Source organism: Mesorhizobium sp. M0174 (genome assembly GCF_040322275.1).
Lineage (GTDB): Bacteria > Pseudomonadota > Alphaproteobacteria > Rhizobiales > Rhizobiaceae > Mesorhizobium.
In genome coordinates, this window is the sequence record NZ_JAMYTB010000003.1 from 1 (window position 1) to 56272 (window position 56272).

Sequence of the window (56272 nt, forward strand, 5' to 3'; positions counted from 1 at the left end):
CTCAATCCTGGCCTGATGGACTATATCGCCACCTGGACGGCCAAAAGATCCGGCGCGTTGCCGGCCTAGTAGCCGCTCGACCATCATCGATCGAGCCGGGCGAAGCCGCCCGGCTCTTTCACATTTGGAATCACGATGCCCGCACCTGCTATTCTCGTCGACGCCGACGCTTGCCCGGTGAAGGCCGAGGTCGAAAAAGTCGCCGAGCGGCACGGCATCGTCGTCACCTTCGTCTCCAATGGCGGCTTGCGTCCGTCGCGCGATCCGATGATCCGCAATGTCGTCGTCTCCAAGGGCGCGGACGCCGCCGACGACTGGATCGTCGAAAATGCCCGGTCCAACGACATTGTGGTGACCGCCGATATCCCGCTTGCCGCGCGCGCGGTGGCGCTTGGCGCCCACGTACTTGGTCCGACCGGACGCCCGTTTACGCCCGAAACGATCGGCATGGCGGTGGCAATGCGCGATCTCAAGCAGCACCTGCGCGAAACCGGCGAGAGCAAGGGCTACAATTCGAGCTTCGCGCCGCAGGATCGCTCGCGGTTCCTAGGCGAGCTTGACCGCATCCTACGGCGAGCGCTGAAATCCGCGCCAGCGGACTGAAAACCATGGCGACCGGTACCACGACCAAGATGCCCATGCGACGCCACACGCTGTTCGCGGTGTCGGCCTGCATCGGCGTGGCAGCCTTTGGCGCAGCGCTGATCTGGCGTGCGCCGCTTGCCTATTCGATCGGCGCCAATGTGTTCTTTGCCGCCTATCTGGTTCTTGTCATCGCCCACATGCCGCGGCTTACCGGCAGCTATCTGCGCAAGAATGCAGGCGACACTGACCTGCCGGTATTGGCGATCTTCGCGGTCACTCTGGTTGTGGTCGCCATTGCCATCATTTCGTTGTTTCAATTGATCAACAGGGAGAAGAGCGCGGACGCCGTCGAGCTTACGGTGGCGCTGCTGTCCATCCCGCTTGGCTGGTTGACCATCCATGCCATGGCGGCACTTCACTACGCGCATCTCTATTGGTTGGACGGCGATGCGATGGATGGCGACACCAAAAAGAGGATTCCAGTCGGCGGCCTCGACTTCCCGGGCGGCAAGCGGCCGGAGGGCTCGGATTTCCTCTATTTTTCGACAGTGATCGGCATGACGGCGCAAACCGCCGACACCAACGTCACGACCTCGCAAATGCGCCGTGTCGTGCTTGTGCATTCGATCCTGTCGTTCTTCTTCAACACTGTCATTGTGGCAGCCGCGGTCAACCTCGCCGTCAGCCTCGGCAGTCTGTAATAAATCCGTGATCGGGTGAAACATCGCTTAGGCTGGGGACGTATTTGGGAGAGAAGAGATCTGACGAGGCTGTGGCGAACGCGCGGCCGGAGGAAACAACAGATGGAATCGCTTGCCAGAAACCAAGCCGCCGGAGCAGATACCGCCGCGCCGAGCGATGTGACGCTGATCTATCGCCAGTCGCGCTGGACGCGGCTGACGCATTGGCTATGGGCGATCGCGCTGTTCTTCATGCTGCTTTCCGGCCTGCAGATCTTCAACGCCCGCCCGCAGCTCTACATCGGCAAGGAGTCGGGCTTTGGCTACAACAACACCATCTTCGCCATCGGCGCCGAGAATACCGCGGCTGGCCCGCGCGGCTACACCGAAATCTTCGGCAAGCGCTTCGATACCACTGGTGTGCTCGGCTGGTCGGGTCCGGCCGGCCAGGAGACTTCCCGGGCCTTCCCGTCCTGGGCTACGATTCCTTCCTACTACGATCTCGGCACCGCGCGCGTCGTTCATTTCTTCTTTGCCTGGGTGCTGACCACCACGCTGCTGGTCTGGCTGGTCGCCAGCCTCATCAACGGCCATTTGCGCCGCGATCTTGCCCCGCGCCTCGATGACATCAGGCGGCTGCCGCAAGACATTGTCGACCACGCCAGGTTCAGGTTTCACCACAGGCGCGAATACAACACCTTGCAGAAGATGGCTTATGGCGGCGTGCTGTTCGTGCTGCTGCCGCTGATGATCATCACCGGCCTTGCCATGTCGCCGAGCATGGATTCGGTCCTGCCGTTCCTGAACGATTTGCTCGGCGGCCGACAGACGGCGCGCACCATTCATTTCACGGTGATGCTGCTGCTCGTCGCCTTCTTCATTATCCACATCCTGATGATCCTGGCCGCCGGTCCGATCAACGAGCTGCGCTCAATCATCACCGGCTGGTATCGAACCGACCCGCCGGCGCATGCCGACAATGCGCCAGAGAGGAGTCCCTGACATGTCGAAATTCGAGATCAGCCCCAAGCTACAGATAAGCCGAAGAAAGTTCCTGACCTCGGCCAGCCTCGGCCTTTCCGGCATCATGCTGTCGGGCTGCGACGCCTTCGACAGCCAGCTTGGCGTCGGCGACAGCCTGCGCAGCTTCCTCGAAAGCGCCAATGGCCTGACCTGGCGGGCGCAGCGACTGCTTGCCGGCGCTGATGCGCTGGCGCGGGAATTCACCGAGGCCGACATTCGCCAGCCGCAGCGGCCGAACGGCGTCACCGCACCCGACGACGATTTCTACAAGGGCCTGCTCGCCAGCGATTTCGCCGACTGGCGGCTGGAGGTTTCCGGCCTTGTCGAAAAGCCGCTGTCGCTGACCCGCGAGCAGCTGATGAACATGCCGAGCCGCACCCAGATCACCCGCCACGACTGCGTCGAAGGCTGGAGTTGCATTGCCAAATGGACCGGCACGCCGCTGTCGCTGGTGCTCGACCAGGCCGTGGTCAAGCCGCAGGCGCGCTATGTCATGTTCCACTGCCTCGATACGATCGACCGCAGCCTTGCCGGCGATATCAAATATTACGGCTCGATTGACCTGATCGATGCCCGTCATCCGCAGACGATCCTTGCCTATGGCCTCAACGGCAAGCCGTTGCCGGTCGAGAACGGCGCGCCGCTGCGCGTCCGCGTCGAGCGCCAGCTCGGCTACAAGATGCCGAAATACCTCTACAAGATCGAGCTGGTCGACGGCTTCGCCAATATCGGCGGCGGCAGAGGCGGCTATTGGGAGGACAATGGCTACGACTGGTACGGCGGCATCTGACTGAAACCTGATCTCAGTTTCACCTAAAGCGCGCCGCGTTCGATCGGCCTCATGCGACGCGCTGTAGGCTCTTCTTTTCATGCATGTCGTTGTCGCAAAACCGCTGCGCACTTTTGCGCGACATGCATTAACTGTCGTCGTCGCCGTCGTCGCCGTCGCTCCGCAGGGCCGGATTCAGGTCGGGATTATCGTCCGGGGTGACGAGCTTCCCAAGCCCGTGCGGTCCTTGGTAGTTGCCGTGGGTATCGAAGTTGGGATTGCCCTGATTGTCGAATTGCGGCGTCGGATCGATCGATTGGTCGTAACGGCGCGGGCGCGGCTTCGGATAGTAATTATCGGAATGATGGCGATGCGAATTGCTGTTGTCGAGAATGGCGCCTACCACGCCGCCGACGATAATGGCTGCGGCGAGGTCGCCAGCAGAGGGGTTACGGTCGGGGCCGGCGACTGCGAATTCGGCCGAGCAACCATTGTCGACCCAGATGCCGCCGCCGTCATAGCCCCAGCTTCTACCGTATACGCAACGTGCCTTCGATAGACGGGAGGTCAACTGCACGCCACGTCGCGTATCGACCCCGCAATAGGAATAACGGTAATCGGCGCTGGAGCAGACCACGCGTTTTGCCCCCGCAGCCTGCGCTGCCGCCGGCAGCAACGAAAGCTTCGCCGGGTTGCCCAGGATGCAACCCAGGAACATCATCGAACCGGTAACCGCCATCCGTGCCGACATTGCAACTCTCCATCAGGGTCCGCTATCGACAGAATGGCACCTCTGTGTAAGTCTGACAACCGGACGGGCTCAGTGAGGTTATATTAATGCGCGCTAAGATTATCGCCACTATTATACTTGCCCTTTCTGCATGGTTGGCTTTGTCGCTGCTGCCAGCCCGGGCGGACGACAGCCTCAAGCGCATCATCGATCAGAAGACACTGACAGTCGGCGTCGCGCTCAACCCGCCATGGATCCTCAAGAAGGCCGACGGGAAGTTCGCCGGCTATGATGTCGACCTGACCAGTGCGCTGGCGTCCGATCTCGGCGTCGACCTGAAGCTGGTCGAGGTGCCATGGAACGACCTCAAGACGCGATTGCTCAAGGGTGATTTCGACATGATCGCGGCGGGCTACGCCAGCACGCCGGAACGCGCACGCGAGGTGGTGTTCTCCGACCAGACCGGTACCGCCGATATCCGAATGGTGGCGACGATCGCCAGTCTTGGGAAAAGGCCGGGCAAGGCACTGGCGGCGCCGGGCTACAAGATCGCCGTGCTCTCCAACTCGACGGACGAAGCCGCCGCGAGGGAAGCATTCCCGAAAGCGGCCATCGTGTCATTCGACAATGCGGCCGATGTTTTCGCCGCCGTCATCAGCGGGCAAGCACAGGCGATGGTGGCGACATCGCCGACGCCGCAAATGGCCGCCAGGCTTTATGACGCCAAGCTCAAGCTGGTGGGCGGCCCGCTGTTGCGGACGCCGGAAGCGTTTGCCATGCGGCCGGACGATGTCCGCCTCATCCAATACGTCAACAACTGGATCGGCGCGCGCACCGCCGACGGCACCATAGGCGGCGTTCGCCGCTACTGGTTCGGCAGCTTCAAATGGATGTCGCGCTTCGAGACAGCCAAGCCCGAGCCCGCAAAACAATAGGGTCGCGACCTGTTTGAACGAGGCAGCGAAGACTTGCCAGGAAAAATGTCGCTGGCAGGTGACAAGGTGTCGTCCACGGGCTATGGATGACGAGTCGAGGGCTCCTGACCGAGTCCTACCTGTTTGCGGGAGAGAGCAGCGAGAGCTGCCGCCGAAGGGGAAATCGCCCGAAATCTCTCAGGCAAAAGAACCGTAGACGGGAAAGACACTCTGGAAAGTCGGGGCTTGCCCCCGCGCCGAAGGTGTAAGCGCTGCCGACAGAGTTACGGGGCGCGAGTCTCTCAGGCTTCAGACAGAGGGGCACGGACTGGTCGCCATTCGCGGCCGCTTGCGTGCGACTCTGGAGATGACATGACGGGCGACGATACCAAACACCTTCCCCTCGAAGATCTGCACATGGCAGCTGGTGCGCGCTTTGGCGCCTTCGCCGGCTGGTCGATGCCGCTGACCCATCCGGCCGGCGTGATGAAGGAGCACCTGCACAGCCGTGAGCATGCCGGCCTGTTCGACATCTCGCACATGAAGCTGTTCGAAATCAGCGGTACGGGGGCAGCAGCGCTTCTGAACCGCGCCTGCCCGTTCGATGCCGGCGCACTTGAGGTTTCCCAGTCCAAATACACGTTCTTCCTCAATGAGGCGGCCGGCATTCTGGACGATCTGATCGTCACCAGGCTCGGCGCCGAGCGCTTCATGATGGTCGCCAATGCCGGCAACGCCGCCGCCGACGAAAAGCATCTGCGCGCACTGGCCAAAAATTTCGATGCAGAGGGCGATTTCGATGTAAAAGTGGATGCGCTCGACCGCGTCTTCCTGGCCATACAGGGCCCCGAGGCGTGGGCTGCCCTTTCCCGCGCCGGCATCGAGACCGGTTCGCTGGTGTTCATGCACGGCATCGAGCCGCGCGAAAAATGGTTCATGAGCCGGTCCGGCTATACCGGCGAAGACGGCTTCGAGATCGGCCTGCCGGAAGCGGATGCAAGAAACCTCGTCGCCAGGCTGCTCGAGGACGAGCGGGTGATGTGGGTCGGCCTTGCCGCCCGCGACAGCCTGCGGCTTGAAGCCGGACTGTGCCTGCACGGGCTGGACATCACGCCGGAGATCGATCCGGCCAGCGCCGGGCTGATGTGGGCCATCCCCAAGGAGGTTCGCGCCTCGGGCGCCTTCATCGGCGCCGATGCGCTGCGTGCCATCCTGGAGCGTGGTCCAGCGCAAAAACGCGTCGGCCTGAAGCCGGAAGGCCGCCAGCCGGTGCGCGCCGGTGCTGCCCTTTTCGATGCCGACGGCAACCCTGCCGGCCATGTCACCTCTGGCGGCTTCGGCCCCTCGGCCGGTCATCCGGTCGCCATGGGCTACGTCCAGACGCCGCTTGCCAAATCCGGCGCAAAACTGTTCGCCGATGTCCGCGGGACGAAAATCCCGGTCGACATCCACCCCTTGCCCTTCACGCCCCATCGCTACCGCAAAGGATGATTTCAATGGCAAAGACCTATTTCACCGAAGATCACGAATGGCTTCGCGTCGAGGGCGGCGTCGCCACGGTCGGCATCACCGACTACGCACAGCAGCAGCTCGGCGACCTCGTCTTTGTCGAGCTGCCGGAATTGGGCAGAAAGCTAGCCAAGGGCGACACCGCCGTGGTGGTCGAATCGGTCAAGGCCGCATCGGATGTCTACGCGCCGGTCGACGGCGAGATCACCGAGGCCAATACCGCGCTGTCGGCCGATCCTTCGCTCGTCAATTCGGCGGCAACCGGCGACGGCTGGCTGTGGAAGATGAAGCTGGCCAATGAGAGCCAGCTCGATGGGCTCCTCGATGAAGCCGCTTACAAAGCCCATATTGGTTGATAGCAGGACCAGGAAGATGACCGCAGCACCCTACCCCTTCTCGGCTCGCCATATCGGCCCGGGCCTCCATGACGTCAGAGCCATGCTGGCGACGATCGGCGTCCCTTCGGTCGAGACCCTGATCAGTCAGGCAGTGCCGAAGTCGATCCGGCTCGACCGGCCGCTGGCCCTGCCCGCCCCCGCAAGCGAAGCGGAAGCGCTGGCCGAGCTCGCGGCGACGATGGCAAAGAACACGGTGCTGAAGAGCTTTATCGGTGCCGGCTATCATGGCGTCCATGTGCCGCCGGTGATCCAGCGCAACCTGTTCGAGAACCCGGCCTGGTATACCGCCTACACGCCTTACCAGGCCGAGATCAGCCAGGGCCGGCTGGAAATGCTGTTCAACTTCCAGACGCTGGTGACAGAATTGACCGGCCTGCCGGTGGCATCGGCCTCGCTGCTCGACGAGGCGACGGCGGTGGCCGAAGCGGTCGGCATTGCGCTGCGCCATCATCGCGACAAGCGCACCAAGGTGGCACTGGCCGGCACGCCGCACCCGCAGACGCTGGACGTCGTGCGCACCCGCGCCGAGCCCCTCGGCATCGAGGTGGACGGCGAGGTGATCGACGACAACACCGCCGCCCTGCTGGTCTCCTGGCCCGATACATTCGGCGTCTACGGCAATCACAAGGCAGCGATCGACAAGGCCCGTGCCGCCGGCGCGCTGGTCGTCTTCATCGCCGACCCGCTTGGCTTGACGCTGACCGATGCGCCGGCCAGGCTTGGCGCCGACATCGCCGTCGGCCCGATGCAGCGTTTTGGCGTGCCGATGGGCTTTGGCGGGCCGCACGCCGCCTATTGCGCCGTCTCCGACAGGCTGACGCGGCTGATGCCCGGCCGGCTTGTTGGCCAGTCGACGGATAGCAAGGGCCGTCCCGGTTATCGCCTGGCTTTGCAGACACGCGAACAGCATATCCGCCGCGACAAGGCGACCTCCAACATCTGCACCGCACAGGCGTTGCTCGCCAATATGGCGACGGCCTACGCGATCTGGCATGGCCCTGCCGGGCTGCAGGCGATTGCCGGCCGCGTCCACACGCTGGCCAACTGCCTGGCCGTCGGCCTCAAGGCAGCGGGCGTTTCGGTGATCGGCGAAAGCCGCTTCGACACGGTGACTGCGGAAGTGAAGGGCAGAGCCGGCGCGATTGCCGCCGCCGCAGAAAAGACGGGCCGCCTGCTGCGCGTCATCGACGCCGACCATGTCGGCATCAGCTTCGACGAGACCTCCACCGAAGCCGATCTGGAGGCGATCGCAGCACTTTTCGGCGCTAAGGCCGGCGTTGCCGCCGGCAGTTCCACGCCCGGAAAACCGCGCGGCAAGGAGTTCCTCACCCAGCCCGTCTTCCGCGAAAACCACTCGGAAACCGACATGATGCGCTTCCTGCGCCGGCTGGCCGACAAGGACCTGGCGCTTGACCGCGCCATGATCCCGCTCGGCTCCTGCACCATGAAGCTCAACGCCGCCGCCGAAATGATGCCGGTGAGCTGGCCTGATGTCGCCAACCTGCATCCCTTCGCCCCGGCAAACCATTCGATAGGCTATCGCGCCATGATCGACGAGCTGGAAGGCTGGCTGGCGGAGATCACCGGCTTCGACGCGGTGACCCTGCAGCCCAATGCTGGCAGCCAGGGCGAATATGCCGGGCTGCTCGCCATTCGCCGCTATCATCTGTCACGCGGCGAAGGCCATCGCACCGTCTGCCTGATCCCCTCCTCGGCGCATGGCACCAATCCGGCAAGTGCGGCCATGGCCGGCATGAGCGTCGTCGTCGTGCGCTGCACCGAGGACGGCAATATCGACATGGACGACCTGCAGGCCAAGGCGGCCGAGCATGCGCATAATCTCGCGGCGCTGATGTTCACCTATCCTTCGACGCATGGCGTCTTCGAGGAAGGGGCGCGCGACCTCTGCGCCCTCGTCCACAGCCATGGCGGCCAGGTCTATTTCGACGGCGCCAACCTCAACGCACTGGTCGGCCTCGCCCGTCCCGGCGATATCGGCGCCGATGTCTGCCACATGAACCTGCACAAGACCTTCTGCATCCCGCATGGCGGCGGCGGCCCCGGCGTCGGCCCGATCGGCGTCAAAGCACATCTGAAGCCGCATCTGCCCGGCCACGTCACCGAAGGCTCGGTCCATGCCGTGGCGGCAGCACCGTTCGGCAACGCCTCGATCCTGCCGATCACCTGGATGTATATTCGCATGATGGGCGCTTCCGGCCTGAAGCAGGCAACCGAGACGGCGATCATCTCCGCCAACTATGTGGCGACGCGGCTTGGCGAGCATTTCCCCCTGCTTTACAAGGGGCGCAACGGACGCGTCGCGCATGAATGCATCCTCGACACCCGCGTGCTCAAGGACAGCGCCGGCATCAGCGTCGACGATATCGCCAAGCGGCTGATCGACTATGGCTTCCACGCGCCGACCATGTCGTTCCCGGTCGCTGGCACGCTGATGGTGGAGCCGACCGAATCCGAGCCCAAGCGCGAGTTGGATCGTTTCTGCGAGGCCATGATCGCCATAGCCGGCGAGGCAGCCAAGGTGGCGAAGGGCGAATGGCCGTTGGCCGACAATCCTCTGGTCAACGCTCCGCACACCGCCGCCGAGGCACTGGCCGGCCAATGGACCCATCCCTATTCGCGTCTGGAGGCGGCCTACCCCGCCGGCGATGCCGATACGGCAGCAAAGTACTGGCCGCCGGTGTCACGCATCGACAATGTCGCCGGCGACCGCAACCTGGTCTGCTCCTGCCCGCCGCTGTCGGAATATCTGGGTGCGGCGGAATAGATCATGATTCCGAAAAGTGGAATCCGGTTTTCCGACAAGATCATGGGTCTAACAAGAAGATAGAAACCCCAATCAGGCAGAACGCAAGGCCGGCCCGTCGGCCTTGCTCGCCCGGTCCCGAACGACGACGCGATTTCGCCCGGCGCGCTTGGCCGCATAGAGTGCTGCGTCGGCTTCGGCCAGCACATCGTCGAGACCGGTGCCGTTTGTTCCGCCAAAGCCGATGCCGCCGCTGACTGTGCTTCGCAACGGACCAAGTTGTGTGGCCACGACTTCCGTGCCGAAGGCGACGCTGATCTTGCTCGCAATGTCATAGGCCTTCTCTTCCGGCATCCGCGACATGACGAGCACGAACTCCTCGCCGCCCAACCGGAACGCGTCGACGCCGGTCCTGGCGTATTTCCTGATGACGGCGGCAAAGCGGCGCAGAACCTGGTCGCCGACCGGATGACCGAAAACGTCGTTCGTCCTCTTGAAATGGTCGAGGTCGAACATGGCGACGGACATGAACGGGCCGAAGACCCGTTCGCCGTAGAGTGCCGTCAACGCCCGCCGGTTCATCAGCCCGGTCAATGGATCGGTCATCGTCTCGGCCTTCAATTCGATCTGCGCCTGCAAATGGTGCAGGGAGAGCGTCAATGCGCCGAGCCCGGTCATGCAGGCGACGGCTACGACGGAATTCACCCGCTCGGCCCAATTGTCGGGCGCAACACCCAGCACCCATTGCCCCTTGACCAGCAGGACCGCGCCGCAAAGTCCAAACGACAGCGCACAGACGCCGCTCAGGAACGAGACGACCAGCAATATCCGGCGATCGTGACCACCCTCAATCCAGAACATCGCCCCGATGAGCGAGAGCAGCGCCGTTACCGTCGCGTAGGTGACAATAAAGCCGACACCATCAAACCCGAGATACGTCGCGCCCGCGCAAACAGCCATCGCAACCAAGGTCGGCAAGATGGCGCGCCTGTAATCGCCTACGCCGAGATATTGCATGGCCGACAGGCAGATAATCAGGAAACCGAGGCTGAGAGGCGCAAGCACGATCTGGCAAAGCCAGAGGCTTGGATCCCTGGTGTAATGCCAGAACAACACCACATGTGCGACGAGCACGAGAATGCCACACGCCACCGTCAGCACAAAGCGTGCCTGTGGCGCGCTGAACCAGATGGCGAACATGGTGATGCTGAGGCACGTGCCCGACAGCGCCGCCGCGAGCAGGAGCGAACTGTAATCCAACATGCTTAAGCGACAGCCTCTTGAGGGTTCCGCTGCATTCTAGGTCAGCGATAGTCCGCAAATACCGCTTTTTAGCCAATCTTCCGGCGTAACCTTCGGACAGGGTTTACAAAACGTCGATGCTCCAACTTCGACCCCATTTCCGCCGCTTGGCTGTCGAATGGTTTTGCAGTAAGAGGCTCTATCCTCGAACGTAACAGGAACCTCCGTCGCCTGCCCGCGAAAAGCGTGGCAGTATCGGGTGGTGATTCGCAGCATCGGAATCCAGGACCGGCATGGACGACAACAACGATCTTTTCGCCAAATTGGACAAGCAGCCGCAGCCGGCTCGCGCCGCCACGCGCCCGGCCGATCCGCTGGTGCAGGCGGCGAAGCGGCCGGCGCCCCGCGACGCCAGCGAGAGTTACAGTGCCGCCGACATCGAGGTGCTGGAGGGGCTGGAGCCGGTGCGCCGCCGCCCGGGCATGTACATTGGCGGCACCGACGACAAGGCGATGCACCATCTGTTCGCCGAGGTCATCGACAACTCGATGGACGAGGCGGTCGCCGGCCATGCGACCTTCATCGATGTCGAGCTTTCCGCCGACGGATACCTGTCAGTCACCGACAACGGCCGCGGCATTCCGGTCGATCCGCACCCGAAATTCAAGAAGCCGGCGCTCGAACTCATCATGACGACGCTGCATTCAGGCGGCAAGTTCGACAGTAAGGTTTACGAGACGTCCGGCGGCCTGCACGGTGTCGGCGTTTCCGTCGTCAACGCGCTGTCCGACCATCTCGAGGTCGAGGTCGCGATTGGGCGCAAGCTCTATCGCCAGCGCTTCTCACGAGGCGTTCCGGTGACCGGCCTTGAGCAGCTCGGCGACGTGCATAACCGGCGCGGCACGAAGATCCGCTTCCATCCAGACGAGCAGATTTTCGGCAAGGGTGCTGCTTTCGAGCCGGCGCGGCTCTACCGCATGGCGCGGTCAAAGGCCTATCTGTTCGGCGGCGTCGAAATCCGCTGGACCTGCGATCCCTCGCTGATCAAGGAAAAGGACACGACGCCGGCCAAGGCAGAATTCCATTTTCCGGGCGGCCTCAAGGACTATCTGAAAGCCTCGCTCGGCGACGAATTCCAGGTGACCCGTGAAATGTTCGCCGGCAAGAGCGAGAAGCAGGGCGGTCACGGCTCGCTCGAATGGGCCGTGACCTGGTTCGGCGGCGACGGTTTTATCAATTCCTATTGCAACACCATTCCGACCGCCGAAGGCGGCACGCATGAGGCCGGCTTCCGCAACGTGCTGACGCGCGGCTTGCGCGCCTACGCCGATCTGGTCGGCAACAAGCGCGCCTCGATCGTCACTTCCGAGGATGTGATGATCTCGGCGGCGGGCATGCTGTCGGTGTTCATCCGCGAACCGGAATTCGTCGGCCAGACCAAGGACAGGCTGGCGACGATCGAGGCGATCCGCATCGTCGAAACCGCCATCCGCGACCCGTTCGACCACTGGCTGGCGGACAATCCGCAGGAGGCCTCGAAACTGCTCGAATGGGTGATCGCGCGCGCCGACGAACGGGTGCGCCGCCGCCAGGAAAAGGAAGTGTCGCGCAAGAGTGCGGTGCGCAAGCTGCGCCTGCCCGGCAAGCTCGCCGACTGCACGCAGAATGCCGCCGCCGGCGCCGAGCTCTTTATCGTCGAGGGCGATTCGGCCGGCGGTTCGGCAAAGCAGGCGCGCGACCGCGCCAGCCAGGCGGTGCTGCCGCTGCGCGGCAAGATCCTCAACGTCGCCAGTGCCGGCAGCGACAAGCTTGCCGGCAACCAGCAGATATCCGACCTGATCCAGGCCTTGGGCTGCGGCACGCGCTCGAAATACCGCGACGAGGACCTGCGTTACGACCGGGTCATCATCATGACCGATGCCGATGTCGACGGCGCCCATATCGCCTCGCTGCTGATCACCTTTTTCTACCAGGAGATGCCAAACCTGGTCCGCGGCGGCCATCTCTACCTAGCGGTCCCGCCGCTTTATTCGATCCGCCAAGGCGGCAAGGTCGGCTATGCCCGCAACGACGCGCATAAGGACGAACTCCTGCGCACCGAATTCACCGGGCGCGGCAAGGTCGAGATCGGCCGCTTCAAGGGGCTGGGCGAAATGATGGCCGCCCAGCTCAAGGAAACCACCATGGACCCGAGAAAGCGCACGCTGCTCAGGGTCGATGTGATCGAGGCCGAGGCGGCCACCAAGGATGCTGTCGACGCACTGATGGGCACCAAGCCCGAGGCCCGTTTCCGCTTCATCCAGGAACGCGCGGAATTCGCCGAGACGGAAGTGCTGGATATCTGAGCGTCTTCTGCCAGGTGAGCCACAGACGGCGGTTGTTGCGATCCGGATATTTTCGCGAAGGACGAGGCCTGGAACGGTTCAGCGTTCACGGAAACGCCGAACCGCTCTTTCCTTTGTTTTAAAGCAATTCCGGACGGAAAACCGTTTCACAGTTTTCCTGGAATTGCTTTAGGCAGCCGCGATCGCCAGCGCGTGCTCGCGCGCGTTCTCGCGCAACGCGTCGAGATGGATCGACTTGACCAGCCCGGCAAGATCGCCCTCGGCGGACTGCCCGCCCAATTCCTTCAGCATCAGCCAGCTGACTTCCTGCACGCCGGCGAGGCGTTTGCCATTGGCGACCTCGCGCCAGACCTTCAGCGCGCGCAGGATGATTGCGTGGGTGGCGGCGGCAAGCCCGGCGCTGCGGAACAGTGCCTGCAGCGCCACGTCATGGCCGCCGGCCAGCAGTGCTCTCACCCGTTGTTCGGATTGCTGGCTGAGCGCGACCAGGGCCGAACCAAAGAAGTCGACCTTGCCGTGCGCGATGGTGCGGATGACGAAGCTTGCGGTCAGGTCACCGCGCAGACGCAGATGTTCGACAAGCGCTGTATGTTCCTCGGCACGCGTGCCTTCGATCAATGTCACGGAAGCTTTGACGCAGGCATCGCGAGTGACCCGCTCGGCTCTTGCGGCGCCCATCAGCGCCAGCACCAGCGGCGAGCCCTTGAGCGTCTCGCCCACTTTGACCAGCAGCAAATGCCGACAATCGGCGGGCAGGCGCGCATCGGCAATCAGCGCCTCGCGTACCAGAGGCAGATGGCCGTGCCGCTCGGCCATGCGCCGAAAGCTGATCGATGCGATGTCGGCGCCGCTGTTGGCGAGCAGCGTGGTGCAGGCCTCCGGCTCGCCGATCTCGGCGATCGCCGCCGCAACCGACATCGACACCCGCGGCCGGTCGGCGATCACCTTCTGCGTCGCTTTCTGGCCGCCGGCAACCCGATCAATCAGGTCGGCATCAGTAAGCAGTGGCGACCGCGCCAGCACCAGGGCTGCGACTTCCGGCTGGTCCGAGGCCAGCGCGCTGACGATCTGCGGCGGCGCATGATGGCTCATGGAAAGCGCGTCGGCGATCGCCAGTCGCACCTTCGACGATGCGTCATCGAGCAGCAATGTCAGTGCCGCCTCCGCAGCGCAGCGGTCCTCGAAAGGCAGGTCCGAATCGACATATGCGCGAGCAAGTGCGCTTGCCGCTGCAACGCGCTCCGACACCTTCGCCGTGTGGATCCATTTCAGGAAATGCGAAACGACCATGTCGCCTGCTTACGCCCTTTGCCAGAACGCTTCTGGCCCCTGTCGCGACCGTAGGCACAAATGGTTTACGAACGGTTCACCATGTTCGTTAACTGGCTTGCGAGCCCGGTATGCAACGCCTATCACCCCTTAAGCAGCAGAGGAGATCGACCATGGCCGGGCTTTATCTTGAGGAGTTCGCTGTCGGCCATGTGTTCAAGCACGCGCTGCGCAAGACCGTGACCGAAAGCGACAATATGCTGTTTTCGGTGATGACGCTGAACCCGCAGCCGCTGCACATCGATTTCGATTTCGCCGCCAAGAGCGAATGGGGCAAGCCGCTGGTCAATTCGCTGTTCACGCTGGGCCTGATGATCGGCATCTCGGTCAACGACATCACCGTCGGCACCACCATCGCCAATCTCGGCATGAAGGAGACGGTGTTTCCGCACCCCGTCTTCCACGGCGACACCATTCGCGTCGAGACCACGGTGGTTTCGGTGCGCGATTCCAGGTCCAAACCGGACCGCGGTATCGTCGAGTTCGAGCATCGCGCCTATAACCAGAACGACGTGCTGGTTGCCAAATGCACGAGGCAGGCGATGATGATGAAAAAGGCGGTGTGAAGATGCGTTCACTGCTCTTCGTTCCCGGCGATTCAGAAAAGAAGCTGGAGAAGGGCTTTGGCGTGGGCGCCGACGTGGTCATCGTCGACCTCGAGGATTCGATTGCCCCGCAGAACAAGGGGCTGGCTCGCGACACAGCGGCGCGTTTCATCGCCGGGCACAGGCACCAAACCAGCTCCGCGATCTATGTGCGCGTCAACGATCTTTCGACCGGACTGACCGACGACGATCTGGCAGCGCTCGTGCCGGCAAAACCAGACGGCATCATGCTGCCTAAGTCGAACAGCGGACTGGATGTCCAGCATCTCTCGGCCAAGCTCAGGGTGCACGAAGCTGAAAGCGGCCGGCCGGATGGAGCTATAAAGATCCTGCCGATCATCACAGAAACGGCCGCAGGCGTCTTGGCCGCAGCGACCTACGCCCGTGCAAGCGCGCGGCTTGTCGGCGTCACCTGGGGGGCCGAAGATTTGTCGGCGGCGATCGGCGCGCGCGCGACACGCGACGCGAATGGCCGCTACACGGATGTGTTCCGCCTCGCCCGCACCATGACCATGCTTGCCGCAAGTGCCGCGGAAGTCGCGGCAATCGACACCGTCTTTCCGGACTTTCGCGACATGGCGGGCTTCGAGGCCGAATGCGCCGAGGCCGAGCGCGACGGTTTCACCGGCAAGATGGCGATCCATCCGGCGCAGGTGCCGGTCATCAACGCCGCCTTCACGCCTTCGGCGCAAGCGGTGAAAAGCGCCCTGGCGATCGTCGAGGCATTTAAGGCGGCGGGAAACCCCGGCGTCGTCGGAATCGACGGCAAGATGTACGACCGGCCGCATCTAAAACTGGCCGAGCGGCTCCTGGCGCGGGCCAGGGTAGCTGGGCTTGGCGCTTAGGTCTGTTCCGCGCCGAAATTATCCCAGCCACGGCCCTGAATAATCGGCAGAGAGCTTTGCGGGATCGGGCCGTGGCCGCTCCGGTGCCGGCCCCTGGTAGGAGCCGATATGGACAAAACCGACGACCCGTTCATGCGGCGCCAGGCCAAGGATCGCCCTGCCCTCGGGCACGTCGGAATACCAGTTACTGATCATGTTGGTGCCGTAGCCCAGCGCATTGGCGGCAAGCATCAGGTTCATCGCCGCCATGCCGCCGGACAGGAACATCTCCCATTGCGGGATCTTTGGATTTTCCCTGGGGATCGAGATCACGCCGATAACCAGCGGCGCCCGCGAAAAGCGCGCCAATTCCTGGTTGCGGCGGCCTTCCGGCAGCGGTCCTTCACGCTGCTCGGCAAGTGCCGCCAGCTTCTTGCCGATCTCGATGCGAGACTCGCCGCGATAGAGGATGAAACGCCAGGGCTCCAGCCGGCCGTGGTCCGGCACCCGCGAGGCGGCGGCGATCATCGTCGCGATCTCCGTATCGCCCGGTGCCGGCTCTTTCAAATCTGGGATCGGCGCGGAATTTCGGGTCAGCAGAAAATCGATGATCGGCGACGCCATGGGCGCAAGTCTCCTGGAATTTGAGCTGAAGCGCACCATCGGGACATCGGGCGGCTTGGGCATTGGCGCAGCGCGCCGGACAAAGAGCCCTGTAGCAGAAGCCGACCGGACTCTTAAGCCTTGAAATTGCCACCGCCTTGGGCTTCAACGCAAGGCATGTTTGAGGGGACATTGCGTCTTTTCCTGATATGGCTCGCTGCCGCACTGTTGATGGTGCCGGTTTCGCTCGCCGTCGCCCAGGATGTGGACGGCCTCGGCGAACTGGAACTTCCCGGAATTTCGGGCTATGCGCCTCCGAAAAGCGAGACATCGCTGGTGTTGGGGAGCAGCGGGGCAATCACGCTGTCGGCGCAATTGACAGACAAGGGCGCCGACATCACGCGCGGCATCGTCTGGCGCGTCTTCAAGCCCGAATCGGCCAGCGACGGCAAGTTGCCGATGGTCGCCTCCGCTCATGGCGGTACCGCCGTATTCCAGCTCGAGCCGGGTTCCTATCTGGTCCACGCCTCCTACGGGCGGGCCGGCGCCACCAAGCGCATCACCGTCGGCAAGGAAGCCAAGCGCGAGAGCCTCGTGCTCGATGCCGGCGGCCTCAAGCTCGATGCCGTGCTGTCCGGTGGGGTGCGCATACCGCCGAAGAAGCTGCGCTTCTCGATCTATGAGAGCCACGCCGCGGCCGACGGCGATCGCGCCCTGATCATACCCGATGTCGAGCCGAACAGCGTCGTGCGGCTCAATGCCGGCACCTACCACGTTGTTTCGACCTATGGCGCTGTGAACGCGGTCATCCGCTCCGACATCCGCGTCGAGGCCGGCAAGCTGACTGAAGCGACCGTCGAGCACCGTGCGGCCGAGATGACCATGAAGCTGGTGCGCGAACCGGGCGGCGAGGCGATCGCCGACACCTCCTGGTCGCTGCTGAACGAATCCGGCGATCCGATCAAGGAAACCGTCGGTGCCTTTGCCTCGATGGTGCTGGCCGAGGGCGACTACACCATCATCGCCAAGAACCGCGACCGCATCTACCAGAAGGATTTTACGGTGGTGGCTGGGCACAACCAGGACATCGAGGTTCTGGCCACAGAGGCTTCGGCCATCGATTCCGAGGAAGGCGCCGACTAAGCCCTGCCTCTCTAAGCTGCCTTGCGCATGCGTCGCGCCAACCGGATAGCCGGATAGGCGCGCGGCGTGACAGGCATATGAAAATGGCGGTGGATCGCTCCACCGGCATTCATTGCAGGTCGGCTGGTTCAGGCCGCGCGGCGCTTGCGGTCGGGTGTCACCGCCTCGTCGGCAAGCAGCTTCACGGCAGCTGCGAGACCAAGCGATTCCTGGTCGCGCGAACCGAGACGGCGGATATTGACCGTTTCTTCCTCGGCCTCGCGCTTGCCACAGACGAGGATGACCGGGACCTTGGCCAGCGAATGCTCCCGGACCTTGTAGTTGATCTTCTCGTTGCGCAGGTCGGCTTCGGCAATCAGCCCGGCCGCCTTCAGCTGCGCAACGACCTTTTGGGCGTAATCGTCGGCATCGGAAGTGATCGTCGCCACCACCACCTGCAGCGGTGCGAACCAGAGCGGGAAATGGCCCGAATAATTCTCGATCAGGATGCCTAGAAACCGCTCCATGGAACCGCAGATGGCACGATGCACCATCACCGGCTGCTTCTTTTCCGAATCGGAGCCGATGTAGAAGGCGCCAAAACGCTCCGGCAGGTTGAAGTCGACCTGTGTGGTGCCGCACTGCCATTCGCGGCCGATGGCGTCCTTCAGCACATATTCGAACTTCGGCCCGTAGAACGTGCCCTCACCCGGATTGACGCCCGTCTTGATCCGGTTGCCCGACCGCGCCGCGATCTTGTCGAGCACGTCCTGCAGCACGCCCTCAGCATGATCCCACATCGCGTCGGTGCCGACCCGTTTTTCGGGGCGGGTCGCCAGCTTGACGGTGATTTCGTCGAAGCCGAAATCCGCATAGGTCGAGAGGATCAGATCGTTGATCTTGATGCACTCGTCGGCGAGCTGTTCCTCGGTGCAGAAGATGTGGGCATCGTCCTGGGTAAAGCCGCGCACGCGCATCAACCCGTGCAGCGCGCCGGACGGCTCATAGCGATGCACATTGCCGAATTCCGCAAGTTTTACCGGCAGATCGCGGTAGGACTTCAGCCCGTGCTTGAAGATTTGGACGTGGCCGGGGCAGTTCATCGGCTTCAGCGCAAACACCCGGTCGTCGTCGGTGTCGTCGCCAGCAACCGTCACCTTGAACATGTTGTCCCGGTACCAGCCCCAGTGCCCGGACGTCTCCCACAGGCTCTTGTCGAGCACCTGCGGCGCGTTGACTTCCTGATAGCCCTGCTCGTCGAGGCGGCGACGCATGTAATTGGCCAGGTTCTGGAACATCCTCCAGCCTTTGGCGTGCCAGAACACGACGCCCGGCCCCTCCTCCTGGAAATGGAACAGGTCCATCTCACGGCCGAGCTTCCTGTGGTCGCGCTTCTCGGCCTCCTCCAGCATCGTCTGGTAGGCTTCGAGCTGCGCCTGGTCGGCCCAGGCCGTGCCGTAGATGCGCGTCAGCATCGGGTTGTTCGAATCGCCGCGCCAATAGGCGCCGGCGACCTTCATCAGCTTGAAGGCGCTGCCGATCTGGCCGGTCGAGGCCATATGCGGGCCGCGGCAAAGGTCTAACCAGTCGCCCTGCGCATAGATCTTGAGATCCTGATCCTCGGGAATGGCGTCGATCAGCTCCAGTTTGTAGCGCTCGCCCTTGTCGGCAAAGATCCTTTTCGCCTTTTCACGCGACCATACCTCTTTGGTGAACGGCTTGTTGCGCGCAATGATCTCGCGCATTTTCTTCTCGATCACCGGGAAATCGTCGGGCGTGAACGGCTCGTTGCGAGCAAAATCGTAGTAGAATCCGTTTTCGATCACCGGCCCGATAGTCACCTGCGTACCCGGCCAAAGTTCCTGCACGGCCTCGGCCAGCACATGGGCTGCATCGTGACGGATGAGCTCCAGCGCGCGCGGGTCCTCGCGAGTGATGATCTCGACCTTGCCCGGCTTGCCGATCGGGTCGGAAAGATCGCGCAGCGTGCCGTCGATCGAATAGGCAACGGCCTTCTTGGCCAGCGACTTCGAGATCGATTCCGCCAGGTCGGCGCCGGTCATCGCCGCGTCGTAGTCGCGGACGGAGCCATCGGGAAATGTCAGGGAAACGGAATTCAGCATAAGATTCTCCTATCCAGTCCCGCAAACGAGCGCGGGTGGTGAAATGCATGTCGCCCAAAACTGCCTAGCGGTTTTGGGGCTACGACATGCATCAGTAAGAGCCGGATGCGTCCGGCGGCGAGCGGTCTTTTATGGACAGTTTTCGGCGCCGTAAAGCCGGATATAGGTCACCTGACGAGATTCGGCAGCTCGTTCAGGAACATCGCCCGCGTCTTGGGTCCCTTGGGCGTGTCGGAACGTTCCGTATCGATTACCAGGCGGGCAAAGACGATCTTGCGAGCATCGGTCTGCGCCCAGCCGACAAACCAGCCAAGCGAGCGCTTGTCGGCGCTGTCGCCGAGCCTGGTCGTTCCAGTCTTGCCCTGCACCGTCCAATCGCCCGCTCGAAACGTCGGTATGATCGCACCGGTCATGGCGTGGGCCTTGTTCGAAACCGGCAGTTTTCGCGCCAGCAGCCTGCGCAGGAAATCGACCTGCTCGACGGGCGATATCTCGAGCGAAGAATTCACCCAGGAATGGGTGAGTCCATCATTCTTGCCGGGAGTTCCGGAAACGTCCGTGTTGCCATACTCGAATTTCGACACATAGCCGGCAAATTGTTTGCTGCCGAGCCGGCGCGTAATCTCGCGTGAGAACCATATGACCGAATCCCTTTCCCAGATCGTCGGGTCGACGGTCTTGCGGTCCCGTTTCGGCGCATTGAACTCTGCCTTGTACTCCCAGCTTGGCGTGTGCTCGTCGCTCAGGATTCCAGCATCGTAGCCGATCAGCGCCAGCGGAACCTTGAACGTGGAGGCGGGGCTGACGCGCTGATCGCAGGTCCCTTCGCGATACAGCGTCTCGCCGCCTGCGGCGTCGACGATCAGCGTGCATTCGACGTCCCCGAGCGGCGCCGATTGCGCACGGATCGGAAAACCCAACAGCCACGCCAGGACATAGAGAACCACGGCGAAAACGAAGGGAAGACGATCTATCCGGCGCATTTGGCAATCTCTCCTGAAGGGTGTCAGGAGCGGCTTAGCCAGACGTCTTGTCTCGATTTTGTCTTAAATGCGCTATGTCCGCGCAAGCTGCGGTTAACCCTACCAGATCGTAAAAGCGGTCCGGTTGTGCACCGAACAGTTGCGGTCAACTGTCCAGGTCGCCACGTTTTTTCCCGATCCGCCAGTACCGCCATGGCGTGAACCAACGGTAACGATCAGCCAGGATCTCCGGTACGCGGTCGATGCCGTGCGTTCCGAACGGTCCGCAGCGCAGCACCCGGAAAAACCCCATCCAGCCACCGGCCCACAGCCCGTGGCGGGCGATCGCTTCGTGCGCGTATTCGGAACAGGTCGGCAAATGCCGGCAGGAATTGCCGACAAAGCCAGACAGCGTCAGCTGGTAGAGTCGGACAAGCGCGGTACCGAAGAGGCGGCCCGGCGTCTTGCGCCACGGGCCGGGCCAGTTGCGTCCTTGTCGAATCGGCCTGGCACCGCGCGCATGCCGATATTGGCCAACCACCGCAGTCTCCACATCACGTTTTTCAACACGATAGATGTGCGCATCGGGCCAGAAACGCAATGGCGTTTCGGCAATCCCGTCATGGCCTGGCACGGCGAGTCGGGTAGCGGTCGGGCGTCGGCTTCCGGCATACGGCGACGCTGGTCGGCGGCCTCTCCTCGCACCAATCCCTATGGGTTTCTCGTCATGCCATTGAAACGTCGCGATCCGTACGACATCGCCCAGAACGTTGAGAAACTGGATCATGGCAGCACTCCTTGAGCGCCGATTAGAGCGCCGCTGGCCTTGCCCTTCAAACGAGTATAACGTCCACGTCAGATAACTCTGAGTTATGCGAATGAAGCGCGGACACCTCCCCCTGACGGCTCTCAGAAGCTTCGAAGCAGCCGGTCGTCACCTGAGCTTCAGCCGTGCGGCCGCGGAGCTTTACGTCTCGCAGGCAGCGATCAGCCGCCAGATCCGCGAGCTCGAAGCCTTCCTGCGCCAACCTCTGTTCTTCCGCCATCATCGCCGCGTCGAGTTGACCGACACCGGCCGGCGGCTGCTCGACCAGTTGGTCAGAAGTTTCGAGGGCATCGACAGGCTGCTTTCGGAGTTGACGGCGGCCCAGACGCAGTCCGTGGTCCGTGTCAGCGTCGAGCCATCGCTTGCATCCGTATGGCTGGTCCCGCGGCTCAACCGCTTTCGCGAGTTGCGACCCGATATCGACGTTTCCCTTGAGGTCGACCCGAGGTTGATAGAGTTTCGCAGCGATCAGCCCGAACTTGCCCTGCGCTTCAGTGCGCACGCCACCTCATGGCCACGCAGCGAAGCCGAACAGCTTGCCGCGGTCGTCGATTCACCAGTCCTGTCGCCGGCGCTTCTTGCATCCGGGCCAGCTCTGGAAAAACCGATCGACCTTGGTCGCTACGCATTGCTGCACGAAGAAAACCGTCAGGCTTGGGCGCGCTGGTTCGAAGCGGCTGGCGTGACGGCTGAGGCCGTGCCTGCGCGCGGCCCGATGCTGGCGGATGCTTCGCTTTCGAAGCAGGCAGCTTTGCTTGGACATGGTGTCGCGCTGGGCGATCTTCTGCAGATCGGCGAAGAACTTGCGTCCGGCGCGCTGATCAAGCCTTTCGACATCGACGTCGCGTCCGGCGCCTATTGGCTGGTGGCCAGAAGGCTGAATGACCTTTCAGAGCCGGCCAGGGCTTTTGCCGACTGGGTCCGGGCGGAATTCGCCGAAAGCCGGCGTTTCCTTGCCGAGATCTAGGCCGCCTCCTCGGCCCGCTTCTTCTCAATCTGACCGATGGCGTCGACCACTGCGTCGAAGGTCAGCATGGTCGAGGCGTGGCGCGCCTTATAGTCGCGCACCGGTTCCAGATATTTCAGGTCGGCGAAGCGGCCTTCGGGCGGCGGACCATTTTCCTTCAGCATCTTCAGCATCGTCTCGCGCACGCTGCGCAATTCTTCGGCGCTGGCGCCGACGACATGCTGCGCCATGATCGAAGAGGACGCCTGGCCAAGCGCACAGGCCTTCACGTCATGCGCGAAATCGCTGACGACCCCATCATCCATCTTCAGATCGACGGTCACCGTCGAGCCGCACAGCTTGGAATGTGCTCGTGCGGTTGCGTCGGGCCGGTCGAGCCGGCCGATCCGTGCGATGTTTCCGGCAAAACCCAGAATTTTCGCATTGTAGACATCGTCGATCATATTTTTCCAATCCGTCGCCGCCCAGCGAACAGTCATTGCCGCTCTGGCGTCTTCCTTTCGCTCGGCACGAACATATATAATGGCGGTAGTCGGGTATCGACAAGGCGACCACAAACCTCGTCGTGCCCAATTCTGTTCACGCCACTTACGGGCTGGAAACCGGGCGAGTTTCTGACACCCGAAAGGTCGTGGTCCGTTCAACTCGTTCCTCCTGAGAGAGGAACTACGGGAGACGCCTTTATGGACGCCGTTATCAAGAAACTCATGCCGCGGTCCGCCTATATGGAAAAGCCGGTCACCGACCGGCCGAGCGAGGCCGAAGTCGAAGCCGCTGTGCGCATCTTGCTGCGCTGGACCGGCGACAACCCTGACCGCGAGGGCCTGATCGACACGCCGAAGCGCGTCACCAAGGCATTCCGCGAAATGTTCAACGGTTATGATATGTGCCCAGCCGAGGAACTTGGCCGCACCTTCGAGGAAGTCGCCGGCTATGACGACCTCGTCCTCGTCAAGGACATATCCTTCCACTCGCATTGCGAGCATCACATGGTGCCGATCATCGGCAAGGCGCATGTCGGCTATCTGCCTGACGGCAAGGTTGTCGGGCTGTCCAAGATCGCCCGCGTCGTCGACATCTTCGCCCATCGCCTGCAGACCCAGGAAGCGATGACGGCGCAGATTGCCGGCGTCATCCAGGACGTCCTCAATCCGCGCGGCGTCGCCGTCATGCTCGAGGCCGAGCATATGTGCATGGCCATGCGCGGTATCCGCAAACAGGGCTCCACCACGCTGACCTCGACCTTCACCGGCGCCTTCAAGGATACACCCGAAGAGCAGGTCCGCTTCGTCACCATGGTGCGCGGCGGCGGAACTGATCAGACCCGCCCCACCTTCGTTAAATAAGGACCGGCGAATGTCGGCATTGGAATTCCCGAAAGCTCCCTCAGACAAGAAGGCGCTTGAGGAAGGCACGGTCCTTTCGCCGCGCTTCGATGCCGGCGGCCTCGTCACCGCCGTCGTCACCGATGCCGAAGACGGCATGCTGCTGATGGTCGCGCATATGAATGCCGAGGCGCTGGCGCTAACGCTCGAGACCGGCATCGCGCACTACTGGTCGCGTTCGCGCAACGCGCTGTGGAAGAAGGGCGAAACCTCGGGCAATGTCCAGCAGGTCGTCGAGATGCTCACGGATTGTGACCAGGACGCGATATGGTTGCGCGTCAAAGTGCTGGGTCATGAAGCAACTTGTCACACCGGCCGACGTTCATGCTTTTATCGGACGGTGGGGCTGAGCGATGGCAAAGGGACGCTTGCCAGCGACGGCAGCAAGCCGCTGTTCGACGCGGAAAAAACCTATCGAAAGCCCAATACACCATCAATATGAACCATTCGCAGCACTTCAGCCACGTGTATTCATGATTTCGATACGGCCCGCCTGTAGGATGACCGTGGGACAAGGGAGATTGTGATGCTCGACTGGGCGTCATTGCGCAACAGACCTGACGTTCGGGAGGCGAATGGCCTCTCCTCGGCCGCGGGCGCATCCGAAACCATATCTCCGGGCAAAACAGGGATTTCGCTGGCATTGGGTGGCGGCTGTGCGCGCGGCTGGGCGCATATCGGCGTGCTGCGCGCGCTTGACGAAGCCGGCATCGAAGTGTCGATGATCGCCGGCACCTCGATCGGCGCGCTGGTCGGCGGCTGCTATGTTGCCGGCAAGCTCGACGAGCTGGAAGAATTCGCGCGCAGCCTGACCAGGCGGCGCATTTTTGGCCTTCTCGACCTCAATCTACGCGGCAGCGGCCTGTTCGGTGGCATGAAGCTCGATGCGCGGCTACGCGAGCACATAGCCGGCATCCGCTTCGAGGACCTGCCAAAACCATTCGTCTGCGTCGCTTCGGAAATCCGCACCGGCCATGAGATCTGGCTGTCGAGCGGCTCGTTGAGCACCGCAATGCGCGCCTCCTACGCGCTGCCCGGCGTGTTCGAGCCGGTCGCCTGCAATGGGCGTGTGCTGGTTGACGGCGCCCTGGTCAATCCGGTGCCGGTCTCGGTTTGCCGTGCCTACGAGCAGCCGCTCGTGGTCGCGGTGAACCTTCACTACGATCTGTTCGGCCGCGCCGCGGTGATCAAGCACAATGCCGGCGAGTTGGTCATCGAGAAAGACGCGCCGCGGGCCGGCCACGCCGATCCCGAACGCCAGTCGCGCGAGACGCGGCTCGGCATTACCGGCGTCATGGTCGAGGCCTTCAACATCATTCAGGATCGCATTTCGCGCGCCAGGCTGGCCGGCGACCCGCCGGACATATCGCTGCAGCCGAAGCTCAGCCATATCGGCCTGACCGAATTCCACCGCGCCGACGAAGCAATCCGTATCGGCTACCAGGCAACGATGGCGCAGATCGGCGACCTGACCCGGCTGCAGACCGTCCTCGCTTAGGCAGAGCGGACGGCGAGCTTCTCAGGCAAGCGCCGCGTCGACGATACGAAATTGCACCGTGCGGTTGCCGTTCCAGTGGTTGCCCGACAGCGAGCCGGCTACATGCACCGGCTTACCCCTGTTCTTGAACAGGAATTCGCCGAGCGCGGTATCGACGGCGCGAAAGGCGATCGCCTGGATGCGGCCGCCGCTTTCCGACTGCAGGTCGGCGCGGATGTGGTTGGTGCCGACCGCCCGCGCATCGACAAGCCGGTGGCGCGGCAGCGCGAACACCGGCGCGACATGCCCTGCGCCGAACGGCCCTGCCCTCTCAAGTGCATCGAGCAGCGCGAGCGTCGCGCCCTCGGCGGCAAGCGCACCGTCGATCGCCAGGCTCTCCTGCCCTTGCAGGCGGAACACGTCCACCGCCGCGCGCTCTTCGAAGAAAGCCCTGAGTTCGCCGAGCTTCGCCCGCTCGACAGTGATGCCGGCCGCCATTCCGTGGCCGCCGCCCTTGACGATAAGTCCGGCATCGGCAGCCTCGCGCACCAGCCGGCCGAGGTCGAAGCCAGACACTGAACGGCCTGAACCCGTACCGACACCGTTGGCGTTGAAGGCAATGGCAAATGCGGGCCGGCGCGCATGGTCCTTGAGCCGCGAGGCAAGCAGGCCGACAATGCCCGGGTGCCAGTTGCCGCTGGCTGTGACCACGATGGCCGGACCATTGCCGCCGGCAAGCTCGGCGTCGGCCTCTGAGCGCGCCGCGGCCAGCATCTCCTGCTCCATCGACTGCCGCTCCTGGTTGAGCCGATCCAGCGTCTCGGCGATGGTGCGGGCTTCGACCGGGTCGTCGGTTGCAAGCAGGCGGCTGCCAAGTGCTGCGTCGCCGATGCGCCCGCCGGCGTTGATGCGCGGACCGATCAGAAAGGCCAGATGGAACGTGCTGATCGGCTCGCCTATACGCGAGACCCGCGCCAACGCCGCCAGCCCTTCGTTTCTCTGCTGCCGCGCCACCTGCAGCCCCTTGATCACGAAGGCGCGGTTGACGCCGGTGAGCGGCACCACGTCGCAGACTGTGCCCAGCGCCACCAGGTCGAGCAGGGCAAGCAGGTCCGGCGGTGCGGCATCCGGCAAGCGGCCGCGCAGGATCTTCGCGGTCTGCACCAGGCAAAGGAAGACGACGCCGGCGGCACAAAGATGACCTTGGCCGGAAAGGTCGTCCTCGCGATTTGGGTTAACGACCGCAGCCGCCGCCGGCAACGGCCCGCCGACCTGATGGTGATCGAGCACCACGACGTCGGCGCCGGCGGCCTTCGCCGCATCGATGGAAGCAGCACTATTGGTGCCGCAATCGACGGTGACGATCAGCGTCGCGCCGCGCGAGACGAGTTCGCGCATCGCTTCCGGATTGGGGCCGTAACCCTCGAAGATGCGGTCCGGTATGTAGATCTCCGACGGCACCGAGAAATGCGCGAGAAAGCGCTTGAGCAGCGCCGACGAGGCGGCGCCGTCGACATCGTAATCGCCAAAGATCGCTACCTTTTCCCTGGCCGTCACCGCCTGGGCGATACGAGAGGCGGCCTTGTCCATGTCGGTCAGCGATGCCGGGTCGGGCAGCAGGTTGCGGATGGTCGGATCGAGAAACCGCTCGGTCTGCTCGGCGGTGACGCCGCGCCCGGCCAGCACGCGCGCCACGATGTCGGGCACGCCATAACCTTGCGCGATGGCGAGCGCGGCCATGTCCTGGCGCTCGGTCAGCCGGTGTTCCCAGGAAACGCCGGTGGCCGATTGCCTGACATCGAGGAAAAAGCGTCTTTCCCCCGTCACGTGATGCGCCGTCTGCAATTTGTCATTGCGCACAATATGCAACGGCTAACTGAGTCGAAATCAAAACTTTTCCAGATCCTGGTGCCTGGCCTTGATCTCGCGCACGGTCCGCGATGACGAGCGCAGCACGATCGTGTGCGTGGTGATGAAATTGTGGCCGAACTTGACGCCGGCCAGCATATTGCCGTCGGTGACGCCGGTCGCGGCAAACAGCACGTCGCCGCGTGCCATGTCTTGCGTGTGGTAGATCCGTTTGGGGTCGGAGATGCCCATCTTGGCGGCGCGCGCCAGCTTTTCCGGCGTATCGAGGATCAACCTGCCCTGCATCTGGCCACCGGTGCAGCGCAAGGCGGCAGCTGCAAGCACGCCTTCCGGCGCGCCTCCGGTGCCGAGATAAATGTCGATACCGGTCTCGTCCGGATCGGTGGTGTGGATGACCCCGGCGACATCACCGTCGCCGATCAGACGGATCGCGGCGCCGGTCGCCCGCACGGCTTCGATCAACGCGCCATGGCGTGGCCGGTCGAGAATACAGGCGGTGATCTCCGCCACCGGCACGCCCTTGGCCCTGGCGAGGCTGGCGATGTTTTCGGCCGGCGAGGCATCGATGTCGATGATGCCGTCGGCATAGCCCGGGCCGATCGCGATCTTGTCCATATAGACATCCGGCGCGAACAAAAGGCTGCCTTTTTCGGCAATGGCGATAACGGCCAATGCGTTGGGCAGGTTCTTGGCGCAGATCGTCGTGCCTTCGAGCGGATCGAGCGCGATGTCGACAGCCGGGCCTTTGCCGGTACCGACTTCCTCGCCGATATAAAGCATCGGCGCCTCGTCGCGCTCGCCCTCGCCGATCACTACCGTGCCGTTGATGGCAAGACGGTTGAGTTCCTGCCGCATGGCATCGACCGCAACCTGGTCGGCGGCTTTCTCGTCGCCGCGTCCGCGCAATCTGGCGGCCGCGACCGCGGCGCGTTCGGTGACGCGCACCAATTCCATGGTCAGTATCCGGTCGAGGCCGGCGACAATGTTCTGGGCCACATTCATCGATGGACAATCCTCGTTGGCACTTTGTTTTTATGCATGTCGTCGTCCCAAAAACCGCCGCACACGTTTGGGCGACATGCATTAGCCTCCCGCCAGAGACGCGCTCCTTGTGTCAAAGCCCCGTGACAACAGCAAGACCTGCGCTGGACCTTTTTGAAAGCGCAGCAATATCAATCGATTAAACGCAAAAAGTGAGACTGCTATCCGGCCCGCTCGATGCGGATGACTTGCGGCTTGTCGGTCAGAAGGCTGTCCCTGGTGATGCCGTCGACGGCCTTACGCACCGCCGCCTCGGTCGTCTCGTGGGTCACCAGGATGACGGTCTTCTGTGCCTCGGTTTCCGGACCGGCGGCATGCTGGACGATCGATTCCAGCGAAATGTCGTTGTCAGCCATGCGCTTGGCTATTGCCGCGAAGACGCCGAGGCGGTCGTGCACGGTCAGCCGGATGAAATAACCCCCGGCATGGCTGCGCATCTGCGCCTTCTTGTAGGGCTTGAGCTCCTTCGCCGGCCGGCCGAAGACCGGACCATGCTGGAACCCAGGCCGGCTCTTAGCGATGTCGGCAATGTCGCCGATCACCGCCGATGCGGTGGCGTTGCCGCCGGCACCGGGGCCGGAGAGCAGCAATTCGCCGAGGATGTCGGTCTCGATGGCCACCGCATTGGTGACGCCGTGCACCTGCGCGATGACCGAGGCCGTCGGCACCATGGTCGGATGCACGCGCTGCTCGATGCCGCTTTCGGTGCGTTGGGCGACGCCAAGCAGCTTGATCCGGTAGCCGAGATCGCCGGCCGCGCGGATGTCGGCCTGGCTGATGTTGGAGATGCCTTCCATGTAGATATCGTTGGCGGCGATCTTCGTGCCGAAGGCAAGGCTGGTCAGGATCGACAGCTTGTGTGCGGTGTCGTGGCCCTCGATGTCGAAGGTCGGGTCGGCTTCGGCATAGCCCAACCGTTGCGCATCCTTCAGGCAGGCATCAAAGGACAGGCCCTCGGCTTCCATGCGCGTCAAAATATAATTGCAGGTACCGTTGAGAATGCCGAAAACGCGGGTCACCGAATTGCCGGCCATCGCCTCGCGCATCGTCTTGATGACCGGAATGCCGCCTGCCACCGCCGCTTCGTAGTTGAGCAGCACACCCCTCTTTTCTGCGATCTCGGCCAGTGAGACGCCGTGCTTGGCAAGCAATGCCTTGTTTGCGGTAACGACATGTCGGCCGGCCTCGAGCGCCGCTTTGACGGACGAGCGCGACGGGCCTTCGTCGCCGCCGATCAACTCGACGAAGACATCTATCTCGGCGATCTGCGCCATCTTGACGGCATCGTCGAACCACTGTGCCGTACCAAGATCGACGCCGCGGTCGCGTTTGGGATCGCGGGCCGAAACCGCCGACACCACGATGTCGCGTCCGCACTGCCGCGTCAGTTCGGCCGCCTTGTCGCGCAGCACACGGGCCACAGACGCACCGACGGTGCCGAGGCCGGCAATTCCAACACGCAACGCTTCAGCCATGTCCGGCGACGCCCCTCAACAATTCGGTCGATGTGTATAAGATCAGCGATGCGCGGCGAGCGGTACGACATTATTCGGCTGCTTGGCGCTGGATGCGAGGAAGCGCTTAATGTTGCGCGCCGCTTGCCGGATCCGATGCTCGTTTTCGACCAGCGCGATGCGCACGTGATCGTCGCCATGCTCGCCGAAGCCGACGCCCGGCGCCACCGCGACGTCGGCGTGCTCGATCAGGAGCTTGGAGAACTCAAGCGAGCCAAGGTGCTTGAACGGCTCCGGGATCGGCGCCCAGGCGAACATCGATGCCGCCGGTGCGGGAATGGTCCAGCCGGCACGGCTGAACGAGTCGACCATGACATCGCGGCGTTTGCGGTAGACGTCGCGCACTTCGGCGATGTCGGCGCCGTCGCCGTTAAGTGCATGCGCCGCCGCCACCTGGATCGGCGTGAAGGCGCCGTAGTCGAGATAGGATTTCACCCGCGTCAGCGCCGAGATCAGCCGTTCATTGCCCACCGCAAAACCCATGCGCCAGCCCGGCATCGAAAAGGTCTTCGACATCGAGGTGAATTCGACCGCGATGTCTATGGCGCCCGGCACCTGCAGCACCGAAGGCGGCGGATTGCCGTCGAAATAAATCTCGGAATAGGCAAGGTCCGACAGGATGATGATGTCGTTCTTCCTGGCGAAGGCCACCACCTCCTTGTAGAAATCGAGCGAAGCGACCAGTGCCGTCGGGTTGGACGGATAATTGAGGATCAGAGCCAGCGGCTTCGGGATCGAATGGCGGATGCCGCGCTCCAGGGCCGGGATAAAGCCGTCGTCCGGCTCGACCTGCAGCGAGCGGATGACGCCGCCCGACATAATGAAGCCGAAGGCGTGGATCGGATAGGTCGGATTGGGGCACAGGATCACGTCGCCGGGGGCGGTGATCGCCTGCGCCATATTGGCGAAGCCCTCCTTCGAGCCGAGCGTCGCCACCACCTGGCTGTCCGGGTCGAGCTTCACGCCGAAGCGGCGGGCATAGTAGTTGGCCTGGGCACGGCGCAGACCCGGAATGCCGCGCGACGACGAATATCGGTGCGTGCGCGGATCGCGCACCACCTCGCATAATTTGTCCACGATGGCCTTGGGCGTCGGCAGGTCCGGATTGCCCATGCCAAGGTCGATGATGTCGGCGCCGCGCGAACGGGCGCTGGCCTTCAGCCGGTTGACCTGTTCGAAGACATAGGGCGGAAGCCGGCGGACCTTGTGAAATTCTTCCATGGCAGTTCCAGACAGTGAGGTTGCGGTCGCGCGTATAAGCTTATTTGCAACTAGGGTCGAGAGCGGGGTCGCATTTGCCTTCGATCTGCTTCAGCGCCTCGGCGCCGTGTTTTTTTGCCAGCTGGTCCAGCGCTGCCTGGTCCGCAACCTTTACGCCGCCGCCCTTGGCGGCCTGGCTCTGCTTCTCGGCCTTCAGTTGGGCGAGCTTGGCGTTCTTTTCCTCGTCGGTGAATTGCTCGGCCGCCACCTGCGGCCGGATGTTCAGGTTCGGATAGGAACCGGTGTCCTTCGCGCCGACAAGGCCGGTGGCGGGCACCGCACCTTCCATGTTGCTGCTCGTGCAACCGGCCATCGCCAACATGACGAGCGCCATGCGGCAAAAACGACCAGTGCCGGAAAAAACGTTCTTGCCAATATTAATCGTCATATTGTTTTCCTGGCGGCCGGGTTAGAGCACATTGGACCCTGTTCGATATCCCATGGTAATATGTCAACAAAACGCTTCGGGAGGAACCCCGCGAACCATGGCCAAAACACCCGATTCGGGCAAAGCGGAAGATGACCAACCTTCGACCGTCGAGCAATATCTGGTGAAGGACCCGGAACGCTTCGCTCTGAACATGGCCCGCATGATCGAGCAGGCCGGCAAAGCCGCCTCGGCATGGGCCGAGCCGCGGGAAAAGGGCGAGGTACGCGATCACGTCGCCGAACCGGTCGTCGACATGGTGAAGACGTTCTCCAAGCTCACCGAGTACTGGCTCTCCGACCCGCAGCGCGCGCTGGAGGCGCAAACGCGGCTGTTTTCCGGCTACATGACCGTCTGGGCCAATGCTGTCCAGCGCGTCGGCGCCGGCGCCGAGGACGCCGAGGATGCGGTCAAGCCCGAGCGCGGCGACAAGCGTTTCCAGGACCCGGAATGGGGCCGCAACGCCTTCTTCGATTTCCTCAAACAGGCGTATCTGGTCACCTCGCGCTGGGCGGCCGAACTGGTCGAGCACGCCGACGGCCTGGACGAGCATACCCGCCACAAGGCCGGCTTTTATGTCAAGCAGGTGTCCAATGCCATCTCGCCGTCGAATTTCATCCTGACCAATCCGGAATTGTTTCGCGAGACTGTCGCCTCAAACGGCGAAAACCTGGTGCGCGGCATGAAGATGCTCGCCGAGGACATCGCCGCGGGCAAGGGTGACCTGAAGCTGCGGCAGGCAGATTATTCGCCCTTCGAGATCGGCAAGAATCTCGCCGCCACGCCGGGTAAGGTGGTCGGCCGCAGCGACGTCGCCGAAATCCTGCAGTACGAGCCGACTACCGACGCCGTGCTCAAGCGGCCGCTGCTGATCTGCCCGCCATGGATCAACAAATACTACATCCTCGACCTCAACCCGCAAAAATCCTTCATTCGCTGGGCCGTCGAGCAAGGCCACACCGTATTCGTAATCTCCTGGATCAACCCGGACGAGCGGCACGGCGCCAAGAGTTGGGAGGCCTATATCAGGGAGGGCCTGCAATACGGCCTCGACACGATCGAGAAGGCGACCGGCGAAAGGCAAGTCAACGCCATCGGCTATTGCGTCGGCGGCACGCTTCTGGCGGCGGCCCTGGCGCTGATGGCGCAGGAAGGCGACCACCGCATCAAATCCGCCACCTTCTTCACCACCCAGGTCGATTTCACCCATGCCGGCGATCTAAAAGTGTTCGTCGACGAGGAGCAGGTCGCGGCCGTCGAAAAGGCGATGAACGAGAAAGGCTATCTCGACGGCACCAAGATGGCGACTGCCTTCAACATGCTGCGCTCGGGCGACCTGATCTGGCCCTATGTCGTCAACAACTACATGCGCGGCAAGGATCCCCTGCCCTTCGACCTGCTGTACTGGAATGCCGATTCGACCCGCATGGGCGCTGCCAACCATTCCTTCTATTTGCGCAATTGCTATCTCGAGAACAGGCTCTCGCAAGGCATGATGGAACTGGCGGGCCGCACGGTTTCGCTGAAGGACGTTACCATTCCGGTCTACAACCTCGCCTCTAAGGAGGACCACATCGCGCCGGCGCTATCGGTATTCCTCGGCTCGAAATATTTCGGCGGCGAGGTCGACTACGTCATGGCCGGCTCCGGCCACATCGCCGGGGTCGTCAATCCGCCGGCGGCGGAGAAATATCAATACTGGACCGGCGGCAAGCCGGCCGGCGACTTCGACCAATGGCTCGCCGGGGCCACAGCCCACCCCGGTTCCTGGTGGCCGCACTGGCAACGCTGGATCGAAGCCAAGGAGAATACCCGCGTACCGGCCCGCAAACCGGGCGAGCATATGCAAGTTCTAGGCGAAGCCCCCGGCACCTATGTCAAGGTGCGCGTGTAACCATCTGTAATGTGTGGTGAGTTGACGCGCGGCCAAAAGCGGGCGAAATGGTGCCGTCAACCCTGAGCAGCCTTGATTCATCCTCTAGCCGCCAAATTACTTTGAGGCTTGCAGATTTGACACAGGTCTCGTTTCCGGTTCGGGGAACAAGGGTCATTTCGACGAGACGTTTCGGCGCCGCGCCAATGACGAACCGGTCGGATATCGAGGGGGAATTTTGTTTTGAGATCAGCAGGATCGCGCCTCGCGAAGGGAGAAAGCCGCGCCATTGTGGCGGCGCTTTTCTCGGTGCTCCTGGCGTCCTGCACCTCGGCCGGCGACCCGACCATGTCGGTCGGCATGCCAGGCTACAATACCTCGGCTACCGAAATCAGCACGGCCGCCGGTGCGCCCCAGGCCAGCACGGCCGCATTATCGTCGCAGATGACAACCGCACAAATGACGATGAATGCCAACGGCGACGCCAACCTTCCCGAGCAGGTCGCCTATGTGCCAATAGCCAAGCCAGGGGCCAAGCCCGATGCCGGCTTCCCGATCGCCGTTCCAACGGCAGCCGAGACGATCGCGGGACACACGCCGCAGCCGCTGCAACCAAACGCCCAGACGGCCGAACAGGCCGTGGCACAAAACAGTGCTGATGCATCGAAGCCCGACGCCAAGGCCGCCGCGCCGGCGATGAACAACCCGGTCTATGTAACCGCCGGCGAGATGCCGCAGCCACAGGCCTACGCACCGAAGAAAAACTTCCTAGCCTCGCTGTTCAGCGCCACCCCCGCTTCGGCAGCATCGCCGGCCAACAGCAGATCGGGCGGGCAGCCAACGGCCGTGCAGGCCAAGGCGACGCCTGCGGCGAAACCCACCGTTACCTTGGCCTCGGCCAATCCGGCTGAAAAGCCGGTGCAGTTGGTGTCGACCGGCGATACCAGCCATTTCACGACCGATGCGCTGCCCGGAGTGCGCCAGACGGCGTTGTTCGAGATCAAGCGCAAATCCGGCCTCGACGATGAGAGCGACGTCGATCTCAACGAAGACGAAGGTTCGGGTGGTGCCTACCAGGTCGCCTCCGCCGCCGGCCTCGCCAGGCTCGCGCCCAACGGCCTCCTGAAACAGAACGAAAGCGTCGATGTCGCCTGCTTGAAGCCGTCGCTGGTTCGCGTGCTGAAGACGATCGAAGGCCATTACGGCCGCAAGATGACGGTCACCTCCGGCTATCGCGACCCGGCCCGCAACCGCCGCGCCAACGGCGCCAAGAATTCGCTGCACATGTACTGCGCCGCCGCCGACATCCAGGTCCCCGGCGTCTCGAAATGGGAACTGGCGAGCTATATCCGCACCATGCCGGGCCGCGGCGGCGTCGGCACCTACTGCCACACCGAATCCGTCCATGTCGATGTCGGCCCCGAGCGCGACTGGAACTGGCGTTGCCGCAGGCGCGGCTAGGGAGAGGTTCTTCGGCCACAGCGAAGTCCCCTCGGCGACGTTGCAGCATGCTGCAAAACCACCTTGGCTGTCGGAAAGACGCGGTTTGGAGCCAAAGGAAAAAAGTTGTCGCAGCCGGCGGCAGACGGGTTGCCGGTTTGCCGCGACGCAACTATAAGCGCTCACATCTGAGCGCGCCCATCGTCTAGCGGTCAGGACACCGCCCTTTCACGGCGGTAACAGGGGTTCGATTCCCCTTGGGCGTACCAGCAATTTCAACTCGGCATATGTCTATCGCCAGCGTGACGCTGGCAAACTTGGCCGGACCCCACCCACTCTGATGGGGGTGTCAGCAAAGGGCGAAGACAAACTGCGGATTGTGCCCAGGGCTCCCTACGCCCGCAGCCCCCTCGCCTCGCCGCCGCGCTTGCGCGGAGGAACCATCATGTCCCTGGCAAGCAGGCCGCTCACCCGGCAAAAGGCCATGAAGGCCCGCCATGCGTCTTCGGTCTCGACGATGTCCACCGTGGCGCCAAAACAGGCATTGAACGCAGCCTGGTAGGTTGGCCCCTTCCGGCGAACCGGCCACGTTTGCAGGAAATCGAGCGCCTGCTCGACACTGTAGATTTCCTCGACCGGCTGGCTGGGCACAGGCGCGATACGCACCGGCACCGCAAATTGCAGTCTGTCCATTCGACCTCTCCCGAACCGACACCCCCGCAGCAACATCGTTCGGCATAAAAAGTTGCCGTGGCGGCTTCATGCTTGGGCCGACTTCTCGCCTAGAAATGTGTCGTCACTGCGGTAGCCAAATGAACCGGTCGGGAGCATGGGCAGCTACAGGCAAGGAGAGTGCCCCAAAGACCTGAATATCGCCGGTCTTCGGTCGTCGCCGGCAGTTCGTCCTTGAACCTTGCGCCTTCCAGTGCCAAATCTGGGGAGATTTCTCTGGCGGGGGCTCATCCAGCCCTCGCATCCCTGCAAGACGGACAAAAATGGTCACCTATCTCGACGCCGCCACGGCACCGCTCAGAAACACCGGCCAGATCCGTCTTTACGACGAGGAAGGCTTTATCGGCATGCGCAAGGCTTGCGATCTCACCGCGCGCTGCCTCGACGAACTGGTATCGATGGTGGCGCCCGGCGTCACCACCGAAGCGATCGATCGCTTCGTCTTCGAGTTCGGCATGGACCATGGCGCGCTTCCGGCGACACTCAACTACCGCGGCTACACGAAATCATCCTGCACCTCGATCAACCACGTCGTCTGTCACGGCATACCCGACAGCAAGCCGTTGAAGGATGGCGATATCGTCAATATCGACGTCACCTATATACTCGACGGCTGGCATGGCGACTCCTCACGCATGTATCCGGTGGGCACGATCAAGCGTGCCGCGGAGCGGCTGCTCGAAGTCACGTATGAGTGCCTGATGCGCGGCATCGCGGCAATCAACCCGGGCGCCCGCACCGGCGCCATCGGCGCCGCCATCCAGACCTACGCCGAAGCCGAGCGTTGCTCGGTGGTGCGCGATTTCTGCGGCCACGGCGTCGGCCGGCTGTTTCACGACGCGCCGAACATCCTGCATTACGGCAGCGCCAGCGAAGGCGTCGAGATGCGGCCGGGCATGATCTTCACCGTCGAGCCGATGATCAATCTCGGCCGGCCGCATGTGAAAGTGCTGTCGGACGGCTGGACCGCGGTGACGCGTGACCGTTCGCTTTCGGCGCAGTACGAACACACGATCGGCGTCACCGAAACCGGCTGCGAGATCTTCACGCTGTCGCCAAAAAACCTCGACCGCCCCGGCCTGCGGGCCTAGTGTCTGGCAGATCGGGCGTTACCTTGCCCGGCAAATGCTGGGTGGGCAGCCATGAACGGTGACGACGACGAGCGGGCCTTCTTTCCCGAAAGGCCGGTGCGATCGCCTGCGAAGGCGGTGGCCGCCGACAAGCCGCATTATCTCGGCCATCGCGACCGCTTGCGCGAGCGCTTCGCCGCCAGTCCTAACACCCTCCCCGACTACGAACTGCTCGAGCTTCTATTGTTCCGGCTGATCCCGCGCGCCGACACCAAGCCGGTCGCCAAGGCCTTGCTGGCACGCTTCGGTACATTGGCCGAGGTCCTCGGCGCGCCCGTCGAGCGCCTGCAGGAAGTGAAGGGCATCGGCCCGATGGTGGCGCTCGACCTCAAGGTGGTTGCGGCAACGGCGCAACGCATGGCGCGCGGCGAGATCGCCGGCCGCGAGCTGTTGTCGACCTGGACGCAGGTTCTCGAATACTGTCGGTCGGTGATGGCCTTCGAGGAGCGCGAGCAGTTCCGCATCCTGTTCCTCGACAAGAAAAACGCGCTGATCGCCGACGAAGTGCAGCAGGTCGGCACCGTCGACCACACACCGGTCTATCCGCGCGAGGTGGTCAGGCGCGCCCTGGAGCTCTCTGCCACGGCGATCATTCTGGCGCATAATCATCCGTCGGGAGACCCGACGCCGTCGCGCGCCGACATCGAGATGACCAAGCTGATCATAGAGACGGCCAAACCGCTTGGCATTGCCGTTCACGACCACATCATCATCGGCAGGAAAGGCCACTCCAGCATGAAGGGCCTGCTGCTGATCTGAGGTTTGGCGTTGTTTTCAGCTTTGTCCGCTGTGCGCCTATGTACCGCAACCTCAAGGCGGTCGGCTCGATAAATTCTGGCGCCGAGGCTCAGCTGGCCGTGCGCAGGCGCCGCGATCGGACAAATGTCTTAAGTCCCTCGGAGTCTAACGGGTGGCCGAAGGCATAACCCTGCAATATGTCGCAGCCCAGGCCCTTGAGTAGCCGTGCGTGCTGCATCGTCTCGACGCCTTCCGCCACGACCTCGATACCCAGCGATTTGCCGATTTCGATGATCGACGAGACAACCTGCCTTCTCTGCGGCGATTTGACGATTGGGGTGACCAGCTGCCGATCTATCTTCAGCCGGCGCGGCTGCAACTTCAGCAAACTGACCATCGAAGCGTAGCCGGTACCAAAATCGTCTATTTCGATGTCAATCCCCAGTTCTTTTATTTGCTCGATGTTCCACGTGACAAGATCGTCGTTCTCGTCCAGGAAAATCGACTCAACAAGCTCGAACGAAACTGTTCCTCTCTTGATATCTTGTTCTCGCAGGCTCTTGATAAGCTCCTCGTCTTGAAGGCGCCTCGCCGAGACATTGACCGACACCCGTGGAATGTTAAGTTTTGCAGCGGACCACTCTTCGAAATCCGAAAGCGATTGCTTCAATATGGCTTGGTCGATGATCGAGACGACGTTCAGTTCTTCCGCAATCCTCAGGAAGATGTCGGGTGCCAAAATACCCTTTACTGGATGTTGCCACCTCGCCAGCGCCTCAACCCCAACGATTTCGAGCGTCTTTGCGTCAAATTGGGGCTGGTAGAACGGGATGAACTCGTTGCGCTCGAGGCCGCCGAGAATTTCGTCGGCAATCCGTTTTGTATCGACGATTTCGCTTTGCATCGCGTCAGTGAAGAATTCGTATCGATTGCGCCCTCGGCTCTTTGCTCGGTAAAGCGCGATATCTGCGTTCACCAGCAGGTGTTTGGCTTCGACATCTTTTCCGTTGTCGACAGCTATACCCACGCTGACGCCAAAACGGCACCGGTGGCCCTGATAATAGACGGGCTCGCGCATCTGGCTGATGACCCGATCGGCAAGCAGCGCCAGTTGCTTGGTATCGTCGCGTACCACGCACAGAACGATGAATTCGTCTCCTCCAATGCGGGCGACGAATCCTTCGTCGCCGACCTTCGATCTGAGGACTGTCGACGCGTGAACCAGCATCGCGTCACCGGCGGCGTGGCCCAGCGTATCGTTGATGTGCTTGAACCGATCCAGATCGATGTGAAGCAGTGCCGCACGCCCGCCTGAGCGCCTGGCGTTTGCCGCGTAGTCTTCCAGTACCTGGTCGAGGTAACGCCGGTTGGGCAAGCCGGTCAGCGAGTCATGAAGCGCAATGTGCTCTATGCGCGCCTTGGCCGACTCGAGTTCTGCATTTTTCGACTCCGACAGCTGTTTTGCGCGAACCAGATCCTTGTTCAGCAGGACGTCGGCAGTCACGTCCCATTCCGCGCCGATCATTTTTGGGGTGTCGTTTGTGGCCCGGTAAAGGATCGCCTTGGACCGGACATGACGGACCTCGCCATTCGGGCGCACAATCCGGTACTCCGACAAATATGGTCGTCCGCTGGTCACCGCCGTATCGAAATCTGCGTTGGCGCCAGCCAGATCATCTGGATGGATCGCTCCCGCCCAGTCTGTGTAGCCCCGGTGCTCCCCCGCTGGTTTGCCATATATTTCATTGACGCGTTCATCCCATGTAAGCTCGTTGGTCGCGAGATCGTGTTCCCAAACCCCGATAGCCGAAGCTTCCAGAGCGAGTTCAAGGCGTCGTGACAATCGGCGCAATTCCGCATAATTGCGCTGTCTTTCGCCTATCAGACGACCAGTGACCAGGAAAGGGAACACAACCAAGGCCCCGGCCGTCGCCATGATCGCGCGCAACAACCATGCGTTACTTGGCGTCGAAGGCCAGCCGTTCTTGGGAATGGCAGCGAGCTGCCACGAGCCGGAAGGAAGCAAAACGTCAGCCGTCACCGGATCGCTTTTGCTGATCTCCTCATTGCCGTAGAATTGACCACCTCGGTGACCGAGGGCGTCCCTGCCGATCAGCGCGATGTCGATCCCGAGATCGTCGTCAAGCATGCCGCTCGCTTTGTAAAGGCGCTGCACGTCGACAACGGCGGAAATAATGCCCCAGAACCTTTCCGTGTTGCCCGCGCTGGGCACGAAAACCGGAAAGCGGCCGATGAAGCCCTGTCCTCCCTGCTTCAGCTCGACGGGACCCGCAAGCACCAGCTTGCGTTCGTCTCGCGCCCTCAGCGCAGCCGCACGCTGCCGCTCGTTCTTGCGGTAGTCCAGGCCCATCGCCTGCTCGTTACCCTCCATCGGGTACATCAGGGAAACGACCAGATCGGGCGCGCCGGCAATATTGTTCAATTGCGAGTCGGCGCCAAACAGATTGCTCGCCAGCGAGGCGAAGCGTTGCTGTCCCATATAAGGCTCGGTCACGACCGCGGCGACCAATCCACGCACGAGTTGAAGGTTTCCGTTGATATTGCCTTCGAGCTTGGCGCGGATGAGATTGACCTTGGTCAGCACGTCCGCACGGACGGCCTGGTCCGAGACGACTTTGTTCTGGTGCTCCGCGAACGCTGCGCTGATAAGTATGACGACAAGCGCGATCGCCGCCGGAATATTTGCCGACGAAAAGACGACTTCCTTGATGCCGCCGAACTTAGCGCGGAAAAAAGCCAATAGGCGATTCCTCAAGTGCCATTTCAGGTTCCCGGGTCGACCCGATGAGGAACATTAGCTTTCAATGTTTAATGTCACCTTCACGCCCCTTAGAGCTTTTGCGCTTTCCGACCCGTTGCTGATGCTGCAGGCCCGAGCGGCTGGAGCCAGCTGCCGATTTCCACTGACATCGTCCCACTGATTGAGTTGAGATGCGCTGGCGCCGGCGATCCTTCGGAAGATCGAGGAGCGCGAGCGATTGCAAACTTCGACGCTCCGACCCGAGTACTCAGGAGCGTCGACCTGGACTAGTGCCCCTCGATCGCCTTGGGAGACACAAGGTATGGTATCTTGCCGATGCTGCGCTTCGTCGCGCCAATGGAATAGGCCATCGGTATCTTGGGAGAGTTCTCTGGCAGGCCGTACATATCCTTGCCGGCCCGCACGGCAAATGAAAAGTGCTGCCACGAAACAGTGTCATGCTCATTGAGAAAATCAAGCGTCAGACCAGCTGAAATCAACGCATTCACCACGTCACTGATCGGGTGGATCCATTCATAATAGCGAGGATGCTTCAGGATGCGGTCATCGCCGGTGTAGGTCAGCTCCTCGTTCCAGGCGAGCGGCCGAGCTATCGGCGTTCGCCAGTCGTGCTTCAATTCCAGGGCCGCGGCCTTTCGATCGCACTGAAACATCAATGGATGGCCCTCGGCCATGTAGAGACGGCCGCCGGGTCTCAGGAGGTCGGCAACCACCCGCGCCCAACGGAACACGTCGTCCAGCCAGTTTACCGAGCCCCATGTAACGTAAGCGATGTCAAAGGTCCGACCGAGCGCTTCCACCGCTTCGAACAGTGGCGCTTCCACGAAGCGCACGTCGGTGCCTGCCTTCGCAGCAAAATCCCGCGCCGCCGCGATCGCCGCCGGTGAAAAGTCGAGCCCCGTCACACTGCCTGCGCCGAGATTCTTCAGGCTGATTGTGTCGAGGCCGATGTGACACTGCAGGTGGACGATATCCTTGCCGGCAATATCGCCGACCTCGCGCGTTTCCAGCTCGTAGAGATTGGATCCGCCGGCCAGCACATTCTCGATGTGGTAGCTGCCCGTTGTGTCGGTCGAGTGCAGTTCGGCCCGATCATCCCAATTAAGGCGGTTCGCACCCAAAAACCGTTCCAAATTCCCCCCACCCCTGACTGACGCATGGTAAACAAGTCGTTAAACTACCTTTGCAGCGAAAGTATCGCGCGTCAATCCGGACCGGGCGGCAGTTTGCCACCGTTCGCGGACACCATAGCTTCTGGAACGCTTGCCGCAGATCAAAGGCTTCTGGCGCAGTCGCCGCGCTTGGCAATAAGACCCTGCAGGCGCACCTGACGCCATCCTCGTGGTCTGCCTGTGGATTAGTCGGTTCCTCGGCCCCCCACGGCCACCATCGCGATGTTTCTGGAGATCTCGTTTGTGGGGTCAACTGCGTCTGCCATGCCGCTCGTGAGTGCTCGGTAGAGTGCCACATAATCGCTGCACATGCGCTCGACCGTGAACCGCTTCTCGAACGTCTGCCGCACTCGTGCGCGATCGAGGCTGTCGATGCGCCGGAGCGCGCCCACAGCTTCCTCCACCGTATCCACGATCCATCCGGACACACCGTCATCGATGATCTCCGGGACGGCGCCACGCCGGAACGCAATCACCGGCGTACCGCAGGCCATTGCTTCGATCGTCACGAGCCCGAAGGGTTCCGGCCAGTCGATCGGGAACAAAAGCGCTTTCGCATTGCCCAGAAAATCCGCCTTTTGCCGCTCATCGATTTCGCCAATGAACTCCACGTTCGAATGCCGCAGCACTTGCGGCTCGACCCTTTCCTTCCAGAACGACTGGTCCACCTTGTCGATCTTGGCGGCGATCTTCAGGGGAAACCCCGCCCGCACTGCTATTTCTATGGCCGCTTCCGGCCCCTTTTCCGGCGAGATACGACCGAGAAACGCAAGATAGCCAGAGGTGTTCGGGTGGAATGGCAGAAGATCGCGGGGCAGGCCATGATGCACGCTTCCAACCCAATTGACGGGCGGCATGGGCCGGCGCTGGTCGAAGGAGATCGAGACCAGGGGAACGTCGTCGAACATCGCATAAAGCTGCGCCAGATCGGGCAGGTCGAGCCTGCCGTGAAGCGTGGTAACCGTTCGTCTGGCAAAATCCCGAATGATGGGGAAGTGCAGAACATCGACGTGGAAATGCAAAACGTCGAACTCATCGGCTCGCCGGCGCACCCGTTCAAGCATCATAACGTGGTGCGCACCACCGTCCTGGACCCTGGGGTTCAGGCGCAGCGCGACGTCGCAACACGGCACCAGCTTGGCTGAGGTACGAGAATCGGCGCTGGCGAACAGCGTCACCTCGTGGCCCTGTCGGACAAGTTCTTCGGTCAGATACGAAACAATTCGCTCTGTTCCACCGTAGGTTCGGGGCGGCACGGATTCGGTTAGCGGCGCGATCTGGGCTATTTTCATTTAGAAAATCTTTTCGGCGGCGACCGCCGTCTTTCAAACAAGCTTCGGCGGCAACCAAGACAAGCGAGAGCTTCTCGCTGCGAAGTATTCTATGCAGAGCATATTTATAGTTGTGCCGTCCGTGCTCCTCCCGTGCAATCAGGTTGCCCTTATTCAACTCCTCTGGATCCAAGAACTGCGATCCATGAGAAATGTTTCACCGGCTCGATAAAAAGACAGAATGAGCTACGCGCCGCCGCCCCGCCGCCCCCTGACAGGCAGCTGTGGATCGCTCGATCACCACCAAGTGATCCAGGCGTGCCGGTGCCGAATGGAACATAAAGCCCGGAATTCAGTTAGATAGCCGGATTTGGCTGGAGTACCGCCAGATGCGGAATTCCAGCTGGGCAGGGCACTACCGTGACACGGAGTGAGCGGCTTCGGGCGCATCTCGCCGAACTCAGGCACCACCTTGCCGAACTCGGGAGCCATAAACGCTCCCCATGGAGGATGCCATGAACCAGTGGACAAACGCCAGGCTCTGTGACGTAGCCAACCTGATCCTTGGGGCAATTCTGTTCTTCTCTCCCTGGATCTTCACGTTTGCGGCAGGCCCGCAGACGCAGAACGCCCTCGGCAGCGGAATCTTGATCGTCGTGCTGTCGGTTGCCGCCCTCGCAGCATTTGCCGTGTGGGAAGAGTGGGTGAACCTGGTCGTCGGACTGTGGGTTCTCGTATCGCCCTGGGTGCTTGGATTCCAAGCGACAACGGCGATGACCGTGCATGTCGTGATCGGCATTCTGGTCGCCGTGCTTGCGGCGATCGAGCTCTGGATGATGTATCAGAACCCGCCGACCCAGTCGGCCGCCTAGCACGCGCAGCCAGCCAGCGCCCTTTTTGGGCCTGACAGATCGATCGGTCGTCTGCCGGCCTCTCGGCAACAGCCGCCGGAGGCCGGGTAGGCGGTTGTCTGGACGAGAACCAAGAAGGATGGCGCATCATGGTCGGTGACAATCCGCGTTCGACGGCCAGGATTGCAGGACATCCTATTCATCCGATGCTGGTGCCGTTTCCGATCGCCTGCTTCGTCGGCACCCTGCTGACGGATCTGGCCTACTGGCGAACAGCGGAGATGATGTGGGCTGACTTCTCCGCTTGGCTGGTTACCGTCGGCGTGATCATGGGCTGCCTTGCAGCGATCGCGGGGCTGATCGATTTCCTGGCCAATCCGCTGGTAAGAGCACAGCCCCCCGCCTTGCCGCACGTGCTAGGCAATCTGCTGGCGCTGGCGTTGTCCATCATCAACATGCTCGTGCACACCCGCGATGCATGGACCTCCATCGTTCCTACCGGCTTGATCCTCTCGGCGGTTGTCGTGCTCATCCTCATCTTCACCGGTTGGCTGGGCTGGTCCATGGTTTACCGGCATCACGTCGGAGTGGCGGATTGATGCGCGTAGAAAGCTCCATCAGACAAGCCGGGCGCATCGCGGCGTCCATCTTTACTTGCACTGCGGCGATCGCTCTTGCAGCGTGCAGTGGCAACGACCCGGATCCCAGCAGTCAGATAGGGCCGAATCCAAACCTGCCCGAGCCGATCCAATATTTCTTCCCGCCCATGCATCTCGCTTCCGTGGTCGGGTGGAAGAACGACGAAAAGCCGACCGTCGCGCAGGGGCTCCAGATCCAGGCCTTTGCCAACGGCTTGCAGCATCCGCGGTCGCTTTATGTGCTGCCCAATGGCGATGTCCTGGTGGTCGAGTCCAAGGCGCCGGGCGGCGAACCGATCAAACGGCCCAAGGATTTGGTGATGGGCTGGATCGAGTCCTGGGTCACCTCGGGCGGCGACAGCGGCCCGAGCAACCGCGTTACGCTGCTGCGCGACGCCGACGGCGATGGCAAGCCGGAGCTGACCAGCGTCTTCCTCGACCACCTGAGCTCCCCCTTCGGCGTGGCGCTGGTGGGAAGCGATCTCTACGTCGCCAATACCGATTCCATCGTCCGCTATCCCTACAACACCGGTGAAACCAAGATCACCGCGCCCGGAACGCCGCTAACCGCCCTGCCCGGCGGCCCGATCGACCACCATTGGGCGAAGAGCCTGGTGGCAAGCCCCGACGGCTCGCTGCTCTATGTCGGCATCGGCTCGAACAGCAACGTCGCCGAAAACGGCATCGAGGCCGAGAAGAACCGCGCCGCCATCTGGCAGGTGGACAGGGCCACCGGCCAGTCGCGCATTTTCGCCAGCGGTTTGCGCAATCCAAACGGCCTGAGCTGGGAGCCGCAGACCGGGGCGCTCTGGGCCGTGATCAATGAGCGCGACGAGCTCGGCCCCAATCTCGTGCCGGATTATCTGACCTCGGTAAAGGATGGCGGCTTCTACGGATGGCCCTACAGCTATTATGGCCAGCATCTCGATCCCCGCGTCATGCCCCAGCGTCCGGACCTGGTCGCGAAAGCGATCGTTCCGGATTATGCGCTGAGTTCCCACGTCGCCCCTCTGGGACTGGCCTTCTATACGGCAAACAGCCTCCCCGAGGCATATCGCGGCGGCGCTTTCGTTGGCGAACACGGCAGCTGGGACCGCACGCGCTTCAATGGCTACAAGGTGGTGTTCGTACCATTCAGCGGCGGCCATCCTAGCGGCGTCGCTACCGACGTGGTGACCGACTTCCTGGACAAGGACAACAAGGCGCGCGGCCGGCCTGTCGGCCTGGCTGTCGACAAAACCGGGGCCCTGCTCATAGCCGACGATGTCGGCAACACAGTTTGGCGGATGACATCTGCCGGCCAATAAAGTGGCCCGCTCCCTTCGTCGAGCTGTCGGTCGAGCAGGTGGAAGGGATCCCCGACGATCGCCGTTCCGTGGTTCTGCCAGGCGCATTCGGTGTGCTCGCCATTGCCTGCCGCTGTCACCGCCGACCGAAGGACCGCCAGCGCCGCGAAATGGTATTTTTGCCCTTCCCACAGCCGGCTCTAGAATTTTCATCGCAAATCAAGTTATGATGCACTTGGTATTTCCCGGGACGGCTTGCGCCGCTTGGAATACCGGGAGGAACCGGGACATGGCCGTTGCGCTTGTACTCGTTCTGATAGTCGTGGGCTCGGTGTTGTTCCACTTCCTGAGCCCATGGTGGTGGACGCCGATTGCCTCGAACTGGGACTATATCGACAACACCATCATCATAACTTTCTGGATCACCGGCGTCGTCTTCGCCGCCGTGGTTCTTTTCATGGCCTATTGCGTCTTCCGCTTCCGTCATCGGGAAGGCAATCAGGCGGCATATGAACCTGAGAACAGGCGGCTCGAATCCTGGCTGACGGTCGTCACCGCGGTTGGCGTCACGGCATTGCTCGTTCCTGGCCTGTTCGTCTGGAGCCGGTTCGTTAACGTTCCAAGCGACGCAACAGAGGTCGAAGTCGTCGGCCAGCAGTGGCAATGGAGTTTCCGCCTGCCCGGCAAGGACGGCAAGCTCGGCACATCCGACACTCGCGACGTCAACGCTGAAAATCCACTCGGCGTCATCGCCACCGATGCCAACGGCCAGGACGATGTCGTAGTGGAAGCGGCCGACCTGCACCTCCCGGTTGGCAAACCGGTCAAGATGCTGCTCCGCTCGATCGATGTGCTGCACGATTTCTACGTGCCGGAATTCCGCGCCAAGATGGACATGATCCCGGGCTCGGTCACCTATTTCTGGTTCACTCCGACCAAGACCGGAACCTTCCAGGTCCTGTGTGCCGAACTCTGCGGCCAGGGACATCCGATGATGCATGGCGTGGTCATGGTCGATACGCAGGAAGACTATCTGGCGTGGCTTGGCCAGCAGCAGACTTTTGCGCAGCTGTCCGCGCCCCAACAGATGGGCTCGGCAGAGTAGGAAACCGAAACGACGGTGCGCCGTCGGGATTGAAAATAGTGCGGCAAGCCCGAACTGTCGGGCTGGCCGAAGAGGGCACGGAGGTGTTCCTATGGTCGATATCACACCTGCAGATGCGGTACCGCCGGCCGAAGTCGCAGAAATGGAACTCTACCATCCGCACAGCTGGTGGACGAAATACGTTTTCTCGCAGGACGCCAAGGTCATTGCCATCCAGTATTCGGCGACGGCGACAGCGATCGGCATGGTCGCGCTGGTGCTTTCCTGGCTGATGCGGCTGCAACTCGGCTTCCCCGGCACATTCGACTTCATCACCCCGGAAGCCTACTACCAGTTCATCACCGTGCACGGCATGATCATGGTGATCTACCTGCTCACCGCACTCTTCCTGGGCGGCTTCGGCAACTATCTGATCCCGCTGATGGTTGGCGCTCGCGACATGGTCTTTCCCTATGTCAACATGCTGAGCTACTGGATCTATCTGCTGGCCGTGCTGGTTCTGGTGTCGAGCTTTTTCGCGCCCGGCGGACCGACGGGTGCCGGCTGGACGCTCTATCCGCCGCAGGCGATCATGACCGGTACGCCCGGCGGCCAGGACTGGGGCATCATCCTGATGCTCGTCTCGCTGATCCTGTTCATCATCGGCTTTACCATGGGCGGCCTGAACTATGTCGTGACGGTGCTACAGGGCCGCACGCGCGGCATGACGCTGATGCGCCTTCCGCTCACTGTCTGGGGTATTTTCACCGCCACCGTCATGGCGCTGCTCGCCTTCCCGGCGCTGTTCGTCGCCTGCGTGATGATGCTTCTCGACCGGGCGCTCGGCACCAGCTTCTTCATGCCGGCGATCGTTGAGATGGGCGAACAGTTGCAGCACGGCGGCGGCAGCCCGATCCTGTTCCAGCATCTGTTCTGGTTCTTCGGCCACCCGGAGGTCTACATCGTTGCGCTTCCGGCCTTCGGCATCGTGTCCGACCTGATCAGCACCCATGCGCGCAAGAACATATTCGGCTACCGCATGATGGTCTGGGCCATCGTCGGCATCGGCGCGTTGAGCTTCGTAGTCTGGGCGCACCATATGTATGTCAGCGGCATGCATCCCTATTTCGGCTTCTTCTTCGCCACCACGACACTGATCATCGCCGTTCCGACCGCCATCAAGGTCTACAATTGGGTGCTGACGCTGTGGCGCGGCGATATCCACCTCACCATTCCAATGCTTTTCGCCCTCGCCTTCATCGTCACCTTCGTCAATGGCGGGTTGACCGGCTTGTTTCTCGGCAATGTCGTTGTCGACGTTCCGCTGTCGGACACCATGTTCGTCGTTGCCCATTTCCATATGGTCATGGGGGTCGCGCCGATCCTCGTGATTTTCGGGGCGATCTACCACTGGTACCCAAAGGTCACCGGCCGGATGCTGAACGAGACACTGGGCCGGTTCCACTTCTGGATCACCTTCCTCGGCGCCTATCTGATTTTCTTTCCCATGCACTATCTCGGCTTGATGGGCGTGCCGCGGCGCTACAACGAATTGACCGACATGACGATCATGACGGAATCGGCCCACCACCTGAACTCGTTTATCAGCATCATGGCTTTTATGGTCGGTTTTGCCCAGATTGTGTTTCTGTTCAATCTCATCTGGAGCATCCGCCATGGCCGTGAGGCTGGCGGCAATCCGTGGCGGGCAACGACGCTCGAGTGGCAGACGCCGCAAACACCGCCCGCCCACGGCAATTTCGGCAAGGATCTGCCGATCGTCTATCGCTGGGCCTATGACTACAGCGTACCGGGAGCCAAGGAGGACTTCATACCACAAAACGTTCCGGGCTCCTTCGCGCCCTCCAGGGAGCCGGCATGAGCGTAATCCTGGTCTTCCTGCTCGTGATCGCCGGTATTGCTGGGTGGTGGCTTTCCCATCAGCGGCTAATGACGAAGCCGTGGCTCGAGCAAAGCATGGCCGGGGATTTTGTCGCTCTGGACCGATCGGCGCTGCCGACCGCAAAGATCGGTCTCGGCGTCTTCCTTGCCGTCGTCGGCTGCCTGTTCGCGCTGTTCACCAGTGCTTACTTCATGCGCATGGCGCTGTCGGATTGGCGGCCTCTGCCCATCCCGCCCCTGCTCTGGCTTAACACCGGCGTACTGGTCTTGAGCAGCATTGCGATACAGTGCGCTTCGCTCGCGGCGCGCAAGGGTCAAGTGGACATGGTCAGGCTCGGCCTCGCCACAGCTGGACTCACGGCGCTCGTCTTCCTGATTGGACAGCTTGTGGCATGGCGGGAACTGAGTGCGGACGGCTATTTTCTGGCATCCAATCCGGCCAACAGCTTCTTCTACCTGCTAACGGGAATGCACGGCCTGCATATACTGGGAGGACTGGTCGGGCTGGGCAGAACGAGCGTCGGCGCCTGGAACGGAGCGCAGCCGCAGCGGCTTCGCCTCAGTGTCGAGCTGTGCGCGATGTACTGGCATTTCCTGCTTTTCGTCTGGCTCGCCATCTTTGCGCTTCTGGCCGGCTGGGCTTCGACTTTAATCGACATTTGCCGAGGGTTGCTGACCTAGGAGGAACGGGCGGATGGCAGAGACGACACTGGCCCACATCGGCCGAACAGAGCCGCGACCCGCAGGCTGGCAAGGCATCGCCGCCGACTGGTCCTCGGATCAGCGGGCGTTCAAAAACGTGTCCTGGGGCAAGGCCATGATGTGGATCTTCCTGCTCAGCGACACGTTCATCTTCGGCTGCTTCCTGCTCTCCTACATGACCGCGCGTATCTCAACACGCGTGCCGTGGCCCAATCCGAGCGAGGTTTTCGCCCTGCGCATCGGCGGCTCCGACATTCCACTGATCCTTATCGCCATCATGACCTTCGTGCTGATCTCTAGCAGCGGAACGATGGCCATGGCGGTCAATTTCGGCTACCGCCGCGACCGCCGCAAGACGGCAGTCCTGATGCTCTTGACCGCAGCACTCGGCGCGACCTTCGTCGGCATGCAGGCCTTCGAATGGACCAAGCTGATCACCGAGGGCGTGCGGCCTTGGGGCAATCCCTGGGGCGCTGCACAGTTCGGCGCATCCTTTTTTATGATTACCGGCTTTCACGGCACGCATGTGACGATCGGGGTGATCTTCCTGATCATCGTGGCGCGAAAGGTCTGGCGCGGGGATTTCGATGTCGGACGGCCCGGCTTCTTCACCAGCCGGAGGGGGCGCTACGAGAACGTCGAAATTATGGGGCTCTACTGGCATTTCGTCGACCTGGTCTGGGTGTTCATTTTCGCATTTTTCTATCTTTGGTGAGAGGCAGGACATGGCTGAAGCAACCGCAAACGGCCTGGGACAACACGCACTGGACAGCGCCCATAGGCATGATGCGACGACGACCGGCGTTACCCCGGCGGAGGTTCATCAGGAGCACCCGATCAAGCTCTATCTGGTGGTGTGGGCGTGGCTGTTCATCCTCAGCACCTGCTCCTATCTGGTCGACTATTTCGGTCTCCATGGCTATCCCAGATGGTCGCTGATCCTGATCTTCATGATGCTCAAGGCCGGACTGATCGTCGCCATCTTCATGCACATGGCCTGGGAACGGCTGGCGCTGACATATGCGATCATCCTGCCGCCGGTGCTGGTGCTGGTGTTCGTGACGATGATGGTCTTCGAAGCGGACTACACGCTTCTCACCCGAATGGCGTTTTTCGGGGCCGGGCCCTGACATGCAATCCGGATCCACGCGGTCCGGTCCTGGAGCCTTGAAACAATCCACGGCTGGTCCATTTCTGTTGGTACTGGAGACGACAGGCGATGCCGGCGTTTCCACATGCGTCGCGAACACCAGCAAGGGGCGCCCAAGATGACCATCGCAAACAGATTGAAGGACTTCATCGATAGGAAAGGAATTTCCTACGACACCGTCGAGCATCACCGCACCGCGACAAGCAGACAATCCGCCATTGCGGCACATGTGCCCGGCAGCATAATGGCCAAATCGGTGGTCGTTCACCACGACCGTGGCTACGCGCTCGCCGTGGTTCCAAGCACGCACAGGATAGAACTCGCGACATTGCAGGATGTCATGGAGAAGCCTCTTGGGCTGGCGTCCGAAGACGAGGTGGTCTCGTTATTCGGCGATTGCGACGTCGGCGCTGTGCCGCCGATCGGCGCTGCCTATGATGTGCCGGTGGTTCTCGATGAAAGCCTCGGCGACGCTCCCGAAATCTATTTCGAGGGCGGCGACCACAAGACGCTTGTGCATGTGAGCGGCAAAGATTTCCGCGACCTGACAAAGGACGCGCGCCAGGCCCGTTTCAGCCACCCCGCCTATTGAAAGCTCTGCCTCACCCTGCCCGCACCGGCACTTTCGCCGGTGCGGGCAGAGTGCATTTTTTCAGCTCACGGTCTGGTCGCCGGCGGCGATTCCACAACTTTCCGGTAAACATGCCAGGTGGCATGGCCAAGGATCGGCAGCACGACTGCCAACCCGGCGAACACTGGCAGCGATCCGATGATCAGGGCGACGGCGACAATAAGGCCCCACACCGCCATCACGATCGGGTTGGCCAGGACAACGCGCACCGAGGTGTGGATGGCTTCGTAGGCGCCGACATCGCGGTCGAGCAACAACGGGAATGCGACGACCGTGGTGCACAACACAACCGCGGCGAACACGAAGCCGATGGCGTGACCCAGGATGATGAGCGTCCAGCCGCGTCCCGTGGCGAATATTTCACTGATGAAGCTGGACAGCGATTGCGGCGGCGCCGGGCCGAACAGGGTCTGGTAAAATATCTGGGCCGTCAAAAGCCAGGCGATGAAGATGGCAAGCAGCATGACGCCGACCGCTGCAATAGCCGGCAGCGCTGGAGAACTCCTGACCTCAAAGGCGTGTCTCCATGAGGCGTCGAGCCCGGCTTCCCGCCGCCGGCTGATCTCATAAAGGCCGATCGCCGCGAACGGACCAATCAGCGCAAAGCCGGACACAAGCGGAAACAGCAACGGCAGCGTGTTGTTGCCTGATGTCCAGACAGCAAGCACGACTCCGGCAATCGGATAGATCAGGCAGAGAAATACGATGTGCGACGGCTTGACCATGAAATCATCGACGCCACGCCTGAGCGCATCAAAAAGATCGGAGACGCCGATTTTTCGAATTCTCGTATGTTCCAGCGTCTCGCTGGCGCCTGCTATCACGTGAAAGCTTGCCATGACCATTCCTCCAGACCAGGTCCGGTAAGGTCGCGTTTTACGGTGCTGCCGTTCTGCATGATTGGCCCACGCAAACCGCGACCTGCACCATGATCAATATACTCTCATGCGGGGGACTTGTCGCGCTTTGTAGGAAGGCCCGGGAGTAGGAGGTCCCGGGTAGCCCGACTAGCTACGGACGTGGTTCTTCGATATGCTCTTCTAGTCGAAGGTGAAGGTCATGGACGGAAGGACAGTTCTCATACTCGGCCTTGGCGTCGTTATTCTGCTGTTGCTGGGATTTTGTGCTCCGCCAACGTGATTTTTTGAGCCGGGGTTAATAGCCGGCTGAAGCGATCACTCGCATTACAATGGTGTCGGCAAGCAACGCCGCAAATATTGCGAAAAGATAGACAATCGAATACGCAAACAGCGCCTTTGCCGGCTTCATCTCCTTGTCGGCGACGAGAACCTTCCAGGCCTGCCAAATGAAACCTGCACCCAACGCGGCTGAAGCAGTGCCGTAGTATCCGCTCGCGAAGCCGAAGCCCCAAGGCAGCACGCCGATTGGCGCCAAGAGCAACGAATAGGCGAAGATTTGTTTTCTGGTCGAGTGCTGGCCGGCCACATTCGGCATCATCGGGATGCCAGCCGCGGCATAGTCGCCGACCTTGAAAAGGGCCAGCGCCCAGAAATGAGGCGGCGTCCAGAGGAAAATAACCAGAAACAGAATGAGACTTTCAATGCCGATTGCGCCTGTTGCGGCCGCCCACCCGATCACCGGAGGAAGGGCGCCTGCCGCGCCGCCTATGACGATATTCTGTGGCGTCGAGCGCTTCAGCCACATTGTGTAGATAACGACATAGAAAAAGATGGTGAACGCCAACAACGATGCGGCAAACCACCCCACCAGCACGCCGAGCGTCATGACCGACAGTGCGGAAAGCACCAGACCGAAGCCGAGAGCTTCGCCAGGCGTGACGCGACCGGACGGAATTGGTCGCTTGGACGTGCGAGACATCAAGGCGTCTATGTCTGCGTCGTACCACATATTGAGCGCGCCGGCGGCTCCCGCTCCAACCGCGATTGCGCCGATGGCGATTACGGCGATAACTGGATTCATCACGCCGGGCGCCACCATCAGGCCGACGAAGGCAGTAAACACGGCAAGCGCCATGACCCGAGGTTTCAAAAGCGCAATGAAATCACCCGCCGTCGCCTCCGAGAGGCGGATGCCGGTATCCTTGAGACGGCTTTCTTCAGTCGACATTCAGACGACCACCGATGGGAACGGCAGCCTAGCCGGCCAATGTCTTTTTTGCAACGAGCCGCCCTCCCCACCGACACTGCCGGCAGATTGCGGCCGAGGCTATGCCTCGAACTGTTTGCGATACCAAGATCCGGCGGAAGAGCCGCGCTATTTGGAGAATTGCTTCAGGTAGGCAATGACATTGGCGATATCCTCGTCTTTCTTGAGGCCGGGAAACGCCATCTTCGTGCCTTTGACCATCGCCTTGGGATCGCGAAGGTAGGTCGTCAGCGTGGCTTCGTCCCATTTGACGCCCGACTTGCCGGCCTCGGTCATGGCCTTGGAATAGCTGAACCCCGGATGCGTGCCGGCCGTTCGGCCGATGACGCCGTTCAACGACGGACCGACCTTGTTCTGGTCCTTGTCTGCGATGTGGCAGACCTTGCATTTGGCGAAGACCTTCTCACCCGCCGCGGCATCCTGTGCCCGCGAGGGGCCGGCAACGACGGTCGCGACGGACATGACGATAAAAAACACAATGGCACGCATGGCATTTCCTCCCTGATCGCCAATTTGCCCTGGCTGACCTGCGCAGGCCGACATTTAGTCCGCTGGCATGCGCTCTTGAATGGCAGAACGGATATCCACTGCTTGGAGTTGCGGCACCTACATACCACGGAACCCGGCCGGCAGGTAGAGTTCGATCATGCAATGGATTAATGCGGACAATCCGCTCAAGGCAATTTGGTGTTGCAGGTGGTGGCGATCCGGCCGACCGCCTCTTCAACTCCGGCGAGGTCAAACTCGGCTTTGCCGCGCCCCGACAGCAGCCCGAACCGCCAGGACAGCAGCAACCGGTCCGCGGAAATCAGTCGCCTGATGCCATCGGCACCGTCGCGGACCAGCATCCTGCTGTGCGGCCCGACCGACCAGCTTTCGTTGAGCTTGGCGGATTGGTCGACAGTCACCGACATGGCGATGGTTCGGCTGGCGGAAACGGTGTCGCTCAGCTGCAGCCATTCGCTCCAACGCGGTTCGCCGGCGGTCCGGCAGGCGATCGTCAACACCGGGCTGTAGCTCAACGCGCCGCCGCCGGTGATGAGCTTGTTGGTCGCGTAAAGCGAAGCGGTGACAAGGCCATCGCTGCTCTTGTCGAACCGCCAGTTGTCGAGAACCGTATCAGCCTGGGCAATGCCGAAGACCGACGCAAGCAGGAACGCCGCCGCCGCCACGCTTCCGATACCGAAGAACTGTCTCAACGATGCCTCCAACAACCGCTGCGATTTCGCAACCCAGCGCAGATAATCATCAAAGCTTCGTATCGCTACCTCGACCGCCAGATACGTGAAATCCGTTGCGTCTGCGCCACAACGAAAAAGGCCGCCTCGAGAAGGCGGCCTTTCGGAATTCAGCAGGAACGTTATTCAGCGTCCTTGGCGGCCTTCTTCTTCGGCGCGGCCTTTTTCTTCGGTTCTTCGGCGTCGTCGTCGGCCTTCTTTGCGTCCGCTTTTTTCGCAGCCGCCTTCTTCGCCGGCTTGGCCTTGGTTGTCTCCGTATCCTCGTCGTCGGCCAGCAGCTCTTCCTTGCTGACCTTGACATCGGTGACCGAAATCTGGCCGAGCAGATGGTCGACCACCTTCTCTTCGAACATCGGCGCGCGCAACGTGTTCAGCGCTTCGGGATTGTTGCGATAGAATTCGAAGGCTTCCTGCTGCTGGTTGGCCGGATAGCGGCGTACCTGCTCGAACAGGCCGCGCTGCAGTTCCTCGTCCGTCACGGTGACGCCGGCCTTCTCGCCGATTTCGGCGAGAACCAGGCCGAGACGCACGCGGCGCTCGGCAAGCCGCATATATTCGGCACGCGCTTCTTCTTCCGTCGTCTCTTCGTCGGCAAAGGTGCGCCCGGCAGCTTCGAGATCGCGATTGACCTGGTTCCAGATGTTGTTGAACTCGGCCTCGACGAGCTTGGACGGCGCCTCGAACGAGTAGGCAGCGTCGAGCTGGTCGAGCAACTGCCGCTTGACTTTCTGGCGCGTTATCGAGCCGAACTGGTTCTCGATCTGACCGCGCACCACCTCGCGGAGGCGCTCCAGAGATTCCAGGCCAAGGTTTTTGGCCATCTCGTCGTTGATCTCAAGTTCGCCGGGCTTCGACACTTCCTTGACGGTCACGTCGAAAGTGGCTTCCTTGCCGGCCAGATGCGTCGCCTGGTAGTTTTCCGGGAAGGTAACCGTGACCTGCTTCTCGTCGCCGGCCTTGCTGCCGACCAGCTGGTCCTCGAAGCCGGGGATGAATTCCTTCGAGCCGAGCACCAGCGGCTGATCGGTGCCGGCGCCGCCGTTGAAGGCTTCGCCGTCGATCTTGCCGACGTAATCGATGGTCACGCGGTCGCCCTCGGCGGCCTTGCCGGTCTTCGGCTCGTAAGTGCGGGCGGATTCAGCGACACGCTTGACCTGCTCGTCGATCTCTTCATCCGGCACGTCGAACACCTGGCGCGTCACCTTGATGTCGGAGAAATCCTTGATCTCGATCGGCGGAATGACCTCATAGTTCAGGCGGAACTCGAAGTCGGCACCGCCTGCCAGGATCTTCTCGGCTTCCTTCTCGTCCTCGGTCATGATCACTTCGGGCTGCATGGCAGCCTTTTCGCCGCGCCCGGTGATGATCGAACGGGTCGAGTCATTGAGGATCTCGTTGACCACTTCGGCCATGAACGATTTGCCGTAGACCTTGCGCAGATGCTGCACCGGCACCTTGCCGGGGCGGAAGCCGTTGATGCGGACCTTGTTCCTGGCATCGGAGAGCCGCGCCATCAGCTTGGCTTCCATGTCACCAGCCGGCACGGTGATCTTGATCTCGCGCTTGAGACCGGAGTTGAGCGTTTCGGTGACCTGCATCATAAAACCTTTGTTCCACCAATGAGGCCGTCAAACGGCCCCTGCCGTTTACAGCCTGCCGGTATGATCTTGCCGGGAATGGCTTTTGGTGCGGGACTTGGCGATCTGTCCGCTCAGCGCGGCACAAATCCTCCAGAAATACGCTCCAAAATGTGAATAAGTCTTTGTTTTTCCTACTTCTTATCACATTCTGCAGAAGCGGATCGTCGCGTCCCGTCACATTCGACACGCCTTTTGTCACAGGCGCGGCCGATTTTCAACCATCTTTGCATTCCGGCCAATGATGCCGATGTGGGCTCTGACATTGACAGAATGATGGCTACATGGGATTGGCCGGGCAATGCGGATGTGGCGGAATTGGTAGACGCCCTGGATTTAGGTTCCAGTGCCGAAAGGCGTGGGGGTTCGAGTCCCTTCATCCGCACCACCCTTCGCTCTTCGAGCTTCGGGTGGCAGGCCACTCGAAGCTCCTCCGAAGCCCTGGCGAAGGAGGGTCATTGGCAAGGCAGTAGCGATCTAATAAAGCGGCTCCTCGAACAGTGTCTTGTCGCCGTCCACCAGCGCCTTGATCTGCGCCGTGCCGTTGGCCGCGATCGCCACGCGGATGCCGAACGGCCGCACCCGCATGTCGTTC

At 61.9% G+C, this 56272-nt stretch carries 52 protein-coding genes, 2 tRNA genes, 1 pseudogene and 1 riboswitch (1 of these 56 cut by a window edge); of the genes and pseudogenes, 32 read left to right on the forward strand and 23 right to left on the reverse strand.

The features are described from left to right. The 5 genes and pseudogenes from NKJ13_RS06395 to NKJ13_RS06415 all read left to right on the forward strand — a co-directional run. Positions 1 to 69 (forward strand): annotated as a pseudogene (locus tag NKJ13_RS06395) (S-(hydroxymethyl)glutathione synthase); the annotation flags it as partial. A gap of 66 nt (positions 70 to 135) precedes the next feature. After that, entirely contained in the window at positions 136 to 603 is a 468-nt protein-coding gene (locus tag NKJ13_RS06400; RefSeq protein WP_254818384.1) for a YaiI/YqxD family protein, read from the forward strand. Between the two features lie 5 nt (positions 604 to 608). Then, on the forward strand, positions 609 to 1286 hold the full coding sequence (locus NKJ13_RS06405) for a DUF1345 domain-containing protein (RefSeq protein WP_352737115.1): 678 nt from the start codon (positions 609 to 611) through the stop codon (positions 1284 to 1286). 102 nt (positions 1287 to 1388) lie between these two features. After that, entirely contained in the window at positions 1389 to 2267 is an 879-nt protein-coding gene (locus NKJ13_RS06410; protein ID WP_352737116.1) for a cytochrome b/b6 domain-containing protein, read from the forward strand. A 1-nt stretch (position 2268) separates the two neighbouring features. Continuing rightward, positions 2269 to 3078 (forward strand): molybdopterin-binding protein, encoded by an 810-nt coding sequence (locus NKJ13_RS06415; protein WP_352737117.1) that lies wholly within the window; start codon positions 2269 to 2271, stop codon positions 3076 to 3078. 127 nt (positions 3079 to 3205) lie between these two features. Here the strand turns inward: NKJ13_RS06415 and NKJ13_RS06420 are convergent, their stop codons facing one another. Further along, a complete protein-coding gene (locus tag NKJ13_RS06420; RefSeq protein WP_352689969.1) occupies positions 3206 to 3808 on the reverse strand; it encodes a DUF3011 domain-containing protein in 603 nt (200 codons plus the stop codon). Positions 3809 to 3894: 86 nt separating this feature from the next. On the opposite strand from NKJ13_RS06420, the gene NKJ13_RS06425 reads away from it, so the two are divergent. The 4 genes from NKJ13_RS06425 to gcvP all read left to right on the forward strand — a co-directional run bounded on the left by NKJ13_RS06425 (position 3895) and on the right by gcvP (position 9393). Then, positions 3895 to 4722, forward strand: coding sequence for a transporter substrate-binding domain-containing protein (locus NKJ13_RS06425; protein ID WP_352737118.1), 828 nt, complete (start codon positions 3895 to 3897; stop codon positions 4720 to 4722). A 116-nt stretch (positions 4723 to 4838) separates the two neighbouring features. Beyond that, a riboswitch (glycine riboswitch) is annotated at positions 4839 to 4925 on the forward strand. A gap of 148 nt (positions 4926 to 5073) precedes the next feature. Further along, a complete protein-coding gene (gcvT, locus tag NKJ13_RS06430; protein ID WP_352737119.1) occupies positions 5074 to 6192 on the forward strand; it encodes a glycine cleavage system aminomethyltransferase GcvT in 1119 nt (372 codons plus the stop codon). Positions 6193 to 6197: 5 nt separating this feature from the next. Then, on the forward strand, positions 6198 to 6566 hold the full coding sequence (gene gcvH, locus NKJ13_RS06435; protein WP_352508741.1) for a glycine cleavage system protein GcvH: 369 nt from the start codon (positions 6198 to 6200) through the stop codon (positions 6564 to 6566). A gap of 16 nt (positions 6567 to 6582) precedes the next feature. Continuing rightward, a complete protein-coding gene (gene gcvP, locus NKJ13_RS06440) occupies positions 6583 to 9393 on the forward strand; it encodes an aminomethyl-transferring glycine dehydrogenase (protein WP_352777446.1) in 2811 nt (936 codons plus the stop codon). Between the two features lie 72 nt (positions 9394 to 9465). On the opposite strand, the gene NKJ13_RS06445 is transcribed toward gcvP, so the two are convergent. Continuing rightward, a complete protein-coding gene (locus NKJ13_RS06445) occupies positions 9466 to 10635 on the reverse strand; it encodes a GGDEF domain-containing protein (protein WP_352704451.1) in 1170 nt (389 codons plus the stop codon). Between the two features lie 272 nt (positions 10636 to 10907). Between NKJ13_RS06445 and parE the strand changes: the two genes are divergently transcribed. Next, a complete protein-coding gene (gene parE / locus NKJ13_RS06450; protein WP_352704452.1) occupies positions 10908 to 12959 on the forward strand; it encodes a DNA topoisomerase IV subunit B in 2052 nt (683 codons plus the stop codon). 168 nt (positions 12960 to 13127) lie between these two features. Here parE and NKJ13_RS06455 read toward each other — a convergent pair whose 3' ends face one another. Beyond that, a complete protein-coding gene (locus NKJ13_RS06455) occupies positions 13128 to 14249 on the reverse strand; it encodes a DUF2336 domain-containing protein (RefSeq protein WP_352704454.1) in 1122 nt (373 codons plus the stop codon). A gap of 152 nt (positions 14250 to 14401) precedes the next feature. On the opposite strand from NKJ13_RS06455, the gene NKJ13_RS06460 reads away from it, so the two are divergent. After that, on the forward strand, positions 14402 to 14854 hold the full coding sequence (locus NKJ13_RS06460; protein ID WP_352737123.1) for a MaoC family dehydratase: 453 nt from the start codon (positions 14402 to 14404) through the stop codon (positions 14852 to 14854). A 2-nt stretch (positions 14855 to 14856) separates the two neighbouring features. Next, positions 14857 to 15738, forward strand: coding sequence for an HpcH/HpaI aldolase/citrate lyase family protein (locus NKJ13_RS06465; protein WP_352777448.1), 882 nt, complete (start codon positions 14857 to 14859; stop codon positions 15736 to 15738). Between the two features lie 18 nt (positions 15739 to 15756). Here NKJ13_RS06465 and NKJ13_RS06470 read toward each other — a convergent pair whose 3' ends face one another. Further along, entirely contained in the window at positions 15757 to 16341 is a 585-nt protein-coding gene (locus NKJ13_RS06470; protein ID WP_352508748.1) for a nitroreductase family protein, read from the reverse strand. 156 nt (positions 16342 to 16497) lie between these two features. Here NKJ13_RS06470 and NKJ13_RS06475 point away from each other — a divergent pair, with 156 nt between their 5' ends. Further along, positions 16498 to 17463, forward strand: coding sequence for an RgsD C-terminal domain-containing protein (locus NKJ13_RS06475; protein WP_352508766.1), 966 nt, complete (start codon positions 16498 to 16500; stop codon positions 17461 to 17463). A gap of 128 nt (positions 17464 to 17591) precedes the next feature. Here NKJ13_RS06475 and thrS read toward each other — a convergent pair whose 3' ends face one another. From thrS to yidD, 3 genes are all read right to left on the reverse strand, one after another. Continuing rightward, a complete protein-coding gene (gene thrS, locus NKJ13_RS06480; protein ID WP_352689965.1) occupies positions 17592 to 19565 on the reverse strand; it encodes a threonine--tRNA ligase in 1974 nt (657 codons plus the stop codon). A 167-nt stretch (positions 19566 to 19732) separates the two neighbouring features. Continuing rightward, a complete protein-coding gene (gene blaOXA / locus NKJ13_RS06485; RefSeq protein WP_352689964.1) occupies positions 19733 to 20548 on the reverse strand; it encodes a class D beta-lactamase in 816 nt (271 codons plus the stop codon). 145 nt (positions 20549 to 20693) lie between these two features. Continuing rightward, the gene (gene yidD / locus NKJ13_RS06490) at positions 20694 to 21068 is read right to left on the reverse strand and encodes a membrane protein insertion efficiency factor YidD (RefSeq protein WP_352689975.1); all 375 of its coding nucleotides are present in this window, start codon (positions 21066 to 21068) and stop codon (positions 20694 to 20696) included. A gap of 337 nt (positions 21069 to 21405) precedes the next feature. Between yidD and NKJ13_RS06495 the strand changes: the two genes are divergently transcribed. Then, positions 21406 to 22320: a LysR substrate-binding domain-containing protein gene (locus NKJ13_RS06495; protein ID WP_352689963.1), complete on the forward strand. Its 915-nt coding sequence runs from the start codon at positions 21406 to 21408 to the stop codon at positions 22318 to 22320. Here NKJ13_RS06495 and NKJ13_RS06500 read toward each other — a convergent pair. Further along, positions 22317 to 22763, reverse strand: coding sequence for an iron-sulfur cluster assembly scaffold protein (locus NKJ13_RS06500; protein ID WP_023678879.1), 447 nt, complete (start codon positions 22761 to 22763; stop codon positions 22317 to 22319). The genes NKJ13_RS06495 and NKJ13_RS06500 overlap by 4 nt on opposite strands. Before the next feature lie 240 nt (positions 22764 to 23003). On the opposite strand from NKJ13_RS06500, the gene folE reads away from it, so the two are divergent. From folE to NKJ13_RS06515, 3 genes are all read left to right on the forward strand, one after another. Beyond that, positions 23004 to 23666, forward strand: coding sequence for a GTP cyclohydrolase I FolE (gene folE / locus NKJ13_RS06505; RefSeq protein WP_254818364.1), 663 nt, complete (start codon positions 23004 to 23006; stop codon positions 23664 to 23666). Positions 23667 to 23676: 10 nt separating this feature from the next. Next, positions 23677 to 24147 (forward strand): phosphoribosyl-AMP cyclohydrolase, encoded by a 471-nt coding sequence (gene hisI, locus NKJ13_RS06510; protein WP_352479758.1) that lies wholly within the window; start codon positions 23677 to 23679, stop codon positions 24145 to 24147. A gap of 84 nt (positions 24148 to 24231) precedes the next feature. After that, the gene (locus tag NKJ13_RS06515) at positions 24232 to 25203 is read left to right on the forward strand and encodes a patatin family protein (RefSeq protein WP_352689962.1); all 972 of its coding nucleotides are present in this window, start codon (positions 24232 to 24234) and stop codon (positions 25201 to 25203) included. Between the two features lie 21 nt (positions 25204 to 25224). Here the strand turns inward: NKJ13_RS06515 and recJ are convergent, their stop codons facing one another. From recJ to NKJ13_RS06540, 5 genes are all read right to left on the reverse strand, one after another. Then, positions 25225 to 27009 carry a single-stranded-DNA-specific exonuclease RecJ gene (recJ, locus tag NKJ13_RS06520; protein ID WP_352737130.1) on the reverse strand — a complete coding sequence of 595 codons (1785 nt, stop codon included), beginning with the start codon at positions 27007 to 27009 and terminating at the stop codon, positions 25225 to 25227. Positions 27010 to 27069: 60 nt separating this feature from the next. Then, complete coding sequence (gene glpX / locus NKJ13_RS06525) at positions 27070 to 28053, reverse strand: class II fructose-bisphosphatase (protein ID WP_352689960.1); 984 nt, start codon at positions 28051 to 28053, stop codon at positions 27070 to 27072. Between the two features lie 200 nt (positions 28054 to 28253). Further along, positions 28254 to 29567, reverse strand: a complete 1314-nt coding sequence (locus NKJ13_RS06530; protein WP_352508757.1) for a homoserine dehydrogenase — start codon at positions 29565 to 29567, stop codon at positions 28254 to 28256. 42 nt (positions 29568 to 29609) lie between these two features. Further along, complete coding sequence (locus NKJ13_RS06535; RefSeq protein WP_352737131.1) at positions 29610 to 30827, reverse strand: LL-diaminopimelate aminotransferase; 1218 nt, start codon at positions 30825 to 30827, stop codon at positions 29610 to 29612. A gap of 40 nt (positions 30828 to 30867) precedes the next feature. After that, a complete protein-coding gene (locus tag NKJ13_RS06540) occupies positions 30868 to 31254 on the reverse strand; it encodes a hypothetical protein (RefSeq protein ID WP_352737132.1) in 387 nt (128 codons plus the stop codon). Between the two features lie 97 nt (positions 31255 to 31351). Between NKJ13_RS06540 and phaC the strand changes: the two genes are divergently transcribed. From phaC to NKJ13_RS06555, 3 genes are all read left to right on the forward strand, one after another. Continuing rightward, entirely contained in the window at positions 31352 to 33187 is a 1836-nt protein-coding gene (gene phaC, locus NKJ13_RS06545; RefSeq protein ID WP_352737133.1) for a class I poly(R)-hydroxyalkanoic acid synthase, read from the forward strand. A gap of 327 nt (positions 33188 to 33514) precedes the next feature. Further along, positions 33515 to 34627: a YcbK family protein gene (locus tag NKJ13_RS06550; protein ID WP_352737213.1), complete on the forward strand. Its 1113-nt coding sequence runs from the start codon at positions 33515 to 33517 to the stop codon at positions 34625 to 34627. Positions 34628 to 34800: 173 nt separating this feature from the next. Continuing rightward, positions 34801 to 34875 (forward strand) — tRNA-Glu (locus NKJ13_RS06555). 124 nt (positions 34876 to 34999) lie between these two features. Here the strand turns inward: NKJ13_RS06555 and NKJ13_RS06560 are convergent. Further along, a complete protein-coding gene (locus NKJ13_RS06560) occupies positions 35000 to 35299 on the reverse strand; it encodes a DUF982 domain-containing protein (protein WP_254818355.1) in 300 nt (99 codons plus the stop codon). Between the two features lie 302 nt (positions 35300 to 35601). On the opposite strand from NKJ13_RS06560, the gene map reads away from it, so the two are divergent. Continuing rightward, the gene (gene map / locus NKJ13_RS06565) at positions 35602 to 36429 is read left to right on the forward strand and encodes a type I methionyl aminopeptidase (RefSeq protein WP_352737135.1); all 828 of its coding nucleotides are present in this window, start codon (positions 35602 to 35604) and stop codon (positions 36427 to 36429) included. 51 nt (positions 36430 to 36480) lie between these two features. After that, entirely contained in the window at positions 36481 to 37227 is a 747-nt protein-coding gene (gene radC / locus NKJ13_RS06570) for a RadC family protein (protein WP_254818353.1), read from the forward strand. 88 nt (positions 37228 to 37315) lie between these two features. Here the strand turns inward: radC and NKJ13_RS06575 are convergent, their stop codons facing one another. From NKJ13_RS06575 to NKJ13_RS06585, 3 genes are all read right to left on the reverse strand, one after another. Further along, the gene (locus tag NKJ13_RS06575; RefSeq protein ID WP_352737214.1) at positions 37316 to 39895 is read right to left on the reverse strand and encodes a bifunctional diguanylate cyclase/phosphodiesterase; all 2580 of its coding nucleotides are present in this window, start codon (positions 39893 to 39895) and stop codon (positions 37316 to 37318) included. A gap of 359 nt (positions 39896 to 40254) precedes the next feature. Next, on the reverse strand, positions 40255 to 41109 hold the full coding sequence (locus NKJ13_RS06580) for a class I SAM-dependent methyltransferase (protein ID WP_352479767.1): 855 nt from the start codon (positions 41107 to 41109) through the stop codon (positions 40255 to 40257). Positions 41110 to 41345: 236 nt separating this feature from the next. Continuing rightward, positions 41346 to 42452, reverse strand: a complete 1107-nt coding sequence (locus tag NKJ13_RS06585) for a glycosyltransferase family 4 protein (protein WP_352737136.1) — start codon at positions 42450 to 42452, stop codon at positions 41346 to 41348. Positions 42453 to 42946: 494 nt separating this feature from the next. Here NKJ13_RS06585 and NKJ13_RS06590 point away from each other — a divergent pair, with 494 nt between their 5' ends. The 9 genes from NKJ13_RS06590 (at position 42947) to NKJ13_RS06630 (ending at position 50636) form a co-directional block, all read left to right on the forward strand. After that, positions 42947 to 43303, forward strand: a complete 357-nt coding sequence (locus NKJ13_RS06590; RefSeq protein ID WP_254818350.1) for an SPW repeat protein — start codon at positions 42947 to 42949, stop codon at positions 43301 to 43303. A gap of 128 nt (positions 43304 to 43431) precedes the next feature. Next, positions 43432 to 43881, forward strand: a complete 450-nt coding sequence (locus tag NKJ13_RS06595; protein WP_352508761.1) for a DUF2231 domain-containing protein — start codon at positions 43432 to 43434, stop codon at positions 43879 to 43881. After that, on the forward strand, positions 43881 to 45227 hold the full coding sequence (locus NKJ13_RS06600; RefSeq protein WP_352737137.1) for a PQQ-dependent sugar dehydrogenase: 1347 nt from the start codon (positions 43881 to 43883) through the stop codon (positions 45225 to 45227). Before NKJ13_RS06595 ends, NKJ13_RS06600 begins: the two co-directional genes overlap by 1 nt. A gap of 268 nt (positions 45228 to 45495) precedes the next feature. After that, entirely contained in the window at positions 45496 to 46311 is an 816-nt protein-coding gene (gene coxB / locus NKJ13_RS06605; protein ID WP_254818347.1) for a cytochrome c oxidase subunit II, read from the forward strand. Between the two features lie 91 nt (positions 46312 to 46402). Then, complete coding sequence (gene ctaD, locus NKJ13_RS06610) at positions 46403 to 48172, forward strand: cytochrome c oxidase subunit I (RefSeq protein WP_352508763.1); 1770 nt, start codon at positions 46403 to 46405, stop codon at positions 48170 to 48172. Beyond that, on the forward strand, positions 48169 to 48873 hold the full coding sequence (locus NKJ13_RS06615; RefSeq protein ID WP_352508764.1) for a cytochrome c oxidase subunit 3: 705 nt from the start codon (positions 48169 to 48171) through the stop codon (positions 48871 to 48873). The genes ctaD and NKJ13_RS06615 overlap by 4 nt, the downstream gene beginning before the upstream one ends. Before the next feature lie 13 nt (positions 48874 to 48886). Beyond that, positions 48887 to 49609 (forward strand): heme-copper oxidase subunit III family protein, encoded by a 723-nt coding sequence (locus NKJ13_RS06620; protein ID WP_254818344.1) that lies wholly within the window; start codon positions 48887 to 48889, stop codon positions 49607 to 49609. Between the two features lie 10 nt (positions 49610 to 49619). Beyond that, complete coding sequence (locus NKJ13_RS06625; protein ID WP_352508765.1) at positions 49620 to 50024, forward strand: cytochrome C oxidase subunit IV family protein; 405 nt, start codon at positions 49620 to 49622, stop codon at positions 50022 to 50024. 138 nt (positions 50025 to 50162) lie between these two features. Beyond that, on the forward strand, positions 50163 to 50636 hold the full coding sequence (locus NKJ13_RS06630; protein WP_254818342.1) for an aminoacyl-tRNA deacylase: 474 nt from the start codon (positions 50163 to 50165) through the stop codon (positions 50634 to 50636). Positions 50637 to 50701: 65 nt separating this feature from the next. Here NKJ13_RS06630 and NKJ13_RS06635 read toward each other — a convergent pair whose 3' ends face one another. The 5 genes from NKJ13_RS06635 to tig all read right to left on the reverse strand — a co-directional run bounded on the left by NKJ13_RS06635 (position 50702) and on the right by tig (position 55638). Then, entirely contained in the window at positions 50702 to 51514 is an 813-nt protein-coding gene (locus tag NKJ13_RS06635) for a DUF2189 domain-containing protein (RefSeq protein ID WP_254818341.1), read from the reverse strand. 316 nt (positions 51515 to 51830) lie between these two features. Continuing rightward, positions 51831 to 52763: a heme o synthase gene (locus NKJ13_RS06640; RefSeq protein WP_352737138.1), complete on the reverse strand. Its 933-nt coding sequence runs from the start codon at positions 52761 to 52763 to the stop codon at positions 51831 to 51833. A gap of 147 nt (positions 52764 to 52910) precedes the next feature. Next, positions 52911 to 53264, reverse strand: coding sequence for a c-type cytochrome (locus NKJ13_RS06645; RefSeq protein ID WP_502899802.1), 354 nt, complete (start codon positions 53262 to 53264; stop codon positions 52911 to 52913). Positions 53265 to 53476: 212 nt separating this feature from the next. Beyond that, on the reverse strand, positions 53477 to 54001 hold the full coding sequence (locus NKJ13_RS06650; RefSeq protein WP_352479775.1) for a hypothetical protein: 525 nt from the start codon (positions 53999 to 54001) through the stop codon (positions 53477 to 53479). Positions 54002 to 54162: 161 nt separating this feature from the next. Beyond that, positions 54163 to 55638: a trigger factor gene (gene tig, locus NKJ13_RS06655; RefSeq protein ID WP_352689973.1), complete on the reverse strand. Its 1476-nt coding sequence runs from the start codon at positions 55636 to 55638 to the stop codon at positions 54163 to 54165. A gap of 342 nt (positions 55639 to 55980) precedes the next feature. Between tig and NKJ13_RS06660 the strand changes: the two genes are divergently transcribed. Then, positions 55981 to 56065 (forward strand) — tRNA-Leu (locus tag NKJ13_RS06660). Between the two features lie 89 nt (positions 56066 to 56154). Here NKJ13_RS06660 and NKJ13_RS06665 read toward each other — a convergent pair. Further along, positions 56155 to 56272: the 3' end of a GDYXXLXY domain-containing protein gene (locus NKJ13_RS06665; protein ID WP_352689953.1), read on the reverse strand. Its footprint extends 467 nt past the window's final position; the window shows 118 of its 585 coding nt (coding positions 468–585); the start codon falls outside the window, past its right edge; its stop codon occupies positions 56155 to 56157.

Excerpts from the sequence above, each read along its gene's own strand:
- NKJ13_RS06400 (WP_254818384.1), top strand. The coding sequence starts at position 136 with ATGCCCGCACCTGCTATTCTCGTCGACGCCGACGCTTGCCCGGTGAAG.
- NKJ13_RS06405 (WP_352737115.1), top strand. The coding sequence starts at position 609 with ATGGCGACCGGTACCACGACCAAGATGCCCATGCGACGCCACACGCTG.
- NKJ13_RS06410 (WP_352737116.1), top strand. The coding sequence starts at position 1,389 with ATGGAATCGCTTGCCAGAAACCAAGCCGCCGGAGCAGATACCGCCGCG.
- NKJ13_RS06415 (WP_352737117.1), top strand. The coding sequence starts at position 2,269 with ATGTCGAAATTCGAGATCAGCCCCAAGCTACAGATAAGCCGAAGAAAG.
- NKJ13_RS06420 (WP_352689969.1), bottom strand. The coding sequence starts at position 3,808 with ATGTCGGCACGGATGGCGGTTACCGGTTCGATGATGTTCCTGGGTTGC.
- NKJ13_RS06425 (WP_352737118.1), top strand. The coding sequence starts at position 3,895 with ATGCGCGCTAAGATTATCGCCACTATTATACTTGCCCTTTCTGCATGG.
- gcvT (WP_352737119.1), top strand. The coding sequence starts at position 5,074 with ATGACGGGCGACGATACCAAACACCTTCCCCTCGAAGATCTGCACATG.
- gcvH (WP_352508741.1), top strand. The coding sequence starts at position 6,198 with ATGGCAAAGACCTATTTCACCGAAGATCACGAATGGCTTCGCGTCGAG.
- gcvP (WP_352777446.1), top strand. The coding sequence starts at position 6,583 with ATGACCGCAGCACCCTACCCCTTCTCGGCTCGCCATATCGGCCCGGGC.
- NKJ13_RS06445 (WP_352704451.1), bottom strand. The coding sequence starts at position 10,635 with ATGTTGGATTACAGTTCGCTCCTGCTCGCGGCGGCGCTGTCGGGCACG.
- parE (WP_352704452.1), top strand. The coding sequence starts at position 10,908 with ATGGACGACAACAACGATCTTTTCGCCAAATTGGACAAGCAGCCGCAG.
- NKJ13_RS06455 (WP_352704454.1), bottom strand. The coding sequence starts at position 14,249 with ATGGTCGTTTCGCATTTCCTGAAATGGATCCACACGGCGAAGGTGTCG.
- NKJ13_RS06460 (WP_352737123.1), top strand. The coding sequence starts at position 14,402 with ATGGCCGGGCTTTATCTTGAGGAGTTCGCTGTCGGCCATGTGTTCAAG.
- NKJ13_RS06465 (WP_352777448.1), top strand. The coding sequence starts at position 14,857 with ATGCGTTCACTGCTCTTCGTTCCCGGCGATTCAGAAAAGAAGCTGGAG.
- NKJ13_RS06470 (WP_352508748.1), bottom strand. The coding sequence starts at position 16,341 with ATGGCGTCGCCGATCATCGATTTTCTGCTGACCCGAAATTCCGCGCCG.
- NKJ13_RS06475 (WP_352508766.1), top strand. The coding sequence starts at position 16,498 with ATGTTTGAGGGGACATTGCGTCTTTTCCTGATATGGCTCGCTGCCGCA.
- thrS (WP_352689965.1), bottom strand. The coding sequence starts at position 19,565 with ATGCTGAATTCCGTTTCCCTGACATTTCCCGATGGCTCCGTCCGCGAC.
- blaOXA (WP_352689964.1), bottom strand. The coding sequence starts at position 20,548 with ATGCGCCGGATAGATCGTCTTCCCTTCGTTTTCGCCGTGGTTCTCTAT.
- NKJ13_RS06495 (WP_352689963.1), top strand. The coding sequence starts at position 21,406 with ATGAAGCGCGGACACCTCCCCCTGACGGCTCTCAGAAGCTTCGAAGCA.
- NKJ13_RS06500 (WP_023678879.1), bottom strand. The coding sequence starts at position 22,763 with ATGATCGACGATGTCTACAATGCGAAAATTCTGGGTTTTGCCGGAAAC.
- folE (WP_254818364.1), top strand. The coding sequence starts at position 23,004 with ATGGACGCCGTTATCAAGAAACTCATGCCGCGGTCCGCCTATATGGAA.
- hisI (WP_352479758.1), top strand. The coding sequence starts at position 23,677 with ATGTCGGCATTGGAATTCCCGAAAGCTCCCTCAGACAAGAAGGCGCTT.
- NKJ13_RS06515 (WP_352689962.1), top strand. The coding sequence starts at position 24,232 with ATGCTCGACTGGGCGTCATTGCGCAACAGACCTGACGTTCGGGAGGCG.
- glpX (WP_352689960.1), bottom strand. The coding sequence starts at position 28,053 with ATGAATGTGGCCCAGAACATTGTCGCCGGCCTCGACCGGATACTGACC.
- NKJ13_RS06530 (WP_352508757.1), bottom strand. The coding sequence starts at position 29,567 with ATGGCTGAAGCGTTGCGTGTTGGAATTGCCGGCCTCGGCACCGTCGGT.
- NKJ13_RS06535 (WP_352737131.1), bottom strand. The coding sequence starts at position 30,827 with ATGGAAGAATTTCACAAGGTCCGCCGGCTTCCGCCCTATGTCTTCGAA.
- NKJ13_RS06540 (WP_352737132.1), bottom strand. The coding sequence starts at position 31,254 with ATGACGATTAATATTGGCAAGAACGTTTTTTCCGGCACTGGTCGTTTT.
- phaC (WP_352737133.1), top strand. The coding sequence starts at position 31,352 with ATGGCCAAAACACCCGATTCGGGCAAAGCGGAAGATGACCAACCTTCG.
- NKJ13_RS06550 (WP_352737213.1), top strand. The coding sequence starts at position 33,515 with ATGTCGGTCGGCATGCCAGGCTACAATACCTCGGCTACCGAAATCAGC.
- NKJ13_RS06560 (WP_254818355.1), bottom strand. The coding sequence starts at position 35,299 with ATGGACAGACTGCAATTTGCGGTGCCGGTGCGTATCGCGCCTGTGCCC.
- map (WP_352737135.1), top strand. The coding sequence starts at position 35,602 with ATGGTCACCTATCTCGACGCCGCCACGGCACCGCTCAGAAACACCGGC.
- radC (WP_254818353.1), top strand. The coding sequence starts at position 36,481 with ATGAACGGTGACGACGACGAGCGGGCCTTCTTTCCCGAAAGGCCGGTG.
- NKJ13_RS06585 (WP_352737136.1), bottom strand. The coding sequence starts at position 42,452 with ATGAAAATAGCCCAGATCGCGCCGCTAACCGAATCCGTGCCGCCCCGA.
- NKJ13_RS06590 (WP_254818350.1), top strand. The coding sequence starts at position 42,947 with ATGAACCAGTGGACAAACGCCAGGCTCTGTGACGTAGCCAACCTGATC.
- NKJ13_RS06595 (WP_352508761.1), top strand. The coding sequence starts at position 43,432 with ATGGTCGGTGACAATCCGCGTTCGACGGCCAGGATTGCAGGACATCCT.
- NKJ13_RS06600 (WP_352737137.1), top strand. The coding sequence starts at position 43,881 with ATGCGCGTAGAAAGCTCCATCAGACAAGCCGGGCGCATCGCGGCGTCC.
- coxB (WP_254818347.1), top strand. The coding sequence starts at position 45,496 with ATGGCCGTTGCGCTTGTACTCGTTCTGATAGTCGTGGGCTCGGTGTTG.
- ctaD (WP_352508763.1), top strand. The coding sequence starts at position 46,403 with ATGGTCGATATCACACCTGCAGATGCGGTACCGCCGGCCGAAGTCGCA.
- NKJ13_RS06615 (WP_352508764.1), top strand. The coding sequence starts at position 48,169 with ATGAGCGTAATCCTGGTCTTCCTGCTCGTGATCGCCGGTATTGCTGGG.
- NKJ13_RS06620 (WP_254818344.1), top strand. The coding sequence starts at position 48,887 with ATGGCAGAGACGACACTGGCCCACATCGGCCGAACAGAGCCGCGACCC.
- NKJ13_RS06625 (WP_352508765.1), top strand. The coding sequence starts at position 49,620 with ATGGCTGAAGCAACCGCAAACGGCCTGGGACAACACGCACTGGACAGC.
- NKJ13_RS06630 (WP_254818342.1), top strand. The coding sequence starts at position 50,163 with ATGACCATCGCAAACAGATTGAAGGACTTCATCGATAGGAAAGGAATT.
- NKJ13_RS06635 (WP_254818341.1), bottom strand. The coding sequence starts at position 51,514 with ATGGCAAGCTTTCACGTGATAGCAGGCGCCAGCGAGACGCTGGAACAT.
- NKJ13_RS06640 (WP_352737138.1), bottom strand. The coding sequence starts at position 52,763 with ATGTCGACTGAAGAAAGCCGTCTCAAGGATACCGGCATCCGCCTCTCG.
- NKJ13_RS06645 (WP_502899802.1), bottom strand. The coding sequence starts at position 53,264 with ATGTCCGTCGCGACCGTCGTTGCCGGCCCCTCGCGGGCACAGGATGCC.
- tig (WP_352689973.1), bottom strand. The coding sequence starts at position 55,638 with ATGCAGGTCACCGAAACGCTCAACTCCGGTCTCAAGCGCGAGATCAAG.